This is a genomic window from Alteromonas sp. 4NH20-0056, from assembly GCF_057539655.1.
Genome location: NZ_BAAJLS010000006.1, coordinates 115344 through 173014, shown reverse-complemented (window position 1 = coordinate 173014; position 57671 = coordinate 115344). Strand labels below are relative to the sequence as shown.

The 57671-nt window shown below is 45.6% G+C and carries 44 protein-coding genes and 4 tRNA genes (2 of these 48 cut by a window edge); 18 read left to right on the top strand and 30 right to left on the bottom strand.

The window, feature by feature from the left end:
- From rne to AC27EZ_RS12790, 4 genes are all read left to right on the top strand, one after another.
- Positions 1 to 2237, top strand: partial view of a ribonuclease E gene (gene rne / locus AC27EZ_RS12805; protein WP_487135683.1) — the 3' portion only. It extends 946 nt beyond the left edge of the window; the window shows 2237 of its 3183 coding nt (coding positions 947-3183); the start codon falls outside the window, past its left edge; the stop codon is at positions 2235 to 2237.
- 106 nt (positions 2238 to 2343) lie between these two features.
- Positions 2344 to 3351, top strand: a complete 1008-nt coding sequence (locus tag AC27EZ_RS12800; RefSeq protein WP_487135682.1) for a protein kinase family protein — start codon at positions 2344 to 2346, stop codon at positions 3349 to 3351.
- A gap of 140 nt (positions 3352 to 3491) precedes the next feature.
- Positions 3492 to 5042: a sensor histidine kinase gene (locus AC27EZ_RS12795; RefSeq protein ID WP_487135681.1), complete on the top strand. Its 1551-nt coding sequence runs from the start codon at positions 3492 to 3494 to the stop codon at positions 5040 to 5042.
- 15 nt (positions 5043 to 5057) lie between these two features.
- A complete protein-coding gene (locus AC27EZ_RS12790) occupies positions 5058 to 5729 on the top strand; it encodes a response regulator transcription factor (protein WP_487135680.1) in 672 nt (223 codons plus the stop codon).
- A gap of 215 nt (positions 5730 to 5944) precedes the next feature.
- Here AC27EZ_RS12790 and AC27EZ_RS12785 read toward each other — a convergent pair whose 3' ends face one another.
- The 4 genes from AC27EZ_RS12785 to topA form a co-directional block, all read right to left on the bottom strand.
- Complete coding sequence (locus AC27EZ_RS12785; protein ID WP_487135679.1) at positions 5945 to 6403, bottom strand: GNAT family N-acetyltransferase; 459 nt, start codon at positions 6401 to 6403, stop codon at positions 5945 to 5947.
- A gap of 104 nt (positions 6404 to 6507) precedes the next feature.
- Positions 6508 to 7113 carry a GNAT family N-acetyltransferase gene (locus AC27EZ_RS12780; protein WP_487135678.1) on the bottom strand — a complete coding sequence of 202 codons (606 nt, stop codon included), beginning with the start codon at positions 7111 to 7113 and terminating at the stop codon, positions 6508 to 6510.
- A gap of 66 nt (positions 7114 to 7179) precedes the next feature.
- Complete coding sequence (locus AC27EZ_RS12775) at positions 7180 to 7725, bottom strand: DUF2058 domain-containing protein (protein WP_487135677.1); 546 nt, start codon at positions 7723 to 7725, stop codon at positions 7180 to 7182.
- A gap of 13 nt (positions 7726 to 7738) precedes the next feature.
- The gene (gene topA / locus AC27EZ_RS12770) at positions 7739 to 10402 is read right to left on the bottom strand and encodes a type I DNA topoisomerase (protein ID WP_487135676.1); all 2664 of its coding nucleotides are present in this window, start codon (positions 10400 to 10402) and stop codon (positions 7739 to 7741) included.
- A gap of 348 nt (positions 10403 to 10750) precedes the next feature.
- On the opposite strand from topA, the gene astB reads away from it, so the two are divergent.
- Positions 10751 to 12091 (top strand): N-succinylarginine dihydrolase, encoded by a 1341-nt coding sequence (gene astB, locus AC27EZ_RS12765; protein WP_487135675.1) that lies wholly within the window; start codon positions 10751 to 10753, stop codon positions 12089 to 12091.
- Between the two features lie 67 nt (positions 12092 to 12158).
- Here the strand turns inward: astB and AC27EZ_RS12760 are convergent, their stop codons facing one another.
- The gene (locus AC27EZ_RS12760) at positions 12159 to 14702 is read right to left on the bottom strand and encodes a beta strand repeat-containing protein (RefSeq protein ID WP_487135674.1); all 2544 of its coding nucleotides are present in this window, start codon (positions 14700 to 14702) and stop codon (positions 12159 to 12161) included.
- Between the two features lie 117 nt (positions 14703 to 14819).
- Here AC27EZ_RS12760 and AC27EZ_RS12755 point away from each other — a divergent pair, with 117 nt between their 5' ends.
- On the top strand, positions 14820 to 16166 hold the full coding sequence (locus AC27EZ_RS12755; protein ID WP_487135673.1) for a dicarboxylate/amino acid:cation symporter: 1347 nt from the start codon (positions 14820 to 14822) through the stop codon (positions 16164 to 16166).
- A gap of 85 nt (positions 16167 to 16251) precedes the next feature.
- Here the strand turns inward: AC27EZ_RS12755 and AC27EZ_RS12750 are convergent, their stop codons facing one another.
- From AC27EZ_RS12750 to dnaQ, 9 genes are all read right to left on the bottom strand, one after another.
- Positions 16252 to 17481, bottom strand: a complete 1230-nt coding sequence (locus AC27EZ_RS12750) for a lipoprotein-releasing ABC transporter permease subunit (protein ID WP_487135672.1) — start codon at positions 17479 to 17481, stop codon at positions 16252 to 16254.
- Positions 17478 to 18221 (bottom strand): lipoprotein-releasing ABC transporter ATP-binding protein LolD, encoded by a 744-nt coding sequence (lolD, locus tag AC27EZ_RS12745; protein ID WP_487135671.1) that lies wholly within the window; start codon positions 18219 to 18221, stop codon positions 17478 to 17480. The genes AC27EZ_RS12750 and lolD overlap by 4 nt, the downstream gene beginning before the upstream one ends.
- 89 nt (positions 18222 to 18310) lie before the next feature.
- Complete coding sequence (locus AC27EZ_RS12740) at positions 18311 to 19867, bottom strand: EAL domain-containing protein (protein ID WP_487135670.1); 1557 nt, start codon at positions 19865 to 19867, stop codon at positions 18311 to 18313.
- A gap of 163 nt (positions 19868 to 20030) precedes the next feature.
- A tRNA-Asp gene (locus tag AC27EZ_RS12735) sits at positions 20031 to 20107 on the bottom strand.
- A gap of 30 nt (positions 20108 to 20137) precedes the next feature.
- Positions 20138 to 20214: transfer RNA gene (locus tag AC27EZ_RS12730), tRNA-Asp, on the bottom strand.
- Positions 20215 to 20245: 31 nt separating this feature from the next.
- A tRNA-Asp gene (locus AC27EZ_RS12725) sits at positions 20246 to 20322 on the bottom strand.
- A 29-nt stretch (positions 20323 to 20351) separates the two neighbouring features.
- A tRNA-Asp gene (locus AC27EZ_RS12720) sits at positions 20352 to 20428 on the bottom strand.
- Positions 20429 to 20659: 231 nt separating this feature from the next.
- Positions 20660 to 22069, bottom strand: coding sequence for a TIGR03503 family protein (locus tag AC27EZ_RS12715; protein ID WP_487135733.1), 1410 nt, complete (start codon positions 22067 to 22069; stop codon positions 20660 to 20662).
- A gap of 81 nt (positions 22070 to 22150) precedes the next feature.
- Positions 22151 to 22870, bottom strand: coding sequence for a DNA polymerase III subunit epsilon (dnaQ, locus tag AC27EZ_RS12710; RefSeq protein ID WP_487135669.1), 720 nt, complete (start codon positions 22868 to 22870; stop codon positions 22151 to 22153).
- A 105-nt stretch (positions 22871 to 22975) separates the two neighbouring features.
- Between dnaQ and rnhA the strand changes: the two genes are divergently transcribed.
- Positions 22976 to 23443 (top strand): ribonuclease HI, encoded by a 468-nt coding sequence (gene rnhA, locus AC27EZ_RS12705; RefSeq protein ID WP_487135668.1) that lies wholly within the window; start codon positions 22976 to 22978, stop codon positions 23441 to 23443.
- A 15-nt stretch (positions 23444 to 23458) separates the two neighbouring features.
- Here the strand turns inward: rnhA and AC27EZ_RS12700 are convergent, their stop codons facing one another.
- Positions 23459 to 24439, bottom strand: a complete 981-nt coding sequence (locus AC27EZ_RS12700; RefSeq protein ID WP_487135667.1) for an NAD(P)H-quinone oxidoreductase — start codon at positions 24437 to 24439, stop codon at positions 23459 to 23461.
- A gap of 227 nt (positions 24440 to 24666) precedes the next feature.
- On the opposite strand from AC27EZ_RS12700, the gene AC27EZ_RS12695 reads away from it, so the two are divergent.
- Complete coding sequence (locus AC27EZ_RS12695) at positions 24667 to 25857, top strand: class I SAM-dependent rRNA methyltransferase (protein ID WP_487135666.1); 1191 nt, start codon at positions 24667 to 24669, stop codon at positions 25855 to 25857.
- A 93-nt stretch (positions 25858 to 25950) separates the two neighbouring features.
- Here the strand turns inward: AC27EZ_RS12695 and AC27EZ_RS12690 are convergent, their stop codons facing one another.
- From AC27EZ_RS12690 to AC27EZ_RS12665, 6 genes are all read right to left on the bottom strand, one after another.
- Positions 25951 to 26208 carry a DUF2061 domain-containing protein gene (locus tag AC27EZ_RS12690; protein WP_487135665.1) on the bottom strand — a complete coding sequence of 86 codons (258 nt, stop codon included), beginning with the start codon at positions 26206 to 26208 and terminating at the stop codon, positions 25951 to 25953.
- 148 nt (positions 26209 to 26356) lie between these two features.
- Entirely contained in the window at positions 26357 to 26659 is a 303-nt protein-coding gene (locus tag AC27EZ_RS12685) for a PilZ domain-containing protein (protein WP_487135664.1), read from the bottom strand.
- A gap of 150 nt (positions 26660 to 26809) precedes the next feature.
- Positions 26810 to 30730: an ATP-dependent RNA helicase HrpA gene (gene hrpA, locus AC27EZ_RS12680; protein ID WP_487135663.1), complete on the bottom strand. Its 3921-nt coding sequence runs from the start codon at positions 30728 to 30730 to the stop codon at positions 26810 to 26812.
- A gap of 236 nt (positions 30731 to 30966) precedes the next feature.
- Complete coding sequence (locus AC27EZ_RS12675) at positions 30967 to 32292, bottom strand: Na+/H+ antiporter NhaC family protein (RefSeq protein WP_487135662.1); 1326 nt, start codon at positions 32290 to 32292, stop codon at positions 30967 to 30969.
- Positions 32293 to 32469: 177 nt separating this feature from the next.
- The gene (locus AC27EZ_RS12670) at positions 32470 to 32889 is read right to left on the bottom strand and encodes a CBS domain-containing protein (RefSeq protein WP_487135661.1); all 420 of its coding nucleotides are present in this window, start codon (positions 32887 to 32889) and stop codon (positions 32470 to 32472) included.
- A gap of 156 nt (positions 32890 to 33045) precedes the next feature.
- Positions 33046 to 34074, bottom strand: a complete 1029-nt coding sequence (locus tag AC27EZ_RS12665; protein WP_487135660.1) for an isoaspartyl peptidase/L-asparaginase family protein — start codon at positions 34072 to 34074, stop codon at positions 33046 to 33048.
- Positions 34075 to 34224: 150 nt separating this feature from the next.
- Between AC27EZ_RS12665 and sbcB the strand changes: the two genes are divergently transcribed.
- Both sbcB and AC27EZ_RS12655 read left to right on the top strand, forming a co-directional pair.
- Positions 34225 to 35655, top strand: a complete 1431-nt coding sequence (gene sbcB / locus AC27EZ_RS12660) for an exodeoxyribonuclease I (RefSeq protein ID WP_487135659.1) — start codon at positions 34225 to 34227, stop codon at positions 35653 to 35655.
- A 165-nt stretch (positions 35656 to 35820) separates the two neighbouring features.
- A complete protein-coding gene (locus AC27EZ_RS12655) occupies positions 35821 to 37476 on the top strand; it encodes a flagellar assembly protein A (RefSeq protein WP_487135658.1) in 1656 nt (551 codons plus the stop codon).
- A 35-nt stretch (positions 37477 to 37511) separates the two neighbouring features.
- On the opposite strand, the gene AC27EZ_RS12650 is transcribed toward AC27EZ_RS12655, so the two are convergent.
- From AC27EZ_RS12650 to AC27EZ_RS12635, 4 genes are all read right to left on the bottom strand, one after another.
- Positions 37512 to 38915 (bottom strand): transporter substrate-binding domain-containing protein, encoded by a 1404-nt coding sequence (locus tag AC27EZ_RS12650; RefSeq protein WP_487135657.1) that lies wholly within the window; start codon positions 38913 to 38915, stop codon positions 37512 to 37514.
- A 144-nt stretch (positions 38916 to 39059) separates the two neighbouring features.
- A complete protein-coding gene (gene kynU / locus AC27EZ_RS12645; RefSeq protein ID WP_487135656.1) occupies positions 39060 to 40280 on the bottom strand; it encodes a kynureninase in 1221 nt (406 codons plus the stop codon).
- 15 nt (positions 40281 to 40295) lie between these two features.
- Positions 40296 to 41174 (bottom strand): alpha/beta hydrolase, encoded by an 879-nt coding sequence (locus AC27EZ_RS12640; RefSeq protein WP_487135655.1) that lies wholly within the window; start codon positions 41172 to 41174, stop codon positions 40296 to 40298.
- 104 nt (positions 41175 to 41278) lie between these two features.
- Positions 41279 to 42454 carry a thiolase family protein gene (locus tag AC27EZ_RS12635; RefSeq protein ID WP_487135654.1) on the bottom strand — a complete coding sequence of 392 codons (1176 nt, stop codon included), beginning with the start codon at positions 42452 to 42454 and terminating at the stop codon, positions 41279 to 41281.
- Positions 42455 to 42723: 269 nt separating this feature from the next.
- Between AC27EZ_RS12635 and AC27EZ_RS12630 the strand changes: the two genes are divergently transcribed.
- The 6 genes from AC27EZ_RS12630 (at position 42724) to AC27EZ_RS12605 (ending at position 49771) form a co-directional block, all read left to right on the top strand.
- Complete coding sequence (locus AC27EZ_RS12630; RefSeq protein ID WP_487135653.1) at positions 42724 to 43131, top strand: MerR family transcriptional regulator; 408 nt, start codon at positions 42724 to 42726, stop codon at positions 43129 to 43131.
- A complete protein-coding gene (locus AC27EZ_RS12625) occupies positions 43128 to 44297 on the top strand; it encodes an isovaleryl-CoA dehydrogenase (protein ID WP_487135652.1) in 1170 nt (389 codons plus the stop codon). Before AC27EZ_RS12630 ends, AC27EZ_RS12625 begins: the two co-directional genes overlap by 4 nt.
- Positions 44298 to 44439: 142 nt before the next feature.
- Positions 44440 to 46047: a carboxyl transferase domain-containing protein gene (locus tag AC27EZ_RS12620; RefSeq protein ID WP_487135651.1), complete on the top strand. Its 1608-nt coding sequence runs from the start codon at positions 44440 to 44442 to the stop codon at positions 46045 to 46047.
- Positions 46048 to 46062: 15 nt separating this feature from the next.
- Positions 46063 to 46857: an enoyl-CoA hydratase/isomerase family protein gene (locus tag AC27EZ_RS12615; RefSeq protein ID WP_487135650.1), complete on the top strand. Its 795-nt coding sequence runs from the start codon at positions 46063 to 46065 to the stop codon at positions 46855 to 46857.
- On the top strand, positions 46854 to 48860 hold the full coding sequence (locus AC27EZ_RS12610; RefSeq protein WP_487135649.1) for an acetyl/propionyl/methylcrotonyl-CoA carboxylase subunit alpha: 2007 nt from the start codon (positions 46854 to 46856) through the stop codon (positions 48858 to 48860). Before AC27EZ_RS12615 ends, AC27EZ_RS12610 begins: the two co-directional genes overlap by 4 nt.
- A gap of 2 nt (positions 48861 to 48862) precedes the next feature.
- The gene (locus tag AC27EZ_RS12605) at positions 48863 to 49771 is read left to right on the top strand and encodes a hydroxymethylglutaryl-CoA lyase (protein WP_487135648.1); all 909 of its coding nucleotides are present in this window, start codon (positions 48863 to 48865) and stop codon (positions 49769 to 49771) included.
- A 127-nt stretch (positions 49772 to 49898) separates the two neighbouring features.
- On the opposite strand, the gene AC27EZ_RS12600 is transcribed toward AC27EZ_RS12605, so the two are convergent.
- The 3 genes from AC27EZ_RS12600 to AC27EZ_RS12590 all read right to left on the bottom strand — a co-directional run bounded on the left by AC27EZ_RS12600 (position 49899) and on the right by AC27EZ_RS12590 (position 52951).
- The gene (locus AC27EZ_RS12600; protein ID WP_487135647.1) at positions 49899 to 51059 is read right to left on the bottom strand and encodes an MFS transporter; all 1161 of its coding nucleotides are present in this window, start codon (positions 51057 to 51059) and stop codon (positions 49899 to 49901) included.
- A 345-nt stretch (positions 51060 to 51404) separates the two neighbouring features.
- Complete coding sequence (locus AC27EZ_RS12595) at positions 51405 to 51938, bottom strand: SRPBCC family protein (RefSeq protein ID WP_487135646.1); 534 nt, start codon at positions 51936 to 51938, stop codon at positions 51405 to 51407.
- 44 nt (positions 51939 to 51982) lie between these two features.
- Positions 51983 to 52951 carry a nucleoside hydrolase gene (locus tag AC27EZ_RS12590; RefSeq protein WP_487135645.1) on the bottom strand — a complete coding sequence of 323 codons (969 nt, stop codon included), beginning with the start codon at positions 52949 to 52951 and terminating at the stop codon, positions 51983 to 51985.
- Between the two features lie 396 nt (positions 52952 to 53347).
- Here AC27EZ_RS12590 and glgC point away from each other — a divergent pair, with 396 nt between their 5' ends.
- A complete protein-coding gene (gene glgC, locus AC27EZ_RS12585) occupies positions 53348 to 54628 on the top strand; it encodes a glucose-1-phosphate adenylyltransferase (protein ID WP_487135644.1) in 1281 nt (426 codons plus the stop codon).
- Here the strand turns inward: glgC and AC27EZ_RS12580 are convergent.
- Both AC27EZ_RS12580 and AC27EZ_RS12575 read right to left on the bottom strand, forming a co-directional pair.
- Positions 54625 to 55431, bottom strand: a complete 807-nt coding sequence (locus AC27EZ_RS12580; protein WP_487135643.1) for an alpha/beta fold hydrolase — start codon at positions 55429 to 55431, stop codon at positions 54625 to 54627. The genes glgC and AC27EZ_RS12580 overlap by 4 nt on opposite strands.
- A gap of 74 nt (positions 55432 to 55505) precedes the next feature.
- Positions 55506 to 56825 (bottom strand): spinster family MFS transporter, encoded by a 1320-nt coding sequence (locus AC27EZ_RS12575; protein ID WP_487135642.1) that lies wholly within the window; start codon positions 56823 to 56825, stop codon positions 55506 to 55508.
- A gap of 169 nt (positions 56826 to 56994) precedes the next feature.
- Here AC27EZ_RS12575 and AC27EZ_RS12570 point away from each other — a divergent pair, with 169 nt between their 5' ends.
- On the top strand, positions 56995 to 57671 hold the 5' portion of the coding sequence (locus AC27EZ_RS12570; protein WP_487135641.1) for an acyl-CoA thioesterase. 139 nt of this gene lie beyond the right edge of the window; the window shows 677 of its 816 coding nt (coding positions 1-677); its start codon is at positions 56995 to 56997; the stop codon falls past the right edge of the window.

The following is a 57671-nucleotide window of genomic DNA, read 5'->3' as shown; positions in this document are numbered from 1 at the left end:
AAACAGCACTTAATACCAACTTAGAAGCAGCAGATGAAATTGCTCGCCAGCTTCGTCTTCGCGACCTTGGTGGATTAGTGGTTATCGACTTTATCGATATGACCCCTGTACGTCATCAGCGCGAAGTTGAAAACCGTATGAAAGACGCGGTAAGAAACGACAGAGCTCGCGTTCAGTTAGGCCGCATATCCCGTTTTGGCCTGCTTGAAATGTCTCGCCAAAGACTGCGTCCTTCACTGGGCGATTCAGCGCATATCGTATGTCCTCGCTGTTCTGGCCACGGCACTATTCGTGGAACAGAGTCTTTGGCATTGTCTATTCTTCGTATACTTGAAGAAGAAAGCATCAAAGAGAATACGGGGCAAATCGAAGCACAACTTCCTGTGCCGGTAGCGACCTACTTGTTAAACGAAAAGCGCAAATCAATTCAGCTTCTTGAAAAACGTCACGGCGTTAATTTGTTGCTCATCCCAAATGCTAATTTAGACACGCCGCACTACCAGGTACTTCGTCGTCGTCCCGATGATGTACACGCAGATGCAAGCTATGATGTTGAGCTTATGCCTGCTGTAGAAGCAGAAGCCGAGTCATCGGCAGCAACCCCTGTTAAACGCGAAGAACCCGCACTAAAAGGCCTAGTGGCTCCAACTGCTGCGCCTGTTGTCGCACCGAAAGCGCCAACCGCTAAGGAAGAGAAGTCTAACGACACGCCTTCTTTATTCTCTCGTTTAGGTAAGTGGATCAACGATTTATTCGGTGACAGCGAAGAAGAGAAAAAGAAACAGGAAGCGGAAGCGGAAGAAAAACGTAAAGCGCAAAGTAAGGCTCGACACCCGCGAAATCGAAATAATGATGATCGTCGTCGTAAACCTCGTAAAAATACGCGTCGTAATGCACCTTCGCAAGGTAAAGAGGATGAGCAAGATTCACGCAAGCCTCGTAATGACCAAGATGACAAGCGTAATAACAAAAGCCGCAAACCTCGCAAAGCACAAACGCCACGTGATGAGCAAGCGAAGCCGTCTCAAGAACCTGCAGTAAAAGTAGATACTGATCAGCAAGAGTCGCAAACACAAAAGAAACGCGAAGTTGCTGAGCGCCGTAAGCGCCGAGACAAACGTCGCACTGTCCGTGTAAAACAAGACGACGTTTCGCAAAACGAGACGACGCAAGCACCTGAAGCACAGAGCGATGTAAAAGCGCCTGCTGCTAAACCTGCCAAGGCAAAAGTTGACAACTCAGCTGACGCTACGGCTAAGCCTGCAGAAAACAAAAATGTACAGCAGGTACAATCAGCTGACACTGCGACCGATGTTAAAAATGATACGGCCGACAAGCGTGTCGATTCGCAAGAAAGCGAAGCTTCAACCAATGAGCAGGATGAAAACGGTCAGAAACGCGAAAGCCGCGGTCGTTCGCGCCGTTCACCTCGTCATGTTCGAGCGGCAGGTCAGCGCCGTAAGAAAGAAGCACAGTTAAGCGATGAAAGCGATGCTGATAACTCGGATAATACAGCAACGAACGCGCAGGAAGCATCGACATCTAACAGTGAAGCACAAACGGCCGATGCCAACACGGCAGAGCAAACGCAAGCGACGCTTCCAGGTAAGTTAGATGCTGAGATCAGTAACGAAACAACAACAGTTTCAAATACTGATGAAAGCCCTGCTGCAGACGAAAGCGCCAAGACCGAGGCAACACCAGCTGTGGAGAGCAAGAGCCCTGACGCAATAGCAGAGGAAACGATTGCGGATAAGCCTGGACTGCTTGAAGCTGATACAGCAAACGTTGAGAAAAAAGAAGAGAAGGCACCTGAAATTGTTCAAGATGAACTTCAATTTGATTTAACCTCACCGGCTTCAGAAGCTGACGAAGCAAATAAGCGTAAGCCTGCTGAGAAAGTCACACCAAAGCAAGTTACGCCGAAAGCTGACGAAGCGAAAGCTGACGAAGCGAAAGCACCGCAAAAGGCTGCACCAGCGCCTAAGAAGGCTATTGTTGCAGAGCCAAGCGCTAGCTTAGCGGCAAGTAGTCGCGGTAAACGTGGCGCTTCACACCCTACTGCATTACCTACCGAAGTTAATGACGTAGCAGTAGAAGTAAGCCTCACTGCAAAAGCAGACGATACGCGTCCAGACGTTGTTGTTTGTGGTAAACGTGCGGTTATGTCTCAAGCATCAGCGAAAGCCTCAGCGCCGACGACATTACCAGCAAGTGTCGACGACATAACTGCTTAAAAATAAGCAACCATCAGGTGATATGACTTGATGAATGCAACGTATCAAAAAGCCGCTTAATTGCGGCTTTTTTGTCTCCTTACTGCGCCAAAAAAGACGTGAATGAATGAAAGTAGATGAAACTCATAGACGATGGCTGGCTGACGTTACGGGCAGAACAGTCGGTAAGACTGTTCTTATACAGCAACTTTGGAGTGGATATGGAGCTTGCTTTCGTGCCCAGTTAAACAAAGATAGCGACGGCACTACCGTCAAACGCGAAAACATCCAGCATATGGTAGTCAAATGTGTGCAGCCGCCTACAGATGCGTCACACCCGAGGGGGTGGAGTTCCCGCCATGCGCATGAACGCAAAATTCGTTCATTTGATGTCGAACATTACTTTTACACAAACTTGCAACCGCGCACTGATGAAAACTGCAAAACTCCCCACTGTATCGCACACGATAATATTGAGAATAATAGCCTACTGGTGCTTGAAGATTTAGATGTTTTAGGGTTTAGCGCACGTGCCACTTCGCTGTCAATCGAGCAGGCATTACCCGTCATCAAGTGGCTAGCTCATTTCCATGCGACATTTTTAAGCTTAAAAAATGAACGCGTATGGAAAGACGGAACGTACTGGCATCTGTCTACCCGCTTAGATGAATTTGATGCCATGCCTGACACCCCTTTAAAGCATGCTGCCCGAGATATTAGTGACGCACTCGACAATGCAAAATTTAAAACCTTGCTTCATGGTGATGCAAAGGTGGCAAACTTCTGTTTTACTCCAGCATTCGACAGTTGTGCAGCTGTCGATTTTCAATACACCGGTCATGGTGTCGGGGTTAAAGATGTCGCTTACTTTATTGGTAGTGCCCTGTCAAAGTACGACCAATTACACGGTACTGATATATGTATTAATTATTATTTCACTAAACTTCGCTCGCTACTTACCGATAGTCTTGGCGTCTCGGCATTTAACCAGCTTGAACAAGAGTGGCGGCAATTGTATCCCTTTGCCTGTGCCGATTTTTATCGTTTCCTTGCTGGCTGGAGCCCCGACCATTGGAAAATAAATGGCGTACTTGACATGCATTCTCAACACGCATTAAAGCAGCTGGAGAAATAAATTCTTTTTACACTGTATCAGTAAGACAAATAAGCGGCGAGACACGGCCTCTCGCTTTTGTTTTTCTTTATCGGTTAGAATGTGGGCTCATCTCGGCGCGATTACGTAGTATAGTGAAATAAAATACGCTGTTGTCTGCTATGTATAAAAGAAAGCTTTACTTTTTCGGGCTATTTTCTACCTTCATACTTCTTGTGGCGTTGGCCAGTGCCTCTATTACAGCGCACCTCACTCGTGAGAATCTGACTCAAAGCCAGCTCGCTCAAAACCTGTTGTCTGAACATCAAAAACTGTCCAGTATTTCATACCGCTTATTTAAACAGCTTACCGATGAATTGATCTTCGGCGTAGACGCGAATCAAGCGAAAGTACGTAATAAACAGCAACGGATAAGTGAAATTTTATCACGCATTAAGCGGCTCGAGTTAGAACAGCGCAATGCGCTGGGTCTAGAGGCGACGCAAGGCAGTGTAGAGGATACTGATGAACTTGAGTTGCTGATAAATGAAATAATTAAAGAGTTTGGCGTTATTTCACAAAGTAACGACGTCACACCGCTGCGCGAACAACAACGCTTACAAACGCTACTTGAAAACACTATCGATAACCAATTTAGAGAATTAATAAATTCGGCAATCAACCGTCAGACCCAAGTAGTGTCGTCGATTAACGCCAGCATCGATACCCTGAATACAACCATAGTATGGTTTACTATTCTCCTAGGCGTAATAACACTTCCTTTCATTCTACTGGGATGCTATTGGCTTTTTAATGCCCTCTATCAGCCCTTAAATGTAATAAAAGCCGGCACTGATGCCATCGCCTCAGGTAACTATGATTACCGCTTACCTGAGACATTAGATAGCGAATTTACCGATTTGGTTCGTGCAATGAATGCGATGGTTAGCCGACTTGCTGAACACGAGCTGCAAGCAGAGGCACATCGTAAACAATTAGAGTATGAAGTTGAAACGCGAACCCGTGCACTTACTGCGGCAAATGGTCGGTTGACCGACCTGGACACTCGTAGGCGTCAATTTATGGCTGATGTAAGTCATGAACTAAGAACTCCACTTACGATTATCCGTGGCGAGGCACAAGTCACACTGCGACAATCATCTCAAGAAGAAGCGGTGTATAAAGAAACCCTTCAGACCATTCTTGATCAAGCAGTAAATTTGAGTAAATTAGTCGACGACCTGCTATTACTTGCTCGCGCTGAAATGCATGAATTCACACTTGAAATTTCTCAATGTGAGCTGCGACCTATCATTACAAGGCAGCTGCAGTTATGGGAAAAAATGAGCCCGCAGCGGGTGTTTTCTATTCAGTGGAACGCGGATGAAAATCTTAGCATCTTGGTCGACAAAGATAGGTTCATGCAAGCTCTGACCATCTTACTAGAAAACGCCAATAAGTACTCTCCCCCGTCAGGCACTATCACCATCGCAGTAAGCGTTGAGAATAAGTGGGCCACCATCAGTGTTATAGATGAAGGTGATGGTATATCACCATCCGATATTGAACACATTTTTGAGCGATTTGTAAGACTAAAACGTAATACCGAAGGTATGGGGCTAGGCCTATCAATTGCGCGTGCGATTGTTGATGCACATAACGGAAAGCTGTGGGCAGAATCGACGCTTGGGGAAGGCTCTACATTCTCGCTCTCATTCCCCGTTGATGAATAGGAAATGGTACAGACTATGAAAATTTTAATTGCTGACGATGAACGTCCCTTGCTGCGTTTTATTTCTCGCGGTTTAACCGCCGAGGGGTACGAATGTGTAGAGGAAGAGCAGCTACATAACCTCGTGACGCGTATTAAACAAGAGTCGCCTGCCATTGCAGTGCTCGATAGAATGTTCGGCGAAGATGACAGTGTAGAACTACTGCCAACCATAAAAGCGATGCCAAACGCGCCAATGATTTTATTACTTACTGCTATAGATGACGTCAAAGCACGCGTTACTGGACTAAATCAAGGTGCCGATGACTATCTGTGCAAACCTTTTGACTTTGACGAACTGCTAGCACGTATTACCGCCCTAAGTAGGCGTACTTCAACTATTCAGGTTGAACCGGGCATCACAGTGGGCAATCTCAAGATTGATAGTGAGTCCCGTATTGCGACGCTCGCGGGACAAGAACTCACACTTACCAAACTAGAATATGACTTGCTGTATTACTTTGCAGAAAATGCCGATAAGGTATTATCCCGTGAGCGAATACTAAGCCGGGTATGGAGGAGTCACAGCGACCCGTTAACTAACGTTGTTGACGTCTACATCAGTAGGCTACGCCAAAAACTTGCGCCTGATGCGAGCTTATCTATACAAACGCTTCGGGGGAACGGATATCGCCTAAGCGGCGCTTAAAAAAAAGCTCGCCTTTTATTGTTAAAAGCCGAGCCGTTAGTACCTACAAAACGCGAAAGTAGGCCAAGGTGAGAAAAGGAAGGCAGTATCTACCTTCCAACACACTGGGAACACAGGTTGAAACACACTATCCAAACTGTGATTCTATTATATCGATATAACCTAATAGAATGATGAGTCAAACATTAAAAGAAGATGAACACCGCATTAACGCGTTAATTCGTAGTAAATTTCTTCATATCAAGGTGTGGAATACCATCTTCCAGATAAACAGGCGAGCTAGCTTCAAAGCCAAATGATTGATAAAAATCCAGTAAATACTCTTGTGCACCTATTTCAATATTATGATGTGGCCACTTCGCCCCACACCGATGTATTGCCTCTTTAAGCAGTGCTTTTCCCGCACCATTACGGCGATAATCAGCGGCCGTGACGACTCGACCAATACTGGCACTTTCATAACTTAAACCTGGGGGTATTAACCGTGCATAAGCAACTAACTCTTGCCCGCTAAAGCCCATTAGATGGCGCGTTTCAGGGTGTCTGTCTTTTTCATCAAGTTCTGGATAGGCACATTCCTGCTCAACAACGAACACATCAACACGAAGCTTTAGCACGTCGAAAAGCTGATGCGTAGTCAGTTCATCAAATGGCAGTAAAACCCAAGAAAGCATAAAATAAATCCCATTTTATAGTGGTAAATTACGCAGACTACATTAACGCATAGAGCGACATAATCTGCGGTTATCAATGCGGTACCGTTTTGTTGCGTGTTTGCTTATTGCACCACAACAAAACGCGCAATGTGACGTTTTGCGCTTTCGTGCGTTTGCGTGTAAGAGTGAAATACCCCGCCAACAGCGCGTATCATGGCTTTAGACGCGTGATTATCGTCATAGCAATGAACATGAATCTGCCGAGCATCTTCATGTTGGGTAACATTTGAATCAGCATTAGGCGCATAGTAAGGCTCTCCAACGCTGCGCGTCTTTGCCTCTGAAAGCACCAGAGATAAGAGTAAAACACTCAGCCCTTTACCACGATAGGAAGGCCTTATTCCCAACCCTATATGACCGCCAATATGTTTAATCTGTTCGTTCAAACGATGGCGAAGGTTAGCTACACCAATAAGCGCTTCATTATGGATAAGCCAAAATGTCGTACTCTCGACGTAGCCTTTGGGGAGTTTTACTCCTTGTTTAAATTCATCGACGCGCGTCAGATACGCGGAAAAATCACTGGCATCAAGATCTAAAACAAACGGATAACGTTCTTCATTACCCAGCTCGGCAATGTAAGTACGATAGCTTGCTTCATAACCAAAAGACGGCGTTACCAATTCATAGGTTTCGCCGTCTTTCTTAATGCGCTGTATAACATCCATTAGAATTACACTCTGCTATCGCATTGCCCAACTAACGCGAGGCGCTTCGCTAGCGTCAGTTTGCATCTACCAGGTTAAGTCGTCTGGAATGTCATAATCAGCATACCAGTCATCTTGGTCCTGTTCCTTGCCATCGCTACCGCTTGTATCTAAGTCCGCTCGATAGATAATTGACTGCTCATCGCGTTGAGCAATCTTTTCTGCCACCGGCGTGGGTACCAGCTCGTAGGCGTCGTCTAACAACACCACCGTCAGACGCCCTTTTGTCACCTGCTTATGCATGTCATTACTCACATACATTCGCTTAACGACATTGTTATGCATAAAGTTAAGCACGGTATCCCCTTTACGCACTTGCTTATTAGTAATAATAAGCTGCCTTACTTGCGCCGCAATAGAGCGCTTCTCACGTTCTTGTTGCTGCAACTGATTGAGCTCGCGTGAGCGCGCCTTTTTTTCTTCAGCGGCCTGTTGGGCAGCCAGTGTTGCTTCTTCAACCACTGGTTGTTTTTGCTTCACTTTCTGTTTTTTGCGCTTATCCGCGCGCGCCTGCTTCGCAGACGCTTTATTTGCCAAACCCGCTTTTAATAATTGGTCCTGTAACGAGGCCATGTATTACTCTCTATTACTTGCTTTTCTTAGCTTTACTTTTAGACGCCGGCTTTTTAGGTGCTTGCGCTTCCCATTTACCGTCTGTGTACCAAGCCGACCATCCTGTCGCCTTTCCGTCTTTGTTTTCAGACATAACATACTGTTGTTTCGTCTTGCGGCTATATCGCACAATACTTAAATTGCCGTCAGGATCCTTTGCGGGGGCATCAGCAAGATAATAGAATTTCGACGAAATTCTATCCCTAAAGCGTGCAAGTTCTTCCACTTTCGGCGCTCTTGTCTCTCGAGACTTCGGGAAGTTGTGCGCAGCGAGAAAGATACCCGACGCACCATCTCTTAGAATAAAGTGTGCATCAGATTTCTCGCAGGGTAACTCAGGTAAGTCAACCGGATCTTCTTTTGGTGGCGCAGCTTCTCCGTTACGCAGCAATTTACGCGTGTTCTTACACTCATCGCTCGTACAACCGAAGTATTTGCCGAAACGCCCGTTTTTTAACTCCATATCACTGCCGCACTTATCACACTCAATAAGCGGGCCGTCGTAGCCTTTAATCTTAAACGTACCCTGCTCGACAAGCGTCCCATCACAGGTTGGCGTATTACCACACACATGCAATTTACGCGTTTCGTCAACCAAGTAGCTGTCCATTGCGGTGCCGCATTTTGGACAACGTTTTTTAGAACGAAGTGCTTCTGTCTCTAACTCATCTTCGTCGTCAACCTTGACCACTTCATCGCCCGACGTCAGGTTCATGGTATTCGTGCAACGCTCTTTTGGCGGTAGGTTATAACCGGAACATCCAAGAAATACCCCAGTAGACGCCGTGCGTACGTTCATTTCACGACCGCATTTGTCGCAATCAATATGCACTGGCACTGCCTGATTCAGGCGCATTCCACCTTCTTCAGGTGCTTTTTCAGCATTTAGTAGCTTTCCATAGAAACCACTGTAAAACTCGTTAAGAACGTCTTTCCAGTCTTTATTACCGTGAGCAATATCATCAAGGTGTTGCTCCATATTGGCGGTAAAGTCGAAACTCATTAGGTCGTCGAAGTTTTCCATCAGGCGGTCATTAACGATTTCGCCCATTTTCTCCGCATAAAACCGTTTATTTTCTAAACGAACATAACCACGATCCTGAATCGTTGAAATAATGCTCGCATAAGTAGATGGACGCCCAATACCACGTTTTTCTAGCTCTTTAACTAGCGATGCTTCATTAAAGCGCGCAACGGGTTTGGTGAAATGTTGCTTAGGGTCAAGCGCGTTTAATTTAAGCGCATCTCCCTTTTTAACATCAGGCAACATTAACTCTTCATCGCCCTTCTTGCGAAGCTGAGGCTGTACACGAGTCCAACCATCAAATTTCAGCACGCGGCCTTTTGCTGTCAGTTCATAGTCACCTGCAGCGACGCGGATCGTAGTGGCATCGTACTTCGCCGGCATCATTTGGCAAGCGAGAAATTGTCGCCAAATAAGTTCGTAAAGACGCTGAGCATCGCGCTCCATATCACCTAATGTTGCAGCACTTACTTTAACATTCGACGGGCGTATCGCTTCGTGGGCTTCTTGTGCACCGTCTTTACTTCCGTATCGGATGGGAGATTCAGGTAAGTAATTCTCGCCAAAATTATCACCAATGTAGGCACGTGCGCTATCGAGGGCCTCTTGACTTAAATTAGTTGAATCGGTACGCATATAAGTAATATAGCCAGCCTCATAAAGGCGTTGAGCCATCATCATTGTCTTCTTAACACCAAACCCCAGTCGTGTACTCGCAGCTTGCTGCAACGTTGAGGTGATAAAAGGTGCAGAAGGACGGCTTTGTGTCGGTTTTGACTCGCGGCTTTCTACCGTATATTGGGCATTTTCAAGCGCTGCTAATGCTGTGTCTGTTTCTGCTTTATTCTTCGGTTTAAATGCACTGCCGTTATGCTTAGCAACGAGCATGCGAAGCGCGGCGTTTTCGGCGCTATTTAAGTCTGCATGCACATCCCAAAACTCTTCTGGTACAAACGCTTTAATCTCGCGTTCACGTTCTACAACAAGGCGCACGGCTACAGATTGCACGCGACCGGCAGATAGCCCTCTTGCGATTTTTTTCCACAGTAGTGGCGATACCATGAAGCCTACTACTCGGTCTAGAAAACGGCGTGCTTGCTGCGCATTTACACGATGTAAATTGAGTTCGCCTGGCGCAGAAAACGCATCTTGTATTGCGTTTTTCGTTATCTCGTTAAATACAACACGCTGATATGTCTTGCCCTTACTTCCTAATAGCTCTTGTAAGTGCCACGCTATAGCTTCTCCCTCGCGGTCCAAATCGGTTGCGAGATAGATAGTGTCAGCATCTTTGGCGAGTTTCTTAAGTTCGTTAACGACTTTTTCTTTGCCTTGTAACACTTGATAATGGGCCTTCCAGTTTTGTTCTGGATCGACACCCATGCGATCGACAAGCTTCAAATATTCGTGTCGGCGAAGGTATTCTTCTCTCGCTTCATCGCTTAGTGTTTTAAGTTCTTTTGCCGGTTTCTTAGGCTCAACCTTGCCTAATGCCTTCGTAGGAAGATCCCGTACATGGCCAACCGAACTTTTTACAATAAAATCTTTACCGAGATATTTATTTATCGTTTTCGCTTTGGCTGGTGACTCGACTATGACCAGTGATTTTGCCATATAATTGAACTAAACCTATTGATTTTTAATGACTTTACAAGTCAATTCAGGGAATTTGGGGAGCCCTAACCGTTTATCTGGGGTACCCGCTCTTTTTTAACATATATCTACAAAGTGAATGGAAAACAAGATCTTCTTCATAGTTATTCTTTCTCTTGCCGCAATCGCGAACAAAAACCGCTCACTTTTTAACCACCCTCATTGGCATTGATAATAAAAACCGTATAATGCCAGCCATTCCACAAATTACCCAATGACATCCATGGGTTATTAACGTGCTGCATGATGGTCGCTATTCGCTTTTATAGGGTAGCGGTCAAATGCGTAAACACCAAGTAGAGGGACATTATGAAGCAATTTGAAGTTAATTTTGATGGTTTAGTCGGCCCCACGCACAATTATGCGGGGCTATCCTTCGGTAATGTCGCCTCTCTTAATAATAGGAATGCATCGAGCAACCCCAAACAAGCTGCTATGCAAGGCCTCGCTAAAATGAAGGCGCTATCGGATATGGGTATGATGCAAGGTGTTCTTGCCCCGCAAGAGCGCCCGGATATCGCTGCCCTTCGTCGCCTCGGCTTTTCGGGTTCCGATGCCCGAGTGCTAGAAAGCGCTGCAAAGCAATCTCGCGAGATTTTTCTTGCATGTTGCTCTGCGTCAAGCATGTGGACCGCAAATGCTGCCACAGTCTCTCCTAGCGCCGATACGGCCGATGGACGCGTTCACTTTACCCCAGCTAACCTGACGAACAAGTTTCATCGCTCTCTTGAACCGCAGGTAACGGGGAATATTCTCAAATCAACATTTGCGAACGAAAAATACTTCGCCCACCATACTCACCTTCCTGACAATGAACATTTTGGTGATGAAGGGGCGGCGAATCACACGCGCTTGTGTTCAGAATATGGCTATGCAGGTGTAGAGCTCTTTGTTTATGGACGACATGCTTTTGACTCAAGCAAACCCGCGCCTACAAAATTTCCTGCTCGACAAACCCTCGAGGCGTGTCAGGCAGTAGCCAGATTGCATGGATTGAGCGAAGAAAGTGTGGTTTATATGCAACAAAACCCCGACGTTATTGACCAAGGGGTTTTTCACAATGACGTTATCGCGGTTGGCAATCAAAATGTCTTATTCTTCCACGAGCAGGCTTTCTATCAGAAAGATGCGGGATTAAAAGAAATAAAAGATAAATTCGGCGACGCTGCACTACACTTTATTGAAGTACCAACGGATGAAGTATCGGTTCAAGACGCAGTAAAAACGTACTTATTCAATACGCAGATCATTACGCTTCCAAGCGGCGACATGACGATTATCGCCCCTTCTGAGTGCGAAGAAAACACGTCGGTTAAACACTACTTAGATAAGTTAGTAACACTGGGAACACCCATCAAGTCCGTCAATTATTTTGATGTTAAACAAAGTATGCGAAATGGCGGCGGCCCCGCTTGCTTGAGATTGCGCGTTGCCATGACAGATCAAGAGTTAGCAGCAACCAACCAAGCGACATTAATTAATGATACACAGTTTGCTCGGTTGAACACATGGGTGGAGAAACATTATCGCGATACGTTAAGCGAAGATGATTTGCGCGACCCTCTGCTCCTTATTGAGTCGCGTACGGCACTCGATGAACTAACGCAGCTTTTGAAGTTAGGATCCGTTTACCCATTCCAACAAGACTAACCGATACTAACCAATAAAAAAGCCGGCACATTGCCGGCTTTTTTGTTTGTCGTGAAAATGTATATGCCTATGGTGTTACGTCAGTACACTGATCGGTAATGCCAAATGGATTAGCTGGTGGACTCGCACCTTCATCGGTAAGGTCTTCGCCTGCAATACCTAGCGTATAGTTTACGTGGGCTTGCGCTTCGCTACCTGTGGACTGGCCAAATACAGTAATCACGGCATCGTACCAAACGGCATAGCTTCTTGGATAACGGTATTCAAGTTCCGCGTAGCCATTTTCATCCGTCACCGCATCGCCTGCAAACGAGATGGTACCAATAACCCCTGGGGTTAGTAATCCATCTTCATTCGTATCTTCATCAGTAGGCGATGTATCAAGAATACCATTGTCATTCACATCTTCGTTTTGGCAACGTTGTACGATGTTTGCGACCCAAATAGAGTCTAAATCGTCATAACTCCAAAAACCGGTACGATACTCACCGTCAGCATTGTATTTTACTGGTGTCACCGAGGCAGTAAGTGCAACGCCGCTTACAGGCTGTCCTACCGAATCGGACACGAACACCCCAAAGCGTTTTAAGTATGACGTCGTTGTTGGTGATTCGATGATGTTACCCGTACCGATTGAGACATCAAACGCGCGGTTGCCCACAGTTAGAACCACATCGTCCGCAATAGCTTCATCATCAGCCACAAATGCAGTAATCGCCACCGCTTCTTGACTCGAAACCGAACCTGAAGTGAATACGGTATTTGCTATCCCTTTACTGTCTGTCGTTGCCTGTGACGGTGAAACAAAGCCAGTCGAAATATCAGATACACTGAAGTTCACAACGGTATTTTTCACTAAGTTACCGTCAATATCACGCACCACTGCGCTTATTGTGCTGGTTTGACCGTCAGGGCCCAGTATATCCGGCGATGCATCAGCAATTAACGTATGCGGCGTGGTTGCGATAAACTCTACTTGCGTTACAGCGGATACCACCGCGTTACCGTTGGTATCGGTACCCGTTGCGGTAATAGAGGAAATACCCGCATTGGTTGAGCGCACTTGAATAGTGGCCTGTCCGTTAGCATCAGTCGTCGTACTTGACGAACCGTCAATTTCACCGCGGGACACGCTGAAGGTAATATCTTCACCTGCAACAGGGCTGTTATCTTGACGCCACTGCACCGTAATGGCTTGTAGTGTACCTACCGGTATTTCCTGCTCTGGTAAGTTAACGAAACCAAATTCGTCTTGTTGCACTTGCAGCGTAAATTCGTTCGACGCATTTAATGCAGACGCAGTAATGGTGTCCTCGCCAGACGTTGTAGCGGTGTAGGTCACAACAGCTTGGCCGTTCGCTCCGGTGTTTACCGTCGTTGCGCCGAGCGTACCGTTTTCAGCAGTCAAAACAACATCTTGGTTCAAGATAGAGACGCCATCAGAATCTTGCACACGAATGGTATAATCAATACTGTCGTTTAGCACAGCTGAATTAGACCCGGTAATGGTAACTTCTGTACCAACAATCGCTATTGTGACCGTTTCTGAAAAAGAACCCGCTGACGCAGTAATCACAACATCGCGGTTGGACGCATTATTTTGTGTCGAGAGTAACGCGCGGGCAGTACCATCGGCTGCGGTGTCAGGCTGTGTTAGTTGAAGCTCTACACCTGCATTGGTTTGTGCTGAAAAGCTAACGCTCACGCCTTCCATCAACACGCTTTGTTCATTTTTGACTAACGCGATTAGCTCAATGTCATCAGAACCACTTGTCGCAAGTTGAACGGAGCTGGCAAACAACTCTAACGAAGCAGGCTCTTCACTAACCGTAGTGCTGCCGGCGGAACTAAACGTAGTAGAGTCTGTTTCGCCACTAGGTAGCGTAACGGTAAGCGCACCATCTCCTGAAGCCTCTCCCACCGACAGCCCCAACAAGGCTATACCTTCGTCATTCGTACGCGCCGTACCTGTATCATTTCCAAATACTGCCAAGTCTTCATTGCTTAGAGAGAAAGTGAGGAGAATATCAGCTTGTGGATCCCCATTGGAATCGGTTACCACCGCCACCGCAGTCAGTGGGTTATTGGCGGTCAAGCCGCTATCAACATCGCCATTAGCATTTTGTAACGTGAGATCAACAGACACCGAGGGCGGCGTAGTGGTCGTCACTGCTTGGGCGGAGAATGTGGTTGTGCCACGTTCACCAGAACTTAAGGTCGCGGTAATTTCACCGTCTCCCGATGCGGTGCTTGCTTGGAGGTTGATACGAGCAACGCCGTTATTGTCTGTTCTCGCCGTCCCCGTGTCATTACCAAAATCGGCTAATGACGGGTCACTTAGTGTAAACGTGAGCAATAAATCCGGCTGCGCTTCACCGTTACTATTTACGACGGTGGCGACCACTGTGAGAGGATTAGATTCGGTTAGGCTGTTATCCGCCGCGCCGCTCGCATTTTCAAGGGAAAGCGAAATAGAGTTAGTCGGCGTAACCCCGCCACCATTTCCACCTGTACCGTTGTCATCATCTCTAGAGACGGAGCCGCCTCCTCCACATGCTACTAGCATAAAAATTGCACTAAGTAGACTAAGCGTCTTTGCTAATGTCCGCATAATTCGTTCCTGAACCTCTATAAATGATAATTGCGTCGTTTTTTATGTTTAAAAATCAAAAGAATCTGGCACACTACCTGTGACTAAAAATATAAAAATACCGCACAGGGAATATTCATGTCTCAATCTGCACACAAGTATAGTTTAACCGCCCGCATCTTTATCGGCATGATCGCCGGTATCTTTATCGGGGTCATGCTCCAGTTATTATTTGATGATAGCGGAGATTTCACGTTTTCGGTATTCGGTTTAGACTTCTCAACGTATGACATTCTTGTTGAAGGTATATTTTCAACATTAGGTCAGATATTCATAGCCAGTCTAAAAATGCTGGTGGTTCCGCTCGTATTTGTTTCACTTATTTGCGGTACAAGTACCCTTTCAGACCCCAGTAAGCTTGGGCGCCTAGGCGCTAAGTCAGTGGGGTTGTATGTTGTCACAACCGCGATTGCTATTACACTGGCTATGAGCATGGCTTTGCTTATCGGCCCTGGTGAGGGGCTTAATCTGACAACGGAAACCACGTTCCAAGCCAAAGAAGCACCGAGCCTATCTGACGTTATCGTTAACATGTTCCCAAGCAATCCTATTAATTCAATGGCACAGGGAAATATGCTGCAAATTATTGTATTTGCAGTGTTATTCGGGATTGCTATGGCGATGACAGGTGACGCCGGCAAGCGACTTACCGCCGTATTCGAAGACATCAATACCGTCATCATGCGCCTAGTAACCATCATTATGAACTTAGCGCCATACGGTGTTTTCGTACTTATGGCAAAGCTATTTTCAACCATCGGCGGCGACACAATATTAAGCCTAGCAAAATACTTTTTCTTAGTGTTTGGCGTGCTGATACTGCATGGTTTAGTGACCTACTCGGTTCTACTTAAGCTGCTTGCGGGTTTAAACCCAATTATTTTGATAAAGAAAATGCGCGATGCCGCGTTGTTTGCCTTTAGTACGTCAAGCAGCAGTGCAACGCTTCCTGTTACCATGGAGACGGCAAAAAATAAATTGGGGGTGGGTAACTCGGTATCGTCATTTACATTACCACTAGGCGCGACGATTAACATGGACGGCACAGCAATTATGCAAGGTGTTGCCACCGTATTTATCGCTCAAGTTTATGCGGTAGACTTAACCCTTGGTGACTATATGATGGTCGTACTTACTGCGACGCTTGCATCAATCGGTACAGCGGGTGTACCCGGCGTAGGGCTTATTATGCTCGCAATGGTATTGCAGCAGGTAAATCTTCCTGTAGAAGGCATCGCCCTGATTATCGGTGTTGACCGTTTATTAGATATGACTCGAACAGCAGTGAATATCACTGGCGACTGTATGGTGTCTTGTGTGGTAGCGAAAAGCGAAGGCGCATTGGACGAAACCGTTTATTACGATGAACATGCGGGTGAAGCACAGGAAGATGTGGACTTTGAGCATTTCGATAAAAATGCATAATGCTAACGGCGTCGTTTAGTAATAAATGGTACTGAGAAACACGAAAAAGGGGATGGCAATGCTGTCCCCTTTTTCGTGGGCTACATTAATGAAGGGAGCGTGACGGTTGTACCTTTGTCGCTTTATGAGCCGGATAAAGTGTGGCAATTATCGATAATAAAACTGCCACCCCTGCGGTAATAACAACATCTTCCCATTGAAGCTTTGAGGGAAGAAAATCAATAAAATAGATGTCGCCCGACAATACCTCAATACCAAGCGCGTCTTCAATTGCACCAACGATTGTCGATAAATTCGGCGCGACAATTAACGCACAAAGCACCCCAACGCTCATACCAATCAAGCCATTTAACATGCCTTGCACCATGAATGTTTGTCTTATCAAGCTATCTGTTGCCCCCATGGTTTTGAGAATGGCAATTGCTGATTGCTTCTCTCGCACAGCCATTACCAATGAGGAAACAATGTTAAAGCAGGCCACTGCAATCACCAAAGTAAGGGCGATGTAAACCACGAAGCGCACTAATTGAATGTCGTTGTACAAATGCCCTTGCGTTCGCGTCCAGTCTGACATGTATACCGCTTGGGGATAATTGTAGCCAATATCACGCATGATAGTATTGGCAGAAAACGGGTCATCAAACGTGAACCTAAGGCCAGATGCTTGCGATGAGAGCCCTAGTGCTTTGGACGCTTTAGCTAAATGCATTACCCCTAACTGGTTGTCTAGCTCGCCGCCGATACTAAGTAGCCCAGCAACGGTAAGAGAAACTGTTGTAGGCGCTTTGAACTTTAGGTCATCGGTAGCAACGGGAACAAGCACTTGCAATTTATCGCCTATGGATAACCCCAGTGTCTTCGCAATACCTTTGCCCACTAATACGGCATCTGGATTTAGAGAAAAAGCAGACCAGTGGGCCTCACTAACTTGCTGCCCTACCGTCATGGGGTTATCTTCGGGTCTAATTCCCGTTAACTCTGCCGCTTTTAATTCGCCTTTGTATTGCAACATTCCTGTAAGTTTTGTGTAGGGAACAACGCGTGCGATACGGGGGTCTTGATTCAGTCTATAAAGCTGTGCGTCTACATTGTTTATACCTGAATTGTCTACGCTATATAACTCGCCATGAGGCACAATACGGAGTATTCGTTCGGTAAGCTCTCGCTCGAAACCATTCATAACGCTTAGCAGTACGATTAATACAAAGCACCCCAAGCCAACGCCGATCGTTGATGACATTGAAATAAAAGAGATAAATTTATGCTGCGACTTTGCATGACGAAAACGTTGCGCAATAAACCACGCCAGTTTCACGCTATTGGTTCCTTACTTTGTCCGTAGTTGTCACGGCTGGATAGTGGTTTAGGAGAATTGTCTTCATCACACACCAGCTCACCGTCTTTAATCCGCAACACCCTATCCATTTTATTCGCAAGCTCGATATCGTGCGTTACAACGACAAAAGCAGTATTGTGTTTTTCGCTGAGCGTTGTCAGTAATTGATATATGTGTTCGCCCGTCGTGTCATCAAGATTACCCGTGGGTTCGTCGGCTAGCACAACTGAGGGATTAGTTACTAATGCTCTTGCAATAGCAACACGTTGGCGTTCGCCACCAGAAAGCGCTGAAGGAAGGTGTTCAGCTCTGTGCGTCAGGCCTACTTGTTCAAGCAAGACGGCTGCTTGCTTTTCTGCTTCTGCTGGCGAGCTACCACGAATTCGCAGAGGCATCGCTACATTTTCTAGCGCACTGAATTCCCCTAACAGGTGATGAAACTGGTAAATAAACCCCATTTCATGATTCCGTAAGTGAGCTAATTTTGTCGCGCTGAGGCCTTTAAGGGCTTGTCCATTGAACCATACCTCACCCGAGGTTGGTTCATCTAGCCCGCCTAAAATATGGAGTAATGTACTTTTACCTGAGCCTGAACTACCAAGAATGGCAACTTGTTCTCCCGCGCTAATCGACAACGAGACGCCGTTCAATACTGACGTCTCATTTCCCGCTTCTTGATATGTTTTACTGATAGCCCGGCAACGAAGCACATCCTGCATGCAATATTTCTTCTTATAAAAATTAAAGCACACATGGTAGCGTTAAACGTTATTCGCGCCAACTGTAATACGCGCCAATTCTATAAATGCTATTTTTTGGACCGACGAAGCGTGGCTCCTAAGTCCTCTACGGTTTGAGGTTTGCCAAACAGCCAGCCCTGCCCATAGACAATGTTGAGTTTCACTAACGCTTCGCATTGTTCGTTGTTCTCTACGCCTTCAGCAATTAACGATACCTCAAGCCCATCGGCTATGCTAACTATATGCGGAATGAGCGACGAGCGAATACTATGATCTTCCATATCCATGACAAAGCTTCTGTCTATTTTGAGAAGGTCGCAGTTCAGGGACTTTAATTGCCCTAAGTTAGAATAGCCCACACCAAAGTCATCGATTGCAACCATGAACCCTTTACTTTTCAGTGCTTTAATATGCTTTGCCGCGATATTGGTGGCGATATGCTCATCTTCGGTAATCTCTAATACCAATGCGAACTCCTTTGTATTTAACGCAATCAACCAATCGAAATCGATAACTTTTTCTCGCGTAAACTCGAACGGAAACAAATTAAAAGACACTTTAAACCCTTTGGGTATTGATGCCTCCTCGTTGAGGTCTCGCATTGCCGTTTCAACCATTAGGCGTGTAAATTCCCACGTTTTATCTTGCGATCTAATTTGCGCGATAAACTCATCAGGATAAATGACACCAAAGTCATCCTCAAAACGACTTAATACTTCGCACCCTATCACCTCACGGGTTGTTAAATTTACGACCGGCTGATAAAGACAAAAGAATTTGCCATTATCAAGACCACGCTCTATGCGAGATTCTAATGAGTGCCTATGCCTTAAGAAGTTAAACATAAGTATATGGGAAAGGGCTGCACTCATCAGCATTACAATAATTAGCAAGACGAGTTTTGACTTATGTAAATTAAAAAGACGCCCCTGATCAGCAATTACCTTTAAACAAATGAGGCTATATCGCTTATCACACTTAACAAAGCTCAGTGAAAATGTACTGGATGCTCGAGATAACTCGTCAGTGGTTACATCACTCAACACAAGCTGTGGATTGCCGGCGATATGATAAATTTCATCACCTTTGTAAAATAATTGCCAATCTTGTAAGTAGCCGTTGCCGATAATGCCATTCATATCGAGCACTGCATTATAGCGGCCTCGTTTTACAATTGTGGCCGTAGATTGCTTTTCAAACAGTGCAAGTGGCGTGTTTATCCAAAAGATGTCGCCCAACGCGGTTGTAAAGTCAGGTACTTCTTCTTCTATTGGTGTGGGCAAAATACCAAGGTAAGTACTACAAGAAAACCGGTCTTTTTCGTAGAAACCGATTTCCTTTACGTAACGGGAGCGAAATAATGCTTTTCGCATATCAACAAGGTGTGTTTCATTGCATACGTCGTAAGGCAACGCATTAAGATAATCTAGGGTAACTTCCGCATCCCTAAACACGGTATGCACTCCCGCTAAAATCTCCGTCGCTCGCTCATCTTCTTGTGAACGAATAACGGAAAATAACAACATGCCTAACAAGGCTGAAACTACAATCACCGTAATGGTCGAAACCGCGAGTGCTTTAATATTGTCTTTAAAGAGGAATTGTCTTGTGGGGTGCGATGCCATAGCGTTTTAAAATGATTTAACACAGATATAGCGTAGACGGTCTGGGACTTATTGCACTACCACTTTAGCCTACATAGGATAAATAGCGTTAAGTAAAAACATTGGTGGGTATTACTGAGAGATAACGTACGGATGCACTGAGATGTATTTAGATGTGAGTTAGTGGCGGAGCGGACGGGACTCGAACCCGCGACCCCCGGCGTGACAGGCCGGTATTCTAACCAACTGAACTACCGCTCCACATAACTTGTGTGTGCGCTTTTCGATTAGTGGCGGAGCGGACGGGACTCGAACCCGCGACCCCCGGCGTGACAGGCCGGTATTCTAACCAACTGAACTACCGCTCCACATAATCGAGAATTGCATATATAACTAAAATGGCGGAGCGGACGGGACTCGAACCCGCGACCCCCGGCGTGACAGGCCGGTATTCTAACCAACTGAACTACCGCTCCGAAGACCTTTTTAGTTATATCATTGAAACTGGCGGAGCGGACGGGACTCGAACCCGCGACCCCCGGCGTGACAGGCCGGTATTCTAACCAACTGAACTACCGCTCCGCATTTTCAATGTTATCAGTGAGTTAGTTGAGTAGGTTAAACCCCGTGCCCTCACTGCGGCGCAGATAATACGTATTCGCCCTAACAGAGTCAATGCTTTTTATTAATAAAATTGCCTTCTTGGTGCCGTTTGCATGATAAATAATCACAATGTTGAAATAAAAATCAGTGATGATTATTTTTAAATCAATCTGTACGTCATCATCGCGCTAGGCGTTGCCACCTTCATTTTTATGATTTCTTCTTAAACATTGAAAATAGCTTAGCTAACCCTTTCGGCTCATCATCTAACGAAATATCTCGTTCCGTCGTTGCTGTTTTTTGCGCTTTGGCCGGTTGGCCCGCTTTCTTTCTGCGACTAATAACGATGATAATAGCAGCGACAATGCCAATTAATAAAATCCCCCCATTAACCGACACCAGCAAAATCATCATGGTATTGGGATCCATATCTTCACTTGTTTCAGTTATTACCGGCGCAGCTTGGTTAACGGGCTCGGTCTGCACGCTGTCAGGTGAAGCGAGGTCGCTACCATCAACAATAGGGTCTTTGCCGTCAATGAGGGGGTCAATAACTTCAGGCTCGGGTTCGTTGGCCAAAAAACTATACTCTGGTACATCCAAGATAAAATCTCTTCCGTCAGTAGTCGTGCCGTACGCGGTGAGTTTTACACGGAAAATACCTTCTTCGTAAGCAACGATAAGATGTTCTCTGGCATCATTGCCACCTTCAGTCAGGGAAAAGTTTTGAATATCGGTGTTGGGAAACCTTACTTTTCCGTCAATAAGCAACGACGATATGTCTACTAAGTCTCTATTTACGTCGATAATTAGCTTATGGTAACCCTCGCCACCACCATCAAGCTCTACGTCGATTTTAATAGGGTTAGAGTACAGAATGATGGGCTCACTCACCTGTTCTCTTGTGTACATTGGCGTGCGCACTCTAAAAACGGGCTTCCATTCTCCAGAGGATAACTTTAGATTAAATTGCCCTGTAAACACACCATCGCCAGGACGCTCATCCATTCCCCGACCATTATCTTCAAACTGAGCTATCTGTTGGTCGTTTGAACCGAAATTATCAAAATTGGGGTTATTGGTACTGACAAACTCAATATCAAGATTAACAACATTCCTAAACGCAGCATTATCAATGGGCTTACCAGCATTGGTTAAATAAGCTGTCGACTTTAAAATTTCGCCGGAGAAAAGAATACTGGGCAGCGGGTCAGCATGTAGTGCAATATCAGACACCACCATAACTCTGCTATTCGGAAGCACTTGCCCCACAGCTTGCCATGGGCCAGGAACGGGGTTTTTAATTGTGATCATGTCAAACGTGTCTGCGTCGAACCACGTTATCTTGTCATCGTCAGCCTTACTCTGGAAAAACTTCGAACCATCAGGTCTCACCAATACCACTGGCGCTGAACCATATTCGCGAAAGAAAATCATGGTGATTTCTTCCACGTTGTAATCAACCCTGAAGCGGTTTTGTAGCAGCGCTATCGAGTTTTGGTACTCGTCTCCTAATGTTTCAATCGGCTCTACAGCAGTATTCTGCGAGGTTTGTGTTTCTGGTAAGTCTGACGCGGGTACCGTTTCCTGCGCGAGTACGGTAAAGCTCAACAACACCATTGCTGCCGCTATTAGCATGTTATTTAGCCTATTTATCACGCACACACTCCTAATGTCGATTCTGTCGCACAAAGCACATTATTACGACGCATCATCACTCTGTGGACGCCATAAGCATTTGCCCCCCGCCTTTTCTACCACATCAAGGCGCGCTTCGTGTTGTTGTAATTCATCGGCGCTTGCTTTAATAACCTTTAATTTATTTGCTGTCCTGTTAATTGCTCTAATGGCGTTAGCATCGTTATCGCCACTTCCGGTAGAGGCAAGCTTAAGCTTGGTTTGTCCACCCGTCATTAACAAGTAAACATCAGCCAAAATCTCGGCATCTAATAATGCGCCGTGTAATTCTCGGTGGCTGTTATCAATTCCATAACGCTTACACAATGCATCAAGATTATTCTTCTGTCCCGGATGCAGTTGACGCGCTAATACTAATGTATCGAGCACGTCACACATATTTTTCGTTACGACAGCCTTGGTGCCGCTTTCCATCGCGAATTCATGGTCCATAAAGCCCACATCGAACGGCGCATTATGAATGACAAGTTGCGCACCACGAATGAAATTAATGAAATCTTGCGCGACATCAGAGAACGTAGGTTTATCAACCAGAAATTCGTTAGTAATACCGTGGACCTCGATGGCCTCTTGTTCTATTTGGCGACCAGGGTTGATATACACATGAAAATGGTTACCCGTAAGGCGCCTATTGACCACCTCTACACAACCAATTTCAATGATGCGGTGGCCTTCTTTAGGATCGATACCCGTCGTTTCGGTATCTAGAATAATCTGTCGCATACTACCTCTGCTGTTTTCTGTCGCTTTTTGATAGTATATCAATCCCTTCGCTTCAAACTAAGGGAAATGCCGATTTAACAGGTAATAAATTTTTAAGGACTTCCCGTGACGCAAAAAACAATCCATATCTTTACCGACGGTTCATGTTTGGGCAATCCAGGTCCTGGCGGTTATGGTGCTGTATTAGTGTATAAGCAACACAACAAAGAATTGAGTGATGGGTTTGCTCACACCACCAATAATAGAATGGAATTACTGGCGCCGATAGAAGCACTCAATAGCCTCAATGAACCTTGCCAAGTAGAGCTGACCACGGATAGCCAATATGTAAAAAATGGAATTAATCAGTGGATCCACAATTGGCGAAAAAATGGCTGGCGAACGTCAGACAAAAAGCCAGTAAAAAATGCCGATTTATGGAAACGGTTAGATGAAGCGGTAAAAAAACATAGTGTGAATTGGCATTGGGTAAAGGGGCATTCAGGTCACCCTGAAAATGAGCGCTGCGATAAACTAGCGAGAGCCGCAGCCGAGGCTAACCCCACGCAAGTTGATGCGGGCTTTGTAGGATAACAAAGCCCATACGGCTTATTTCCATTCAACGACGATTTTTCCCATCGTGTCGTTATTTTCTAATCGCTCGTGGGCAATACCAACTTGGTCGATACCGTAAACCGTATCAATGTTTACGTGTAATTCATTGCACGTAAACGCATCTAAGCACGCTGTGCTGAACGCCTCGATTAACGCTGTTTTATAGCTATCATCTCTATTCCTAAGCGTCGTACCTTGAATAGTGGCGCGTTTTTGTAACAACAGGCCCATATCCAACGTATCCGCAAAACGCCCCGCCAACATTGCGAGCTGCACTATCATGCCATCCCGTGCAAGTACTTTTATGTTTCGATTAAGGTAATCGCCGCCGACCATATCTAAAACCATCGCAACACCAGATGGCCAACGCTCGCCCAATACAGTTGCGAAACACGATTCCTGATAGTTAATAAGCACACTGGCCCCATTCTCTTGACACATGGCCAGTTTTTGACTGCTTGACGCGGTGGCGGCCGCCTCTACTCCCCAATGTCGGCACAATTGTAAAGCAGCTAACCCGACGCCACTGGCTCCGCCATGAATAAGCACTTTTTCAGCGGGCTTTACATGAGCAATGGTGCGAAGACACTGAAAAGCTGTTAAAAATACTTCAGCAAGCCCGGCTGCGGTAGAAAATGCCATTCCTTCAGGGATCCGCATAAGATGAGTAGGGTTAACCACAACCTCAGACGCGTATCCGCCCCCAGCAACCAAACCAAACACCTTATCACCCACCTTCCATTGGCTAACCTTTTCACCAACGTCATCAACGATGCCCGCTACCTCAAGACCAAGTATTTCGCTTTCTCCTGGCGGCGGCGGGTAATGACCTTGTCGCTGTAGCGTATCTGCACGATTAACGCCAAAGGCATTGACCTTAACTTTTACGAAATTTTCAGGTGTAGTTAATGATGAACCATGGCGAATCGAAAGTGCGCGTGGCGCACATCCTTTTTCAAAATCTACAAACTGCACTACACTCTCCTTAAATTACGTGCCATTGCGAAACACGATGCGGCGAACGCCTTCTTTGGTTAATCGTGTTTATTACGCTAACTAGTACGGATAAAGACAATAAATGGTGCATTAATGCCTATTCGCATACATTGCTGTTTACGGTTATACTCCGCGCCTCGCTGGGCTGGTGAAGACTATACTGCCCCAACGCCTTTAACGAAATCTTAAACAATAGAGTACACCGAATGTCAGCACAGGTCATTTTATCACCAAACAGAGACAAATCACTTCGTCGACGCCACCCTTGGGTGTTCGACAGCGCGGTCGCTACCGTAAGAGGAAAAGCACGCTCAGGTGACACCGTCGATGTTTACGACACTAAAGGTGAATGGCTAGGCCGAGGTGCTTACTCACCAAGCTCTCAAATTCGAGTAAGAATGTGGACCTTCGATATAGATGAAACTATCGATAACGGGTTCTTTTTACGAAAAATGGAAACCGCATTAGCGCTACGTAAACGCTTATTTGATCCACAGCAAACTAATGCCTTTAGATGGATAGCGTCAGAAAGTGATGGCCTTCCAGGCGTAACAATCGACTTGTATGACAATGTTGCTGTTGTCCAGTTGCTTAGTGCCGGAGCAGAAAAACACAGAAAGAAAATCGTCTGGGCCATTACTAAAATCCTTCCAGGTACCCATATTTATGAACGTAGCGACGTTGACGTTAGAAAGAAAGAAGGCCTAGAGCCCGTTACAGGAGTTCTCGCGGGAGAGCCTCCTATGCAAGTTACCATTAAGGAAAATGGGCTTTCAATCGTTGTCGATATTGAAAACGGTCACAAGACAGGTTTTTACCTTGATCAGCGTGATAGCCGAGCCACTGCATCGCACTATGCAAAAGATGCCCACGTATTAAACTGTTTCAGCTATACAGGTACGTTTTCGTGTTTTGCCCTTGCAGGCGGTGCAAAATCAGTAACTAATGTCGATGTGTCAGAGCCAGCGCTTGCACTCGCGAAACACCACGTTGAACTCAATAACCTTAACGATGGCGACAGCTACTATGTCAATCAGGACGTGTTCAAAGCCCTTCGTGAATTTCATGAAGGAAAACAGCAGTTCGATATGGTCATACTCGACCCACCTAAATTTGTCGACAGCAAGGCTACCCTTACTCGCGCATCGCGCGGATACAAAGACATTAACATGTATGGTATTCACGCCGTCAAATCAGGCGGGTTACTGCTAACGTTTAGCTGTTCAGGGTTAATGCCTGCCGACTTATTTCAAAAAATTGTTGCAGATGCTGCACTCGATGCTGGCCGTACCATTAAAATTATAGGCCGGTTAGGTCAGGCGGCTGACCACCCTATTATTGGCACTTATCCTGAAGGTTACTACTTAAAGGGCCTTATCTGTGAAGTAACTGACTAACGGTTACATAACCGAGCACACCTATACTACTTTCTGTGTTTGTGTAAAAGCACAGGAAGTAGGCAAATAAGGCTTTACCTATCTTAATCGCAGTTACGCTGGAACACTACTTTCCATCCCTTGCTTTTTGTACCCGTCATTATAAGGAAAAGCATCACGCTTTGTTCTGACTTCCCCCTTCGCTTTTTCGATGCGTTTCCATACCCGCTCATGAAAGTAAAAAGCCACAGTATTGATTGCTGGTTCGACAAGTGCTACGGCCCCACCTACAACAATACTACCGGTTAATAGATAGGCGACCATAAATGCGACGGAAAAGTGCATAACGGCGAAAGTAACGGTCTTTTTCATTTTAGATTTGGCCTTTATTGAATAAATTAAGATAATGAGAATTATTATCATTTAATAAAAATAAAGACAATTAAATTACTCGAATAGTTCCATCGAGTAATTTAATGAAGGACAGCATGCGTTTATGCCTGCTGTCGAGGGGGTGTAGCTATTTCATCTCGGTGATTTCAACGCCAACGACACAACTAGATTCTGTATCCGGCTCGCAACGAACCACTGTGGCTAACGCTGCTAACGAGGGTATTTGCGAACTTGAAGACTCTATCGCCACGCTGACCTGCGTACCAATTTCAATAGAGGGCTCATCAACTTCCAATGACATACCTGTTGCGCTTATATCTTTGCACATCGCCTGCATCGTGCGGCTTGACTCATCGTCGGTAACCTCCAACTGACAAGGCGAATTAACCATCATCCTGAAAAAATTTCGCTTATCATCGTATCCCAACATGCCTACTTCTCCTGATTTCTAGCCTAAAACCTCATGACCTACTTCTTTGTTATAGGGTGAGGTTAAACTATTGTCAATCTGGGCGCCTACATATTAGTCGATTATTTTAAATTTGCGCTGGCGTAATGTGTAAACCGAGCTATAACCGGGCTAAAAATCTTGTAAATATAACGTAATACGTTTTGCTGAGATTGGATAAGCGGTACCAAGTTGCTGTGCAAACAAGGATACCCTCAGTTCTTCAATCATCCAGCGAACCTCTTTAAGCGCATCAGGTACTTTACCTTTTGGATACTTCCCGCACGTTTTTTCCCATTCACTTATCGACTTTTCAACGGTAACCTGATGCATACGATCTTTGTTTGGGTCAATCGGCAGTTTATCTAATCGCCTGGCAAGCCCCTTGATGTAACGATTCCAGTCATCTAAGCGAGCCTCACCTATGGATGATACAAATCCAGGAAAGACCAGTGCGGCCAAGTGCGCCTTACAGTCACCTAACGCGTTAATCATAGTAAGGGGCACATTGCCTTTCATTTGCTTTTGACACTGATGAGCAAGCGTAAGGCCCTGCTCTACCTGTTGCGCTATTTCCAACACGCGGTCGTTGATATTTTCACGTACTACATCGACGCAGGCATCAAATTCGCTTTTCGTTCGAATATCGGTATTGTGCGCTTGGCAAAAGTCAGACACCAACGCATCAATGCCCGCAAAAATACAGTCATCAATAAGCGCTTTAACCTGGCCAAACGGATTAAAGTACAACCCGAGCTTAGCCTTATTAGGCAACTTATTTTGAAGGTAATTTAGTGGCGAAGGCATTGCATTTTTAATCAGAACATTGACCCCCTGGCGATGGGTGGTTTGTGCTTTTTCCGCCTCATCGATTAGCACGATGTCGACTTTATCCCCGCGCTGAACTAATGCAGGAAATGCCTGAACTTCAAAGCCTCCCACTTTTTGTACAAACGTGTCGGGTAATTGCTCAAAGTCCCATTGTTCAATGTCGCTGCGCTCTAGCCCTGGAGTCGCAGCTTTTTCAAACGTTTCTTTCACATGCCCCGCACACGTCAGTTTTAGCGCATGCAAGTCATCACCTTTAGCGAGGTCGTCACCGTTATCATTAACCACTGCAAAGTGCATCTTCAAATGCTTATCAAGCGAATCAATATTCCAGTCTTCAGGCTCAATAACAATACCCGTCATTTTACGCAGTTTATCTGACACTGCTTCTATGATGGGGACCGGGCGGTTATTTTTATCCGTATCGCTTATGTCTGCTATGCAGGCATCGGCAAAGTTAGGCGCCGGTACAAAGTTACGGCGCAGACGTTTAGGCAAACTTTTTATCATCCCCACAATCAGGTCGTGCCTGAGGCCCGGTACAAGCCAATCAAAACTGATATCGTCCACCTGATTCAAAACCGGAAGAGGAATAACCACTGTTACGCCGTCATTCTCAGCATTGGGCTCAAAGTTATAGCGAAGTGGAAGGGTAATGTTTCCTTGGCGCCATACATCGGGGAATGCATTGGCGACCGATTGTGCAGGTTGTTGACGATAAACATCATCTTCGGTAAACGTGAGTGCTTCGTTTTTTCCAAACTGTTTAAACCACTTTTTAAATGATGCGTCGTTATTAGCCTCAACAGGGATGCGTTTTGCGTAGAAGCTAATAAGCTCCTCATCGTCAACTAATAAGTCTCTGCGTCGCGTTTTTTGTTCGAATTCATCTGCTTGTTCTAATAAAGACTGATTCTCTTGCAAAAACCCGTAATTAAGCTTTGTGTTACCTGCAACTAACGCTTCTCTAATGAAAAGTTCATGGCAAAGTGGCGGGTCGATAAGGCTATATACCTTCGCTCGCTTCATGACGATTGGCAGTCCAAAAAGCGTTACCTTTTCAAAGGCGATCACGGCCCCACGCTTTTTGGACCAATGCGGTTCTGAATAACTCGATTGCGTTACATGCTCTGCCAGCGGCTCAATCCATGCGGGATCAATCTTTGCCACCATGCGCCCAAATAATTTTGACGTTTCAACCAGCTCAGCCGCCATTACCCACTTTGGCTGTGACTTCGCTAACCCTGAACCGGGGAATATCATAAAACGCGTGTTGCGAGAGCCTAAGTATTCCCGATCCTTATCTTTAAACCCTAAGTGGGAAAGCAAACCACTCGCAATAGCCTGGTGAATCGCTTGATAGTCGGCCTCATGTTTAACAATGCCAAAACCTAATTCTGCAATAGATTTTTTTAGCTGACTCACAATATCTTGCCACTCACGCATACGTAAATAGTTGATAAACTGTGTCTTACACCATTTTCTCAGATGGTTTTGGCTTAATGCATTTTGCTGTTCTCTAAAGGCAGTCCATAGGTTAAAAAGGCTTATAAAGTCAGAATCTTTATCTGTATATTCATTATGCTTTTCGTCTGCTTGCTGGCGTTTGTCTTGTGGTCTTTCTCTTGGATCTTGAATAGATAGACCTGCCGCAATAACCATTACCTCATTAACGGCATTGGTTTTCTCTGCCTCAATCACCATTCGTGCATAACGGGGGTCGACAGGAAGCCTTGCAATCTGACGGCCCATTTTAGTCAGTTGCATTTTTCCTTTCTGCTTAGTAATGGCTTGAATCTCTTCCAAAAGACGGAACCCGTCATTGATATTCCGATTGTCTGGGGGCTGCACAAAAGGAAATGCAGCGATATCACCCAGCCCAAGCGCAAGCATTTGCAGTATAACTGAAGCTAGGTTCGTTCTAAGTATTTCAGGGTCGGTAAACTCTGGGCGGCCGAGGTAGTCGTCCTCGCTGTATAGGCGAATACAGATACCATCAGATACCCGACCGCAGCGCCCTGCTCTTTGGTTCGCTGAGGCTTGAGAAATAGGTTCGATGGGTAACCGCTGTACTTTACTTCTTGCACTATAACGAGAGATACGGGCCATACCAGGGTCAATAACATATTTAATGCCCGGCACCGTCAACGACGTTTCTGCAACGTTAGTGGCCAACACAATACGCCGCCCACTATGAGACTGAAAAATACGATTTTGTTCGGCAGCAGATAAACGGGCATAGAGCGGCACAATTTCAGTATTACGGTATTGCTGCTTGCTTAACGTATCTTGCGTATCACGTATGTCACGCTCACCACTAAGAAACACCAAAATATCACCAGGTGCTTCACGCATTAACTCATCAACCGCACTCACAATAGCGTCAGCTTGATCTCGCTCTTCGTCGCCATTTTCAGGCTCATGGTAACGGATTTCTACCGGGTAAGTTCTGCCACTTACTTCAATAATGGGCGCATTGTTAAAGTGCTTCGAGAACCGCTCAGGGTCAATCGTCGCTGACGTAATGATAAGTTTGAGTTCAGGTCGTTTATCAAGAAGTTGACGCAAATACCCCAAAAGAAAATCGATGTTTAAACTGCGTTCGTGTGCTTCATCGATAATAATGGTGTCGTATTGATTGAGATAACGGTCTTGTTGCATTTCGGCAAGCAACATACCGTCTGTCATTAGCTTTACGTAACTTTGGTCGCTAACCTGGTCACTAAAGCGAATTTTGAAACCCACTTTTTCACCAAGCGGCGTATGAAGTTCTTCCGCAATACGGGTAGCGACACTTCGCGCCGCGAGTCGTCGGGGTTGGGTGTGGGCAATCATACCCGATACACCCCGCCCTAATTCTAAGCAAATTTTCGGTAGCTGTGTTGTTTTCCCCGAACCGGTTTCACCCGCCACAATAACCACCTGATTGTTGGCGATGGCCGCTTTTATATCTTCTTTCTTATCACTTACGGGTAACGGCGGGTATTCGACTGAGGGTAGGTTTGCTTTTCGCCACCGGCATTTTTCAATTGAACGCTCGATATCGCTTTTTAATTTTTCATGTTGAGCATGTAGCGCTTCATTGGCTTCAACATCGTCTTTTGACGCTTTATTATTGACAGATTTCGCTAACAGGGACACACGGCGTTTAAGCCTAAACTTGTCTGCATTCATACAGTCGTCAAGTTGTTTAAAAAGCGGTTTTATAGCAATAGCTGAAGACAAAATAGCATCCTAGTGAAAAACGAATAAGGTGGTAATCACCTTGAATAAAAAAGATGACGCGCAGTATTAATCATGCGCAAACCGCTCGCTCTACACTTTGTTAAGCCACGGTGCGCGCAGATCGTAGAAGAAGCTGCGGTAAAAATCTAGCGCTATTTAATACCGCAAAACGCAACCAATTGATCACCCTTTTTGGCCTTAGCCATAAAATGACAAAATACGAGTGTCATTAGGTATTAGTCGGCAAGTGCATCATCATGCGGCGCACTAAATCGCGGAAAGCCAAACCAAATCGCAAGCAGACCAAACACAAATATGAGCATGGGATACCAGCAGTATGGCGTAATAGCCAAGGGTGAAATGCCCACCACCGCCGCTGCACTGAGAAGTTGCGCCCCATAAGGCACTAAACCCTGGAAGCTGCATGAGAAGATATCCAGCAATGAAGCTGTGCGACGCGGGTCAACACCATATTTTTTGTTTAAATCGCTGGCAATGGGGCCAGCGGTTACTATGGCGATAGTATTATTTGCCGTTGTAATATCAAGAAAACTAACCAAGCCTGCAATACTGAACTCTGCCCCTTTTTTGCTTGTCACCTTTCGGGTCAGCCTATCGATGAGCCATGTAATACCGCCATTTGCATGCATTAGCGCCACAATACCACCGATAGTAATGGCTATCATGGCGAGGTCTTGCATCCAGCCCATTCCTTTTTGAATACTTTGCATCATGCTCAGCACTGTAAAGCTATCTTGCATCAGCCCCACGATACACGCACTGGCAATACCGACACCAAGCACGCTTATCACATTAAACCCACTTAGCGCGAAACCAATAATGCAAAGATAAGGTAAAATGCGCCATACGTCGTAATCGTTGGTTTCAACAATGCTTGAGGTATCTACATCGACACACAACAGCAATATCATGGTGACGATACTGGCAGGCAAAGCGACCATTAAGTTCGCGCGAAACTTATCTTTCAAACGCACTCCTTGCGTTCGTGTGGCGGCTATAGTGGTATCTGACACAAAAGATAAATTGTCACCAAACATTGCCCCCCCAACGACTATCCCCAGCGCCATTTCTATAGGTAGGCCCAAGCTAGTCGCTAAGCCAGCGCCAATGGGTGATAGCGCAGTAATGGTTCCCATCGACGTTCCCATCGCAAACGAGATGAAACAACAAATAAAAAAGAGGCCAGGTAATATCATCGCGGAAGGAACAAACTGTAGGGCCATATTCACCGTTGCGTCCCGTGCACCAATATCAATGGTCACGGCGTAAAAGGCGCCCGCCAGCAGAAAAATTAACACCAATAGTATTATATTTTTATCGCCTCCTCCTTTACAGAAGGTAGACACCTTTTCAGAGAAACTAACCCGCTCCCCTTTAGGATTCAGGCACAGCCCATAACCCGCACTGATAAAAAATGCCACCAGAATGGGCATTGAGGTTATGTCGTTAGTGACGACACCGGTAGCAACCACCAAGACAACAAATAATAGAATAGGCGTTAGCCCTAACGGGTTGGGCGATACGGCTTTGGTTTGGTCCACTACACACTCTTTCTTTACGCTTAAAATGAAGCGCTGAGAATAAAAGGTTTTGTGAAGCATTTAAAGAAGGTTAATAGATTGAATGGTATTTACTTATAAAAACATCGCTTTATAAAACGTACACGGAATAGCAATCGCCTGCTATCCCGTATTGCCGAAGACGAAAAAACCTATTTCTTACCCAGCTTTCTGATATCCATCTCTTAGCTGTACATCAATAGCCTTTAGTACAGCGCTTCGATTAATACATCCTTGCAATACACCGTCATCATCAACCACAGGATACACTCTAGGCTTCTCCTTTATGAGTAATTGTGCCAATTCAATCACAGACATATAAGGTTTTATCGTCATAACGGGGGTTTTCATAATATCTGACACCCTACAGATTTGTTCGCGGTAGTAACTAGAGGCAATCATTTGGGCTATGCAGTCTTGTTCCGATAAAAAACCAACTACCTTGCCTTTTATATCGACAACAGGCCCTCCGCTTTGCCCGCTTGTTAACAAGGTTTCGACTGCCTCAGCAACGGGCATTTCAATGTGAAGTTTTACGGGGTGAGTGTTCATATAATCACTGACTTGCAACGATTCCATTTATATCTCCCAGCCGTTTTACCCTATTACTGACACAACAAGCCAAGGCATGACGGCATTTCTTTTGTTTTCAATGAGTGTAAAGGCTTCCCCTTCATTTATCAGCGTAGTCGGAGAAAAGCATAACAGCTACTTTTTCCGACTAAATTTTCGTGATTATTTATATATTGAAACCGTCACGTTTCCAGCGGTATCAACACTTGCCCTGTACATACCCGCAGAATTAAAAGGCATTGCAATATTTCCCTTTGCATCGATAGCAATAACACCACCATCACCGCCTGCGTCTTTTAAAACCTTATTAATAACCGTGTCAGCCGCCTCATTAAGCGTAAGCCCTTGGTACTTCATTCGCGCACAGATATCCGCTGCAACATTGTAACGAATAAAATATTCACCGTGACCGGTAGCAGAAACGGCGCAACTTGCGTTATCGGCATACGTCCCTGCGCCAATAATCGGAGAGTCACCAATTCGCCCATAACGTTTTGCCGTCATGCCCCCGGTTGATGTTCCTGCAATGATGTCTCCATGCTTATCGAGCACAACGGCCCCCACGGTACCGAAACGTTCATTGCCGATTTGACCACCAAACTTCGATGCGGCTTCTAGCATCCTAGTCTTTGCCTTATCTAACGCTTTTTTTCGAAATTCCGTATCAAACGTACTGTTATCGACTTTTTCAAGTTTGTGCTCAAATGCAAAAGACTCAGCGCCTTCTCCCGATAGTAAAACATGAGGCGACACGTTCATGACCAATTGCGCTGCAGCTATTGGGCTTTTTATTTGCTTCACGCCCGCCACAGCACCCGCATTTTTACTACCACCGTGCATAATCGACGCATCAAGTTCGTGAGCCTCATCAAAGGTATATACCGCGCCTACCCCTGCATTAAATAATGGCGACGCTTCAAGTAACTGAATGGTTTCAACAACGGCTTGCTCGCCAGTGCCTCCGGCAGTTAATACTTCATAACCATGCATTACAGCCTGTCGCAGGGTGTCTCGATAAGCCTTTTCTTTTTCAGGCGTCATTGAAGATTTCAAAATTGTGCCGGCGCCACCATGAATTGCAATTGCTACAGGTGCTGGTGCTGATGGCGCATCGTTGTGGTTGTGCGCCTGTGCAGTAAAGCTTGCTAATCCTGCACAGAAAAGCATTGATAATATTGAGGCGATTTTCATTAGTCGATTGCGTCCTTCTTGTAATAAAGCCATACCATGACACAATTTCATCGTTATGAACAAGACATCGCCTTGATGGCATTTGGTATTCAAACTACAGACGTGTAAACTCTGTGGCATAAAAACGCAATCAACAAGACCAACGCCTTCATGCAAGAACCGACTTTTCTTTGGTACGATTTTGAAACTTTTGGTACCAGCCCCAAAAAGGATCTCCCCTGCCAATTCGCTGCCGTAAGAACCGATATGGATTTAAATGTGGTAGGAAAGCCCATTAATATAATGAGCGCTATTGCTAATGACTACCTACCCAACCCTGAAGCATGCTTAATTACCGGCATAACACCACAACAAACCCTTCGAGACGGTTCAAATGAGGCCGACTTTGCCGCCCGAATTTTCAAAGAAATGGCAACGCCCAACACCTGCAGTGTCGGCTTTAACAGCATTCGGTTCGATGATGAAGTGGCGCGTTTTCTCTTTTACCGTAATTTCTACGACCCGTATTCACGAGAATGGCGCAACGGGAATAGCCGTTGGGACATAATCGATGTCGCACGTGCCTGTTATGCACTTAGGCCAGAAGGCATTAATTGGCCTACTAAAGAAGACGGAAGCCCTAGCTTTAAATTAGAACACCTTACCGCAGCAAACGGCTTGTCACATGAAAGTGCACACGATGCATTAAGCGACGTTTACGCCACAATAGCGTTAGCAAAATTGATAAAAGATAAACAACCAAGACTTTTCGAGTATGCGTTTTCACTTAAAAGTAAGCATACCGTTTTACAACAATTGGACATGTCAAAGCCCTCAGTGGTTTTACATATTTCATCTAAGCTTCCAGCTGCACAAGGATGCTGCACGTGGGTAATGCCCATTGCTAAGCACCCTACCAATGCCAACGCCGTTATTGCGATAGATTTATCGAAGTCGGTAGACAGTATTATCAATGATACGCCGGACACATTGCGGGAGAAGCTATATGCCCCAAGAGAAGCATTTGAAAACGCCAACGAGCGTCCTGGCGTCAAACTCATTCATATCAACCGTTCGCCTTTTTTGACGACGGCAAAAGCCATGACAGAAGAGAACGCTGAGCGATTAGGGCTAGATAGAGAAGCCTGTTTAGAGAACTACCGATTGTTAGCTTCTACACCGGATATTGCGCAAAAGCTTTACCAACTGTATGACACTGACCACGTTGAGCGTGACGACGATATTGATCAGGCTTTATACAGCGGAGGTTTTTTAAGTGATGATGATAGACGCTGGTGCGACCGAGTCATCGATGCGGCACCTGAAACGTTAGCACTGCTGGCAGATGAAACCCAGCATACCGGCCTAAAGTCTCTTCTGTTTCGCTATCGTGCGCGTAATTTCCCCAATACACTTACTTATGATGAGATGATGAAGTGGCAACATCACCGCCAGGCCAGACTGACCGACGCGACATCACCAAGTGCAATGACACTTGATGTTTATATGGTGAAGCTTGAACAACTCGCCCATGACCACAGCGATAATCCAGAAAAACAGGCCATTTTGAGAGCGTTGTATCAATACGCTGAAAACCTTTGACCTGAATAAAGCAAAAGCATTACATTGTGGTATTGTTTAACCACATGACGTGGTAGACATTTTTATATCGGTAATTTTGAAAAAACGTTGTCTTTTGCATAAAGCGTGGCGTGGTGATGTCGATATAGAATAAAGAGCTCAGAATGCGGTAAAGGATAACAAGAAATGAATGGCGTACATATTAGTTTCGATAACTCGCAAACCTACATCAACATCGCGTTGCATCCCTCTGAATTTGACAGTGAAGTTAACATCAAAGACGTTTATGCGCTGTTGAACGAGGGCGAATGCAAAGGCCTATACATTTCTGAGGCATCGCTGAAGTCCGCCGTTGATACCGCCAATCATTTCTTTAAAACAAGCGATGGTACGGTGGTAAAAGAGCGTATTGGCGAACGTCGAAATGCAGAAGTTGAATTCAGAATTTCTGAAGATAGCATGAAAGCCACCCTCATCATTACGACGCCTTATGGTGGCAAGCTTCCTAATGTAAAAAGCATCAAAGCACTTGCAGCGAAAAATAATATTCACCGAGGCCTCAGTGTTAAACGCATTACGTCTTTGCTCGAACAAGCCAAGATGGAATCGCCGGGTGCGTTAGTTGACGATGTCGTCGCCAAAGGATTACCGCCTAGAAATGGGCGCTCATCGCGCTTTATCCCGCTGGTACCCAATGCGTTAGATAGGGTTTTACGCCCTCAAACCAACGATGGTCAACGCGTAGACATGCGTAATCTTGGCGAGGTGATTTGTATAAAAGCCAACACGCCCGTACTACGCAGAACAGAGCCATCGAAAGGGCGTTCTGGATTTGATGTAAGGGGGGGTAAGCATCCCCCATCACCGGGCGAATGGATTGAGTTTAAAATGGGAAGCGGTACGGCTGTATCAGATAATGACGCAAACGTTTTGGTTTCTATCATTGCAGGCATGCCAAAATATAAAGACCAGATAATGAACGTTGATGACACCTTTACGTGCAATGGTGTCAATGTGGGTACCGGTCATATTAACTACGACGGTGCGGTCTTGGTTAATGGTGACGTCACTGAAAAAATGCAAATTAAAGCAGCAGGCGATGTTACCGTAAATGGTTTTGTAGAATCAGCGTTTATAGAATCGGGGGGTGACATTATTATCACCGAAGGCGCGATGGGCAAAGTTAACGACAACAGCACTGAATATACCTGTAAGCTAGTTGCGGCAGGCAGTATTCATGTTCAACATGGCCAAGGGATCGACGTTCAGTGCTCGGGAAGTATCACCGTTGGAAGACAGTTAGCCTATAGTCGCCTGCGCTGTGGTGGTGGTGTGACAGTAGGGCAACTTGATAAGCCTATGGGCAACTTGTTTGCGTGTGAGATTATCAGCCAAGACAAGGTAGAAGCAGGAACGTTAGGTGCAGTATCGGGCAGTACGTTAAAAATAGACTTCAGCCAAGGGTTTAATCTATTGCTTGAGAGAAAAGACTCGCTAGACGATCTCGTACGTCAACTTCGAGAGAATAACCTCAAACATAAAGAAAAGATTGATATCATTCGGAACAAACGTGTGCCCGAAGAGCTTCGCGCGAAAGTTAATGATGCACTTGAATTGTTCAATAATGAATCAGCACTTTTAGAGTGGTTAGAGTTAAAAGCCATAGAAGTTAAAAATGCTAAAGAAGCGTATCAAAATGATATCAAACTTGTCGCGAACAAACGATTATACTCTGGTGTTTCGGCTAAATTGAATAACCGAAACTGGCGCTCTGAGCGAGAATATGACAGAGCAAAAGTGTTTTACGACGCTCACCAGTGGGTTTATGAACCTATCGTGTAAAAACGCAACCAACCCGTTTGAACAAAACGGGTTGGTTAATTTTCAGCAATAACGGTACCTGAACTCATCCGCTTTGCCTGAAGTAGTGCATTTCTGCTGCGCTCTAGCCAAGGCATCATCTCCTCCTCGCTTTTTAACTCAGTCACGCCAAACGACACGTGAATATCATCAAAACGACTAAGCGCGTCGAGGATATTGGTAGATAGTCTTTCTGCTAACGCTTTTCCGTCGGCTAGTGAAGTGTGTGGTAATAATATTAACAATTCTTTATTACTGAATCGCGAAACGGTATCTACGTCTCTTACCGCACCGAGGCATTTTTGCGATACTCGCCTCATGGCATCCCGAAGCACGCTAACGCTATCCATCATCCCATTAACATCCGTGCAATCAAGCTCTACAATAATGAGCGTGGGTATATGATTAAAACGCCGAAAACGAGTAATTTCATTTTCTATCGTTTGAATCATCTTATTGTTATTAAATAGCCCAGTGTCATCGTCGTACGCTGACAGCATGGAAAGCGTGTAATTTCTCTCAGCCAACGTTGCTTGAAGTGATTCAATTTCAATATTCTTTTGATGAAGCACTCGGTTCGACTTCACCACCACACGATTTCGCCAGATTAGAAACGCCACCAGTACAAATGCGGCCACCATAAATAAGAAGAACGTCGTGTAGTCTCTGTTGTGACTGACTCTCACATGGTTCCATTTACGATAGATATCAACATGCTTTTCTATCGGTATACGGCTTATAGCCTTGTTTAGAATAGGAACAAGATGAGAATAAGAGCGGTTTACCCCATACGCCAACGAGTCATAAGGCTCTGCATAACCAACAATGGCTAATCCCGCCAAGTTTTCATTATTAATATGTAAGTTCACACTCATTAACGAGCCCACCATCACGTCAAACTCGCCGTTAAGAAGCTGAAATAGCCCGTTTTTCTCTGACTCTATCATTGCCAGACGCAAGTCAGGGTAAAAACGACGTACATATTCTGCCTGTCTGTATGCGTCGACAATGCCGACCGTTCTGTCGCCAATACCGTCATAACCTTGCAAAATTGGCGTACCTTGTTTTGCAACCAATACGTTAGGTGATTCAAAATAAGGCTGCGTAAAATCTAAAAACTGACGTCGAAAGTCAGACGCGTTCATCATCGGTATTACATGGCAAATGCCCTGTTGAACGAACGCGAGACTTTCACGCCAAGACTGTGTCTCAACAAGCTCGAATGTAAGCCCTGAAAGGCTTGAAATAAGAGCCATATAGTCTGCCGATATTCCTACATGCCTGTTGTTTCGAATAGCTTCATAGGGTGACCAACTTGGGTCGATGCAGTAGGGAATTGGTTTATCTAGATAAGAGGGCGTGGCCGATGTCGCAGTCGCGTTTGCCTGGACTTGAGTAGATTGCGCGAAGGCAACGCACATAAACGCATTCAACAACATTGCTACCACTATACACCGGCAGCACCTAAACACATTCAAACGGGATCCTCAGATATCAAGTAAAGTTTTGGCATCGAAGTATCTTTGCTGGGGTAGAAAAATGCAATACGTAACTTGCCTAAATGGTCAAGTTACGTGCAACTTTTGCTGAAACTCTTCATTTAAATATGTTTTTTCATTCATTATCGACGCAAGTTTTTCTACCGCCACGCGGATGTCATCAAATCTAAGGTAAAGAGGAGCAAAACCAACGCGAAGTATATCAGGGGCACGGAAATCTGCGATTACGCCACTCGCTATCCAGGCTTGGCAAATGGCGTACGCGTGCTTATGTCGAAATGCAAGTTGGCTACCACGTACTTCAACGTTAGGGCTAGCAAATTCAAACGCGTTAAAAATATCGTGTCGTTCCATACACGTTATAAAGTGTGCTTGAAGTGCTTCTGACTTTTCGGCAACATCCTTTACATCAAGGTCATCAAATATTGATAGTGCAGCATCAAGAATACTCATACTTACTATGCCAGGCGTACCACAAAGGTTCTGCTTTATCGTATTAGGCGATTCATAGTCTGGTGAAAATGCAAACGGTGCATTGTGGCCCATCCATCCAGACAGCGGCTGCTTATAGGTAGATTGATGCTTAGACGCAACGTATATAAACGCGGGCGCGCCCGGCCCTCCATTTAAGTACTTATAAGTACACCCTACGGCAAAGTCTACGTTACACGCATCAAGTTCGACTGGGAATGCGCCCGCGCTGTGTGCTAAGTCCCATAACATTAGAATACCTTTATCATGCGCACTATCGGTAATTGATGCCATGTCCAGTTTAAAGCCTGAACGGAAATTGACTTGAGTAAGCATGAGTACCGCAATATCGTCACATAGCTGCCCTTCAATATCTTGTTCATCAAGATACCGTACCGTATATTCATCATCTAATAGGTCAATGAGCCCCTGAACCATGTAAATATCGGTTGGAAAGTTATCACGAGTAGTCGCAATCACTTTTCTACTTGGGTTTAACTTTAACGCTGCACTTAATGCCTTAAAAAGATTCACCGAAATTGAATCACAACTAACGATCTGCCCTTTTTCAGCCCCTACAATCGCGCCAATTTTATCGCCTACAATACTTGGTAAATTTATCCAATTGTGTTTGTTCCAGCTTGTGATGAGGTCTTCACCCCACTGTTTTTCGACGACCTCTATTGCCCGCGCTTTCGCTTTGCTAGGTAATGGACCTAGTGAGTTGCCGTCTAGATATATTATCCCTTCTGGAAGCGAAAATTGGCTGCGGATATGCCTAAGGGCATCATTACTATCAAGATCGTTATCAATCATACTATCTACTTCTTATTACTTAATCAGTTCTTCGTAAAACGCATTAAAGCTTAACGTTTCTGGGTGTAGCCAATCGAAGTGGCCACCGGCTTTTATAATCCGAGGTGTAGCCCCAGCAAGGTTTGCGTGTAGACTAGGCACAATAGCATCAGCATCGCCTTGAAGAAGTATTACAGGGAGCGTGGGCGTATCGATCACTGGTGTCGCTTCAAGATAAGCCGCTTGCACATGCTCTTGCGCTGGTGAATCTGCATTTGACTGCATTTGATCCTCACTAGGTACGCCACCCATAAACACTTTTGTTGCGGTTTGGCAGCTATTTTCACCTTGTGCATACCGCGCAATGTCGGTAATCGCTGCCAGCCCAATAACTTTATTAAGGGGTAACCCATCCAATACCGTATGTTCCTGTATAGCGAGCAGCGCCAAATGGCCGCCGGCGGAATGCCCTGCTAAAGCAATGCGATGCGGCATTGTAGTATCCCGCCAATAGGTGGATAAGTACTGCAGCGCACTGATCACATCGTTGCGCGAGCCAGGCCACCCGCCACCTTCATCGCCGGCACGTCTGTATTCAACCGCGTAAACATCAATACCTCTTTCAGATAACGCCTTATAAAAACCTCTAGCATGATTGAGATCATAGGCATTTAACCAGCATCCGCCGTGAATAAATATAAGGGCCCCGTTGTTGTCCGTTACCTCTTCTGGCGCTTTCCATACATCAATAAACTGAAGTTTGTCCGAACCGTAAGCTAATCGTAAAAACGGGTCGCTTTGTGGTAATGCAGACAGCGAGCTATATGCAACATTTGAGAGCTCAGCTGCATAGGTCGTTTGACTAACATGAAATAATAATGCAGCGATGGAAATTAAAAAGAGGCGACGAATCATAACGTTGAGATACTTTGTTTTTACTTAACTCACCCTATTAAAACACAAATGGCACCGATGTAGGTGCCATTTTCTAGATTCACGTTTCTGATTGCTGAAAAGTGCTACAGCATCTCAACGGCTAGGGCAACGCCTTCTCCACCACCAATACAAAGAGAAGCAATCCCTTTTTTGGCATCACGCTGTTTAAGTGCATGTAACAGGGTTACTAAAATTCGTGCGCCTGATGCACCAATAGGGTGTCCTAATGCGCATGCGCCGCCTTTTACATTAACCTTCTCTTCATCAAGTCCAAGCTTGCGTATTGCCAGCATAGTCACCATTGCAAAAGCTTCGTTTATCTCAAACAGGTCCACATCGTCTTTCGACCATCCCGCTTTATCCATTACTTTTTCCATCGCGCCCACGGGTGCAACAGTAAAATTCTCTGGCTCAATCGCATTCGTAGCGTGAGCAACAATCTTCGCTAGCGGTGCTAAGCCAAGCGCTTCTGCTTTTGACTGCGACATAACGAGTAACGCTGCAGCACCGTCCGAAATAGAACTAGAGTTTGCTGCCGTAACGGTACCGTCTTTTTTAAAGGCTGGTCTAAGCGACGGTATTTTTTCAGGACGCGCTGAGGTAGGGCCTTCATCGGTATCAACAACCACGTCACCTTTACGACCTGACACGGTAACGTTGACAATTTCATCGCTAAATGTTCCGGTGTTGATCGCTTCGTTCGCTTTTGACAATGAGCTAAGTGCAAAGTTGTCCATATCGCCACGCGTAATATTTTCAGCGTCGGCGGTATCCTGAGCAAAGCAGCCCATCGCTTTTCCGTCGTACGCATTCTCAAGGCCGTCAAGCATCATGTGGTCTAGTACTTGACCGTGTCCCATGCGGTAGCCACTGCGTGCTTTAGGTAACATATAGGGTGCGTTACTCATGCTTTCCATACCGCCCGCCACTACCGTTGTTGCACTCCCCGCTTTGATCAAGTCATGAGCGAGCATTACTGCTTTTAAGCCAGAGCCACACACTTTGTTAATGGTCGTCACGCCAGCGCTTAAGGGGAGACCTGCGCCAAGTGATGCTTGTCGGGCAGGCGCCTGGCCAAGACCTGCTGGCAATACACAACCCATGATAACCTCGTCAACGTGACTAACATCAACACTTTCACACGCAGCTTTAATGGCCACAGCACCCAACTCTGTTGAAGGTACAGCAGACAAGCTTCCGTTGAACCCACCCATAGGTGTACGCTTAGCCGCAACGATTACAACCGTTTCATTACTCATACCATTTCCTCATAAATATTTGAAATCATGAAATTTTTATACGTAAAACCTTTCATGCGTATACAAAAGTAGACACCCATAGTGGGTTTAACCTAATGCTATCATTGTGAAAAATTGACGTTAGCAAAATGTTACTTTACCTTAACGTAAATTGTAATTAACGTTAACGTAAACCCCCAAGGTTTAGGTGTCAATGATTCCTAACACCAAGGCGATGTGATTCCGTAAAGGACAATAAACAGCCCGGGGTGCGACACAAGGTGCGTGTAATGACAGACCACGACAGTGAACCAACCTTCGCCATCGGTGAATTGGCCCGCGAATTTGATATCACGCCTCGCTCTATTCGCTTTTACGAAGAACAGGGGCTACTCAGCCCGCAACGAACCGGCCAAAATCGAATCTACTACAACAAAGACCGGGTCAGACTAAAGCTTATTTTGCGTGGAAAACGCTTGGGCTTTTCTCTTGCTGAGGTAAATACACTTTTTAACATGTACGACACGAACCCTAATTCAGCCGTTCAGCTTGAGGCAATGCTTGAAATGACTGAGCAGAAACGTGCCGTACTTAATCAACAATTAGAAGACATACAAATGCTTATGACAGAGCTTGACGATGTAGAAAGCCGCTGTCGAGAAGAATTAGCTGAACTTAAAAGAGGAAAAATTGCATGAACACTTCCTATCCTACACTGAACTTTGGACTTGGCGAAGACATCGACATGCTTCGCGACCAAGTTTACCAATTTTCACAAAATGAAATTGCTCCCCTTGCAGAACAAGCTGATGCTGACAATCAGTTTCCGAACAAACTCTGGCCAAAACTTGGGGAAATGGGGCTTTTAGGTGTTACCGTTTCTGAACAGTACGGCGGCTCAGACATGGGTTATTTAGCGCACACTATCGCGATGGAAGAAGTGAGTCGAGCTTCAGCAGGCATTGGGCTGAGCTATGGCGCACACTCAAATTTGTGCGTTAACCAAATATTCAAAAATGGAAACGATGCCCAGCGCGAGAAGTATTTACCAAAGCTGGTTTCTGGTGAACATATTGGCGCACTTGCTATGAGTGAACCTAATGCAGGTTCGGACGTGGTAAGCATGAAATTGCGTGCTGAAAAGCGCGGAGACAAGTACATTCTAAATGGCAATAAGATGTGGATCACCAACGGTCCTGATGCACATACCTTCGTTATCTACGCAAAAACTGACCCAAGTGCAGGTCCACGGGGTATCACAGCCTTTATTGTTGAACACGATTTCCCAGGCTTCAGTCGCGCGCAAAAGCTAGACAAACTTGGCATGCGCTCATCAAATACATGCGAACTTGTATTTGAAGATTGTGAAGTACCGGCGGAAAATATTATTGGCCAAGAAGGTGAAGGCGTACGCGTCCTAATGAGTGGCTTAGACTACGAACGACTTGTACTGTCTGGTGGCCCACTCGGTATCATGCAAGCGTGTATGGATATTGTCGTGCCGTACATCCACGACCGCGAGCAATTCGGTCAATCAATTGGCCAGTTCCAATTAGTACAAGGCAAAGTAGCCGACATGTACACACAAATGAATGCCGCTCGCGCCTATGTTTATACTGTTGCCCAGTCTTGCGACCGTGGCGAAACCACACGTAAAGATGCCGCAGGTGCAATCCTATATTCTGCTGAATTGGCGACGAAAATGGCCCTTGATGCTATTCAGCTTCTCGGCGGAAATGGTTATATCAATGAGTACCCCACGGGCCGATTACTGCGCGATGCAAAACTTTATGAAATTGGTGCGGGCACTTCGGAGATTCGCCGCATGCTTATTGGTCGTGAGTTATTCAACGAATCAAAATAAATTAATGGTCTTAGCTATGTGGCAGCATTTGATCGATAAATATAATAAAAATGAAAACGGTCATGGCTGCCCGCTAACTTTAGACAAATACCAATAACCGACATCTCCACCGTGGAGATTGAAGAACATTAAGGAGGGGGCCATGCCCGTTCTACGTTCAACGATAAATACAAAATCTGAAACCTTCGTGGTTAATGCCGAGCATATGCAGGCGCAAGTCAATGATTTGCTTGAAAAGATAAAGCAAATTGAGCTGGGCGGCGGCGAAAAAGCAGCAGAAAGGCATGTTTCGCGCGGTAAATTGCTTCCCCGTGACAGAATAAATGCCCTGCTTGATGACAACACTCCATTTCTTGAGATTAGCCAATTAGCGGCGTGGGAAGTGTATGATGACTATGTGCCGTGCGCGGGTGTAGTAGCAGGCATTGGTCGCGTTTCAGGTATTGAATGCATGATAGTAGCAAACGATGCCACCGTAAAAGGCGGAACCTATTACCCGCTAACGGTTAAAAAACACCTTCGTGCACAAACCATAGCTGAACAGAATAACCTGCCATGTATTTACTTGGTTGATAGCGGCGGTGCAAACTTACCGCGCCAAGATGACGTATTTCCTGATCGCGAACATTTTGGCCGAATCTTTTTCAATCAAGCCAATATGTCAGCAAAGAATATCCCCCAAATTGCTGTAGTAATGGGCTCTTGCACGGCTGGTGGTGCCTATGTTCCAGCTATGGCTGACGAGAGTATCATCGTTAAAGAACAGGCCACGATCTTCTTGGGTGGCCCACCTTTGGTTAAGGCTGCTACGGGTGAAGTGGTTACCGCTGAAGAATTAGGTGGCGGTGACGTGCACACCCGTATTTCAGGCGTGGCTGATCATTTAGCAAATAACGACCATCATGCGTTGTCGATTGCACGAAACGCAGTGGCAAGGCTTAACAGAACGAATGAGAAGTGCATAACGCCAAGTGAAGTTAAGCCTCCCCGTTTTGATACCAAAGAAATTTACGGCATCGTTCCAGCTGACAGCAAGCAAACCTTCGACGTGAAAGAAATCATTGCTCGTGTGGTGGACGACTCTGATTTTGATGAGTTTAAACCACTCTACGGCACGACACTGGTTTGTGGTTTCGCAAGAATATTCGGCTTTCCCGTAGGTATTATCGGCAACAATGGCATTTTGTTTGGTGAGAGCGCGATGAAGGGAGCCCACTTTGTGGAACTCTGTGCAAAGCGTAAAATCCCGCTAATTTTCCTACAAAACATAACAGGGTTTATGGTTGGAAAACAATATGAGCACGGAGGTATCGCAAAACACGGCGCAAAAATGGTCACTGCGGTAGCCTGCGCTAATGTCCCAAAACTTACCGTTCTAATCGGTGGAAGTTTTGGTGCGGGCAACTATGGCATGTGTGGACGGGCGTATGACCCGCGGTTCCTATTTATGTGGCCTAACGCCCGCATATCCGTTATGGGAGGCGAGCAAGCTGCTGGCGTGCTTGCGCAGGTAAAGCGCGATCAAAAAGCACGTGCTGGCGAAACATGGAGTGATGAAGAAGAAAAGGCATTTAAACAGCCTGTTATCGATACCTATGAAACGCAAGGTCACCCCTATTATGCGTCGGCAAGATTATGGGACGACGGCGTTATCGACCCTGCAGACACGCGATTGGTACTTGGATTATCACTGTCAGCCGCATTAAATAAACCTATTGAAGACACCAATTTTGGTGTGTTTAGAATGTAATCGAGGACACTGATAATGGAACAAGCAGTTACCTATATCGTAGACCAGCGCAATGTGGCCACGATTACACTGGCACGGCCTGACAAACATAACGCCTTTAATGACGACATGATTGCTACGCTGACTTCACTATTTAAGAAAGCGGGTGAAGACGACACCGTGCGTGCTGTGATACTGCAAGCGCAAGGCAAAAGCTTCAGTGCAGGAGCAGATTTAGGCTGGATGAAGCGCATGGCTAGCTACACCGAATCACAAAACCATGCTGATGCAATGGCACTTGCGACGATGCTTCATACGCTTTACACGTTACCTAAGCCAACGATTGCACGCGTACAAGGCGCTGCATTTGGCGGGGCTGTCGGGTTAATAGCCTGTTGTGATATCGCCATTGCAAGTAAGTTGAGTAAGTTTTGTCTTAGTGAAGTGAAAATCGGTCTTATTCCCGCAACCATAAGCCCATACGTTATAGAGGCAATGGGCGCGAGAGTGTGCAGACGTTATTTTCAAACAGCTGAAGTGTTTTCTGCACGTCGAGCACGCCGTTTAGGACTATTAAGCGAGGCGGTTAGCGAAGACGAACTTGATAGCACTATTGACGACATTATCACCGCTATATTGAAAAACGGCCCTCAGGCAGTTAGTCAGTCAAAAGCATTGGTTCAAGATGTGGCTGGCATACCAATTTCACCTTCATTGATGGAAGAAACCAGTGCCCGTATTGCGGCGGTTAGAACATCAACAGAAGGGCAAGAAGGGTTAAACGCGTTTCTTGAAAAACGCACAGCAGCATGGCAAGAGGTATCGCAATGATTACAAAACTCCTGATCGCTAACCGTGGCGAAATAGCGTGCCGCGTAATGAAAACTGCAAAGTCGTTAGGTATTCAAACGGTAGCCGTTTATTCAGACGCTGACATACACGCCAGACATGTCCAAATGGCAGATGAAGCCGTGTGCCTTGGCGCCGCGCCATCAAAAGACAGCTACTTAAAAGCAAATGATATTATTGCCCATGCGAAACGTTTGGGTGTAGACGCTATACATCCAGGATATGGCTTTTTATCAGAGAATGCGGGATTTGCTACCGCGTGCGAAGATAATGATATTATTTTTGTCGGTCCACCCGCTTCAGCGATTGAAGCGATGGGCTCAAAGTCTGCGGCCAAACACATCATGGAAAAAGCGGGTGTTCCTCTGGTTCCGGGTTACCACGGCGATGACCAATCACCCGCTGTGCTAAAAAAAGCCGCGGATGACATGGGTTACCCGGTACTGCTTAAAGCTGCTGCCGGTGGCGGCGGAAAAGGCATGCGCCAAGTATGGAGCGAAGACGAATTTTCTCACGCATTAGATGCGGCGAAACGCGAGAGTATGGCAAGCTTCGGTGACGACCATATGTTGGTAGAAAAATACCTTACGCGCCCTCGCCACGTCGAATTTCAAGTGTTCTGTGACAAGCACGGTAACGGCGTGTATTTATTTGAACGAGACTGTTCAGTGCAGCGTCGTCATCAAAAAATAATTGAAGAAGCTCCTGCGCCCAACATGTCTCAAGAAACTCGTAAGAAAATGGGTGACGCAGCGCTACTCGCCGCCAAAGCGATAAATTACGTCGGCGCCGGTACGGTCGAATTCTTGTTAGACGAAGATGATTCATTTTATTTCATGGAGATGAATACGCGTTTACAGGTCGAGCACCCCGTAACAGAAATGATCACTGGTGAAGATCTCGTGCATTGGCAACTACTGGTCGCCGAAGGCAATGTTTTACCTAAATCTCAAAAAGACCTTACACTCACTGGCCACGCGTTTGAAGCGCGTATTTACGCCGAAGATCCAGATAACGACTTTCTTCCAGCAACTGGCCGATTAGCGCTACTTAAACCACCACAAGAAAGTGATGTCGTACGCGTTGATACGGGCGTGGTGCAAGGCGATGAGGTTACCGTTTACTACGACCCTATGATTGCTAAGCTCGTCGTATGGGGCGCCGATAGAGAAATTGCACTAAAGCGCTTACTAAGTGCCTTAGGCGATTATCATATCAGTGGCCTAACCACGAATATTGATTTTCTTATGCGAGTTGCGGGTAGTAAACCGTTCATCAACGCTGAACTCACTACTACATTCGTTGATAAGCATAGCGATATGCTATTTAAGAAAAAAGAAAAAGACCTGGCTACATTGCTGCCTACCATGGCGATGCTGGCATTAGCTAGCCGGGAGAAGATTGATACTCAAAGCCAATCGCCTTGGGATACAGCAGGGTCATGGCGCGCAAACATGGCATACCGTGAATCGATGGTGATACGTATTGACGACATCGAACACGACGTTACCGTGTCTCATACGCCACGCACAAATGATAATGAAACCGCCACGTTCACGGTTTCACACGCTAGTGGCACGTCAACAATAAGTGGGTATATAGACGGGCAAACGTTTATCGCGATTGCTGATGACACACGTACCCGATATAGCTTTTCAAAAGATGGCAACATCTTTGGTTTATACAGCCAGTCAGCGTATTTCCATTTTGACGTAATAACCCCTGATCTTGGCGATGATACAAACGAAAATGATGAGGCAAACCTGACCGCCCCAATGAATGGAACCGTCGTTGCTACTTTGGTAGCGGTAGGCGAGAACGTTAAGAAGGGTACGCCGATTATGATTATGGAAGCCATGAAAATGGAACATAGTATTTCGGCGCCAGCAGACGGGGCCGTATCAGAGTTCTTTTTCTCTTCAGGCGAATTGGTGGATGGTGGCGCCACACTGCTAGCGTTCGATAAGACCGAAGAGGAAGCGTAATCATGGCACTCCCTCGTGATGTTTCTATTGTTGAAGTCGGCCCAAGGGATGGGCTTCAAAATGAGAAAGCCGTATTGACTGTTGTTGACAAGGTAACATTGGTCAACTTATTGTCAAAAACAGGGCTTTCTCGAATTGAAACAGGCAGCTTTGTGTCACCTAAGTGGGTGCCACAAATGGCAAACTCAGATGATGTGTTCCACGGGATAGACAGAGAGACACACTGTGTTTACTCTGCCCTGACTCCGAATATGAAAGGGTTTGAAGCTGCTATTTCTGCGAAGGCTGATGAAGTGGCGATTTTTGGCGCTGCGTCTGAATCATTTTCACAGAAAAACATAAACTGCTCTATTACTGAAAGCCTTACACGCTTTGAAAGTGTCATTGCAGCGGCTGATGCGAGTAACGTTAAGGTAAGAGGTTACGTCTCTTGTGTTATGGGCTGCCCCTATGAAGGGGAAATATCACCTCAAAAAGTGGCCGACGTAACCAAGACACTATTGGATATGGGGTGTTACGAGGTGTCGCTTGGCGACACTATTGGTGTGGGTACACCAGCATCAACGAAAAGAATGCTTGATGCAGTACTCAACGTCGCTCCCACCACATCACTGGCCGTACACTTCCATGATACTTATGGTCAGGCACTGGTTAATCTTTACACCGCGCTGGGTTATGGCATCCCTACTATCGACTCTGCCGTGGCCGGATTAGGCGGATGTCCATATGCAAAAGGTGCTAGCGGGAATGTGGCTACTGAAGATGTGCTTTACATGTTAAACGGGATGGGCATAAATACGGGCGTCGACATGACCGCGTTATTGGAGGCGACCGCGCATATTTCCCGTGTGTTAAACCGTGAACCCGTGTCAAAAGTCGCAAACGCGTTACTTGTACAAAAAAGCACATAACGACGCGTAACGAATCTTAACAAGTGTGGTTAACACCACTTAAAACACAGTTCCGGATAAAAAAATGCCACGCTAATGTGGCATTTTTTTTAAATGCCGTGTCTTTATTGCCTTTATGTCAACCAATTTACTTTTCTTTAGGTAAACACCAAGTCGCCGCAATGGCTACTGCGAGAACGAGCGCCATAATATAGACCACCGAAAAGGTAATAAATGCAGATAGCGCTGCATAAAGCGCCCCAAACGCGAGTAAAATCAGGCCAATTGCGGTATTAGAAAAACCAACGAGTTCTGTCCTTTGTTGCCCCTCTTTTACGTCTAAACTATACGTTTTTCTCCCTGTTCTTACCCCTGCATGTGCAACGGACAAAACAAAGAACAGCAATGCTGAGACCCATAATGTGTCAGCGCCAATAATAAGCAAACCAAGACATGCTAGTAATGCCATGATGCCGGCCAAACGCAAGGTAAGTGTGGCACTTTTATCAGCCACCTTTCCCCACACAAAAGAGGACAACAAGGTCGCAAGCGCCTGTGCCGCAATATAAAACGGCAGTAACGTTGTCGCATCTTCGCCGCTCTCAAGCATGAAATAAGGCGCTACAAGCGCTGAATGAACGAACAAACCACGCACAAAAATAAACTTATAAACTACGCGGTCAAAATGCCATCCCCCGCCCTTTTTATTTGCGTCACTATCAACTTCCACGTACGTCTTAAGCGATAACATGCAAGCAAACGTTAGGCTAAAAGAGAAGACTGCGGCACCTAATAGAGCATAAAGCGCAAAGTCTTGTAGGGTGTCTTGAAAATAAACCATAGGTGCAGCAAATAATAAGGTCATCACACCTGATGCTGTTGATGCTACTCCAACCAATCTTCCCCGCGTTCCTTTTTCAGCAACGTCTGCTTCAATATCTTTCACGGTAAGCGAGCAAGCTGAACGCCCTATACTCAAAAATACCAGGGCCCCTATTACAATCCCTCCAGCGACAATACCTTCGAACAACAGTGCAGAGGCAAGCATTGTAAATACCGCCGATATTTGCACCGCCATACCGATTCGCCATATATGGTGCCTGGCGCTGTGTTTACGCAGGTAAACACCGATGAGGGCTTGTGGGAGGAGCGCGCCGGATTCTCGAATAGGCACCAACCAACCTATCATCCATGCAGGCGCACCGATAGCGATTAGCAGTGCGGGAAGGGTTGTCTTAGCAGAAGAAAGTAAGTCGGCTAGCTTATTAAACGCTAACCCCAAAATAAGCTGGCGCTGTTTACCTGACATAGTGGCATCCGTGGTTAAGGGGACTTCCCTTGTTCGTGGTATCTACGTATCAGGCGGTCACAACAAGCGATTAAAACAAAGGTACTGAAAAAGGTAAGTACGTGTTATCGCTTTGTTTAAACGCTGTGTTCCCACTAGATATAGTGAAGCAATTTTACGTCAGCTAACGTGTGCAAGATCAAATCGGCATCGCAAATAAGTTTGTTTTCGCGCTGCGGAATATACGGCCCCTACCGCTTATCAACGAGATAATTACCGGGGTAACCAACCCCCATGCAATGCGCGCTTTAACCTCTAGCTTAAACCCTGTATCCAGCGCTCGATGCCCGAGACCGTTTAGAATAGTTAACCGTTGTTTTCGGTCACCGTTTTTAGGTTTTCTAACCCTAACTCAAAGTCTGGCCCTATCATATCGTCCATAATAAGAACAAAATATCGGTCCAATGGATTATTACCCACGGCGCCTTCATCACGCCATGTTACTTTTGTTCCGCCGTCTATCTCTTGTAATTCAACCACACCTGTTGACCCCATATCAAAGTCTGGGAAATACAAGCGATAGACTACGCGCTTGTTGTGTTCTAACTGGGTAATTTCCATCTCACCATTACCCTCTGAGGCACTTTTCCACTCTGAACGCATGCCGATAGCACGGTCAGGACCTGAATACGACAATGTCATATTAGGGTCTCGTTTGAACCACACACCCCATTGTGGCCATTTTCTTAAATCAACAATATTAGGGTAAACCTCTGATGGCTCAGCAGATATAACGACACTACGCTGCACTGAATATTCTTTTGGCAATAAAAAACCGACTAAAACAAAGACAGCCAAAACGAGTCCAATGAGTACAAGAAGTTTTTTTAATACAGACATTTAATCTCCAAGGGTGGTAGCTCACCCTTGGCAATATATAACATTTAATTAACAAATGGCACTGGTGAATCGGAAAAATTACCACTTAAATAATGTATTACCATCTGGCGCACGTAATCAGCGTCAACGCTTTCCACCCACGAAATTAAGGCCCCAGAACTATCACGCAGGGTCTGTCCTGCATTAGGCGTCGTTGTGCCTACGGCAATGCTCCCAGTACTAATAACACGCTTATCGCTTGGCAGCGACACCATGCAGGTAGACAAAATATCCCAAAGGAAATAAGTAAATTCATACGACGGAATTGCCGTGACCGTTGCCGCCCAAAACTGACCTGCCAAATCGGAAACTGGCGTATCTGCGCTAGCAAGCGCCTCTAAAAATGACCAGTCAACAGGTAATGCATTAGTTGCGTCTAACGGAACAAGCAGCACATTTAGCCCGCTATGTACGAGCGAATGCGTTGCCATCGGATCCCAGTATGCATTCCACTCTGCACTACCGTTGTGATCATGCATCGCAACGTTACCTTTAACGTCAATCGCACCGCCCATCCATATCACTTTATCAATATATTGCTTTATGGCTGGTTGTAATGTGTACGCTTCGGTTAAGTTCGTCGCGGGACCTGTCATCAGCACCGTTACTTGCTCTTGCCTATCAGCAATCGTCTCGGCTATCCATTCATGGGCAGGTTTTTCAACGACATGGACGGCATCATGGTCGGTTCGCAACATTAATGGAAGCGCATGACACATTTTAGGTTGTGCTCGCCACTCGGGGGGAAATGGGTTCTGACCATATTTATTCCCAACACTAACAGGGATGTGAGTATTGCCGGTCAATACGAGTAGCTTTCGAGTGCTTTTTAATGCATCGTCTGGGTAACAATCGGCGGGGGTTATTGTCACACCGATTACTTCAATTGAAGGAAGGCGTAATAAGAGAAGCAAGGATAAGAGGTCATCGATACCTCCATCATGGTCAAAAATGACCTTAGTAGTTGTAGACATTATGAATGCACTCCTTGTGATATTGCAATGTTCTGAAAAATGTACTGTAAAACGTACTAAAATAAGATGATTAATTTGGCGTATTTATTCTCACACCTAATGTAAACCATTGGGTCGTGTTACTTACGTGCTCTATTTTTCTCAGGCTAGAGTTTAAAGGCAAACAAACTGGCTCGTTCTTTGGCAAATAACCAAATTGCCAACATGCGTATATTTTTTACATACGTATGCAAATTCGCCATGTTTTTCCATTTATTCTTGTGTAGTATGAGGTTAGGTTAACACAAGTTATCAACACCAAGGCAGCCCTCTTGCGCTACTTACACCAACATTACGTTGCGTACAGCATGATAAAATTGCGCACGTCTCTTACGTCTACACAAGGAGTTTCCAGAAATGGCAGATACCAGTTCTCGTTATATAAGTAACCTTACTCGAGATACTTATGCCCTTATACTTGCAGGTGGCAAAGGCTCTAGGTTACACGAATTGACGACATGGCGAGCGAAACCGGCACTTTATTTTGGCGGTAAGTTTAGGATCATCGATTTTCCACTATCAAATTGCGTAAATTCGGGAATAAGACGAATAGGTGTAGTAACGCAATACAAATCGCACTCGCTCATTAGGCACTTAGTGCGAGGCTGGGGACATTTTAAAAAGGAATTGGGTGAATCGGTAGAAATTTTACCTGCTTCACAACGCTTTTCTGACAACTGGTACGAAGGAACGGCCGATGCTGTATTTCAAAATATAGACATTATTCGTGACGAGCTGCCAAAGTACGTAATGATTTTATCGGGTGATCACATTTACCGAATGGATTATGGCGATATGCTAGCTCGCCACGTTGAAAGCGGTGCAAAAATGACAGTATCTTGCATGTCGGTACCTATTGAAGAGGCCGCCGGCGCATTTGGTGTAATGTCGGTTGATGAAAACTTCCGTATCAATGGCTTTGAAGAAAAACCAGAGCACCCCACTCCGCTTCCTGGCGATGACACACGCTGCCTTGCTTCTATGGGTAATTATGTGTTTGATACAGAATTTTTGTTCGAACAATTGCGACGAGACGCCGAAACATCCGGCTCTCAACGGGATTTCGGTAAAGACATCATTCCATCGATTATCAAAGACCACCTTGTTTACGCGTTTCCATTTGAAAGTAGCGGCGGTGATGGCGCGTACTGGCGAGACGTGGGTACGGTTGATTCATTCTGGGAAGCAAACATGGAGATGGTCGCTCCCGTGCCCCAATTAAACCTTTATGATAGAAAATGGCCAATATGGACCTATCAAGAGCAACTTCCTCCAGCCAAATTTGTATGGGAAGACCATGACAGGCGAGGAGAAGCAATTAACTCGGTGGTGTCGGGAGGCTGTATTATATCCGGCTCTACATTGCGAGCGAGTATCTGCTTCTCAAACGTTAGAGTGCATTCCTACGGGACAATTGAAGGCGCCGTTATTCTTCCTGACGTTGAAATAATGCGACACTGTAAGCTTCGCAAGGTCATTATTGATCGCGGTTGTGTAATCCCAGAAGGTACGGTAATTGGTTATAATCATGACGAAGACAGAGCGCGCGGCTTTAGAGTCTCTGAGAAAGGCGTTGTGTTAGTTACCAGGGAAATGTTGGGCCAGCCTGTAGGTGGACTCAGCCCTTCACGTGGTTAAGAACGTTCTTCCCATTGACGTAGTGTACTGGTAATAAAATCGGCCGCTACGTCTGGGTGTTCTAGCGGAAACATATGCCCTCCTTCAAGCGTCGTGTGTTCAATAGCATTTTGAGCACATAACCGCTTAACCATCTCTGGTTTACACACGTTGCTTTGTTGCCCTGTTACAATAACCGCTGGGCACTGAAGTTTACCGCGATATTTTGAAAGGTTGTGTGGAATATTTCGAAAGATGCTCGCTTCCACATCGGCCTTAAACGTAAGCGATATGTGCTTACCTGTTTGCTTCGTTACCGCATTAACATAGTCTCTTACACACCGAGGGTCCATATTCTTAAACAAGGCTTTACTATGAAAGTACGCCTCCATGTTGGTGTTAGCAGGCCATTGGGTATTTCGGGTATCTGCAAGCTTCGCTGGGGTAAGCTTATTAATTAATGGTGTATGCTTTGCTAGTCTAAAAAATTGACTCAATGGCCCTAATACAAGCGGTGGATCAAAAAGGATGAGACCTCTAAACAACGCCGGTTGCTCACATGCAGCCATAAAAGATACTACCGCACCGAAAGAATGGCCGACTGCGTAAACACCGCGTTCATCAGTATTGTGCTTTTTAATGTGGTTTATCATTTCATGTATTTGATTTCTCCAGTTCCCATTTACAGGCATAGCAGGTTCATGGCCAAATCGCTCGATATGTAATCGATGGAACGTCTCGGGCAGTGCTGAGAAAAGCGTTTTATACGCGCTCGCAGGAAAACCATTTGCATGAGCAAAATGAAAGCTTAATTCCGTCGTCAAAAGTCATCGCTCCGTTTGGAAAGTAAAAAGGCTGGTTATCCCAGCCTTTATTGTTTATGAACAGGTCGAGTTTACTATAGCCCTCTCGCCTCTGCCATCTCCCAATCTTTGACAATTTTCGTACTTGTCCATAGGAAAACGACAATTGACAAACCATAAGGTATTAGCAAGTAAAGTAACGCCTGACGTAACGCTTCTACCTCGCCTAACGAAGGCACTAAAGCTTGGCTAATAATTCCTGTTAATGTCGGGCCCCCACCAAGTGCGATAATATTTAATACAAAGAAGAACAAGGCGGTAGACATCGCTCGTACGTTTATCGGCGCCAAAGTTTGCGCCATCGCAAAACTAGGCCCTAAGTATGAACCGCTGGTGAAGAGTAAAAAGGTCATCAACCCGATAGACAGCCATGCGCTTTGTACTTGCAGTGAGAAGTAAAACGCCGGTACACCAATAATAAGTGCGAAGGCAGGTAACAATGCATACGCTTTTTTATTGCGCTTACCCCATCTATCTGCAATGAAGCCACCCAACCAAACGCCTAATGCATATGCAGTACCGTTTATGATACCAAACGCCACCAACAGTTGAGTGATATCAAGGCCTGGGAATGCCCTTACATAATAGTCTATGATCCAAGTCGATATCGCGTAGTTACCGAATGAACCGAAAGAAATACCCAACGCCATTCCCCACCATGTGGGTATTTTGAGTAGGGTTTTCAACGATGTTTTGACGCTTGGCTTTACCGTAGGATCAACTTGTGCGTTAACGGTTCTAGATGGTTCTTTAACCGTGAACTTCAAAATCAGCGCAAGGATTACACCTGGCAGCCCCACGCTAATCATTACGGTTCGCCAATCGGCAGACCCGCCTTGAAGGAAAAACGCTGACGCAAAAAACGCGAGCATGATGCCAAAGGGTATACCCAATGAGTAAATCGCTAACGCATTCGCACGCTTTTCTTTAGGGAACAAATCCGAAATAATACTGTGCGACGGTGGGCTACCGCCAGCCTCACCAATACCCACCCCAATACGCGCTAGCGCTAGTTGTGTAAAGTTTGTTGCTGCGCCCGATAATGCAGTAAAGCCGCTCCACAACGTCAATGATATCGCGATAATATTTACCCGGCTGTAGCGATCTGCAAGCCAGGCAATGGGAATACCTACTATGGTATAAAGCAAAGCAAAATAAACGCCTTTCAACCATCCAAGTTGCGCATCATCTAAGCCAAGGTCTGCTTTTATAAATGGAGAAAGAATGCCAATAATTTGTCTGTCGATGAAGTTAAATGCGTAGACAAGTGTGAGAATAAACAGCACATAGTTTCGATAGCTTCTCGATGCGCTACCATGCTCTGTCGCTGAAGTGTCAACCTGTGATTGCGCCATATTTGTCCTTAGTTGTTATGTAGTCTCCAGTCTATCCGCATGTTAAAAACAATAACAACTAATTGTTACTTATTTGTAAACATAACGAAAAATGTTAGCCCGCGCTTTCTGTTCCTTGTAGGTTAAGGTACGATATTCTTACTTTAACTCATCAGACCAGACAAGCATTATGACGGTAGACGAATTACTAAATTTGCCGCCTCTCGAGGCACAATCCGATTCTCAGTGGAACGTAACTAATGTGGTCATTCCCAAAACGTGGGGCCAAGGGCGTACCGCGTTTGGGGGAATATCTGCGGGTATGTTATACAGTGCGATAAGACAAAAGGTTACCGATTCACGGGTGCTTCGCTCATTTACGACAAATTTTGTTGGCCCGTTAGCGCTAGACACGCCATTTACTATTGAAGTGACGTTACTGCGTGAAGGAAAAAACGTATCTCAATACATTGCTCACGCAAAACAAAATGGAAAAAGCTGTGTGTTTTCTCAAGCATGCTTTGGGGTTGGTCGACAGTCAGGTATACAGGTGGATAATACCGACACCCACGATATGCCGAACCCTGCGAAGGCGAAGTTCATTCCGCAAATTCCAAAAGTAACCCCCAAGTTTCTACGATATTTCGATTTATCTATTGACTCAGGAGGCGTGCCGTTCACGCGTAAAAAGGAAAGCCACTATCATGGCTTTATGCGCTTCAAGAACCCGCCCGCGACAATCACTGACGCACATATCATCACCATGATAGACGCGTGGCCGCCCACGCTGTTGCAGATGATGAAATTTCCAGCGCCGGCAAGCACAGTAAGTTGGAATTTGGAGTTTATCCACCCGCACAAAGAAGT

Excerpts from the sequence above, each read along its gene's own strand:
- AC27EZ_RS12800 (WP_487135682.1), top strand. The coding sequence starts at position 2,344 with ATGAAAGTAGATGAAACTCATAGACGATGGCTGGCTGACGTTACGGGC.
- AC27EZ_RS12795 (WP_487135681.1), top strand. The coding sequence starts at position 3,492 with ATGTATAAAAGAAAGCTTTACTTTTTCGGGCTATTTTCTACCTTCATA.
- AC27EZ_RS12790 (WP_487135680.1), top strand. The coding sequence starts at position 5,058 with ATGAAAATTTTAATTGCTGACGATGAACGTCCCTTGCTGCGTTTTATT.
- AC27EZ_RS12785 (WP_487135679.1), bottom strand. The coding sequence starts at position 6,403 with ATGCTTTCTTGGGTTTTACTGCCATTTGATGAACTGACTACGCATCAG.
- AC27EZ_RS12780 (WP_487135678.1), bottom strand. The coding sequence starts at position 7,113 with ATGGATGTTATACAGCGCATTAAGAAAGACGGCGAAACCTATGAATTG.
- AC27EZ_RS12775 (WP_487135677.1), bottom strand. The coding sequence starts at position 7,725 with ATGGCCTCGTTACAGGACCAATTATTAAAAGCGGGTTTGGCAAATAAA.
- topA (WP_487135676.1), bottom strand. The coding sequence starts at position 10,402 with ATGGCAAAATCACTGGTCATAGTCGAGTCACCAGCCAAAGCGAAAACG.
- astB (WP_487135675.1), top strand. The coding sequence starts at position 10,751 with ATGAAGCAATTTGAAGTTAATTTTGATGGTTTAGTCGGCCCCACGCAC.
- AC27EZ_RS12760 (WP_487135674.1), bottom strand. The coding sequence starts at position 14,702 with ATGCGGACATTAGCAAAGACGCTTAGTCTACTTAGTGCAATTTTTATG.
- AC27EZ_RS12755 (WP_487135673.1), top strand. The coding sequence starts at position 14,820 with ATGTCTCAATCTGCACACAAGTATAGTTTAACCGCCCGCATCTTTATC.
- lolD (WP_487135671.1), bottom strand. The coding sequence starts at position 18,221 with ATGCAGGATGTGCTTCGTTGCCGGGCTATCAGTAAAACATATCAAGAA.
- AC27EZ_RS12740 (WP_487135670.1), bottom strand. The coding sequence starts at position 19,867 with ATGGCATCGCACCCCACAAGACAATTCCTCTTTAAAGACAATATTAAA.
- AC27EZ_RS12715 (WP_487135733.1), bottom strand. The coding sequence starts at position 22,069 with ATGGTGTTGTTGAGCTTTACCGTACTCGCGCAGGAAACGGTACCCGCG.
- dnaQ (WP_487135669.1), bottom strand. The coding sequence starts at position 22,870 with ATGCGACAGATTATTCTAGATACCGAAACGACGGGTATCGATCCTAAA.
- AC27EZ_RS12695 (WP_487135666.1), top strand. The coding sequence starts at position 24,667 with ATGTCAGCACAGGTCATTTTATCACCAAACAGAGACAAATCACTTCGT.
- AC27EZ_RS12690 (WP_487135665.1), bottom strand. The coding sequence starts at position 26,208 with ATGAAAAAGACCGTTACTTTCGCCGTTATGCACTTTTCCGTCGCATTT.
- AC27EZ_RS12685 (WP_487135664.1), bottom strand. The coding sequence starts at position 26,659 with ATGTTGGGATACGATGATAAGCGAAATTTTTTCAGGATGATGGTTAAT.
- AC27EZ_RS12670 (WP_487135661.1), bottom strand. The coding sequence starts at position 32,889 with ATGGAATCGTTGCAAGTCAGTGATTATATGAACACTCACCCCGTAAAA.
- AC27EZ_RS12665 (WP_487135660.1), bottom strand. The coding sequence starts at position 34,074 with ATGAAAATCGCCTCAATATTATCAATGCTTTTCTGTGCAGGATTAGCA.
- sbcB (WP_487135659.1), top strand. The coding sequence starts at position 34,225 with ATGCAAGAACCGACTTTTCTTTGGTACGATTTTGAAACTTTTGGTACC.
- AC27EZ_RS12655 (WP_487135658.1), top strand. The coding sequence starts at position 35,821 with ATGAATGGCGTACATATTAGTTTCGATAACTCGCAAACCTACATCAAC.
- AC27EZ_RS12650 (WP_487135657.1), bottom strand. The coding sequence starts at position 38,915 with ATGTGCGTTGCCTTCGCGCAATCTACTCAAGTCCAGGCAAACGCGACT.
- kynU (WP_487135656.1), bottom strand. The coding sequence starts at position 40,280 with ATGATTGATAACGATCTTGATAGTAATGATGCCCTTAGGCATATCCGC.
- AC27EZ_RS12640 (WP_487135655.1), bottom strand. The coding sequence starts at position 41,174 with ATGATTCGTCGCCTCTTTTTAATTTCCATCGCTGCATTATTATTTCAT.
- AC27EZ_RS12635 (WP_487135654.1), bottom strand. The coding sequence starts at position 42,454 with ATGAGTAATGAAACGGTTGTAATCGTTGCGGCTAAGCGTACACCTATG.
- AC27EZ_RS12630 (WP_487135653.1), top strand. The coding sequence starts at position 42,724 with ATGACAGACCACGACAGTGAACCAACCTTCGCCATCGGTGAATTGGCC.
- AC27EZ_RS12625 (WP_487135652.1), top strand. The coding sequence starts at position 43,128 with ATGAACACTTCCTATCCTACACTGAACTTTGGACTTGGCGAAGACATC.
- AC27EZ_RS12620 (WP_487135651.1), top strand. The coding sequence starts at position 44,440 with ATGCCCGTTCTACGTTCAACGATAAATACAAAATCTGAAACCTTCGTG.
- AC27EZ_RS12615 (WP_487135650.1), top strand. The coding sequence starts at position 46,063 with ATGGAACAAGCAGTTACCTATATCGTAGACCAGCGCAATGTGGCCACG.
- AC27EZ_RS12610 (WP_487135649.1), top strand. The coding sequence starts at position 46,854 with ATGATTACAAAACTCCTGATCGCTAACCGTGGCGAAATAGCGTGCCGC.
- AC27EZ_RS12605 (WP_487135648.1), top strand. The coding sequence starts at position 48,863 with ATGGCACTCCCTCGTGATGTTTCTATTGTTGAAGTCGGCCCAAGGGAT.
- AC27EZ_RS12600 (WP_487135647.1), bottom strand. The coding sequence starts at position 51,059 with ATGTCAGGTAAACAGCGCCAGCTTATTTTGGGGTTAGCGTTTAATAAG.
- AC27EZ_RS12595 (WP_487135646.1), bottom strand. The coding sequence starts at position 51,938 with ATGTCTGTATTAAAAAAACTTCTTGTACTCATTGGACTCGTTTTGGCT.
- AC27EZ_RS12590 (WP_487135645.1), bottom strand. The coding sequence starts at position 52,951 with ATGTCTACAACTACTAAGGTCATTTTTGACCATGATGGAGGTATCGAT.
- glgC (WP_487135644.1), top strand. The coding sequence starts at position 53,348 with ATGGCAGATACCAGTTCTCGTTATATAAGTAACCTTACTCGAGATACT.
- AC27EZ_RS12575 (WP_487135642.1), bottom strand. The coding sequence starts at position 56,825 with ATGGCGCAATCACAGGTTGACACTTCAGCGACAGAGCATGGTAGCGCA.